The sequence below is a fragment of the Phaeobacter sp. 11ANDIMAR09 genome (genome assembly GCF_001294455.1).
GTDB lineage: Bacteria > Pseudomonadota > Alphaproteobacteria > Rhodobacterales > Rhodobacteraceae > Pseudophaeobacter.
Genome location: NZ_LIKT01000014.1, coordinates 56,983 through 113,462, shown reverse-complemented (window position 1 = coordinate 113,462; position 56,480 = coordinate 56,983). Strand labels below are relative to the sequence as shown.

The following is a 56,480-nucleotide window of genomic DNA, read 5'->3' as shown; positions in this document are numbered from 1 at the left end:
TACACTAACAATCAAACCGGACCACCCAATGGGGGCACGCCAGTTCAAATCATCAAATCTGTCCCACTGGTGCTGACGTCAGATACTTAGACGCACTGTATTCGCAATGCGAAGCAGGACAGCATGAGCGGCAAAACCGGAAGTAAAACACACTTGGGGAGACCTCATTAGGGCGTGGATATCCGATCCGCGTATCCTGGGACGCCTATAAGCGGGCACAAAGAAATCATACTCGCGAGACATGGACGAAATTCTAATAAAGAATGCAAACAAAGCTGTTCGAAACACTGGCAAACAAAATTCATGCGAAGATGGCAAGAAAGCCCCGAAAGGCTGACAAGCGGCTGCAAGTGATTAGCCATCTTTGGAATTACGCAAAGGACAAATTGGACTGGCCCATTGGTGACAATCCAACAAAAGGTATCGATCACTACGGAAAACAGCGAGAATTTGAGCCTTGTCCGGATTGGGTGATTTGCAAACTATCCGAGGCACCCGACACAGTTCGAACGGCTGCTGAGTTGATATTGGGCACAGGCCAACGCCCCAATGAAGCGATTTCCTTGGAGGATATACGCTTCTCCGGAGATTGGATGGAAGTATTGGACGAAAAAGGCGGAGAGTACTTTGAAACTTACTGCACCAAAGACCTTAGGGATTATCTGTCTAGTCGAGAGCTAAAAGGAAAGTATGTACTCGCAAAGAACCTAACGGAGCCACTTGGATACGATTCAGTAGAGAAAGCTTTTGGGCGCGGGCACAATAGCTTGGGAGAGTCCGCTAAACTACAGGCTGTGTATGGGCTGAGGAAATTGGCAATTATCCGGTTGGCCGAGGTAGGCTGTTCCGATGCAGAAATCCAAGCAGTGACAAACCAAAGTCCTGAGATGGTTTCCTACTACGGAAAGAAGAAAAATCGAAAAGCCCTATTAAAGCCGGCACAACATCGTAGCACATAAGCGACCAAAAAGAGAACATAAGGAGCGTGTGTAAGTGATCTTGAAAAGAAACAAGGCCCCGCATGAATTTATTCACGCAAGACCTTGATTTTAATGGTACCCAAGGCCGGACTCGAACCGGCACGCTGTCACCAGCGGGGGATTTTGAATCCCCTGCGTCTACCATTCCGCCACTTGGGCAACGTCCCGTTCCTACCCAAGCCTGAACCCCAGGTCCAGAGGAAAAAGTGAATTTGGATGTAGAAAAATGGCAAGATTCCACTGCAGTTATTCTGCGGATGTTGACCTTGCCCGCCCCCCATGCGAGGCCCCTTAGACAGGGAAAAGCAAAGGTATTTCAGATGCTGCGCAGGCTCTACGATCACACCATGTCCCTAGCGGACCACCGCCATGCCCTGTGGTGGCTTGCCGCGGTTTCCTTTGTGGAAAGCTCGGTTTTCCCCATCCCCCCGGATGTTTTGATGATTCCGATGATTCTGGCCCGCCCCTCGCGCGCATGGTTGATTGCATTGGTTGCACTTGTCTCCTCGGTTGCTGGTGGGCTGTTGGGCTATGCGATTGGCGCCATGTTCTATGAAAGTCTGGGCCAGCCGATACTGGAAGCCATGGGAAAAGGCGCGGCGATCGAGGAATTCAATCATAAATTCAACGACTTTGGCTTCTGGGCTGTGCTTGGAGCCGGGATCACCCCCTTTCCCTACAAGGTCATTACCATCATGTCCGGCTGGACCGGTATGCCCCTGATGACCTTCCTTGCCACCTCACTGCTCGCGCGCGCGCTGCGCTTCTTTGTGGTGGCCGGATTGCTGCGGGCCTTTGGTTCACCAATTCGTGACTTCATCGAACGGCGTTTAGGTCTTGTCTTTACAGCCTTTGTGGTGCTCCTGTTTGGCGGTTTTTTCGTGCTGAGGTATCTGTAATATGAAACGCATTCTGGTTCTGACTGCGACTTTAGGTTCAGCCGCCATGATGCTGGGAGCATTGGGGTTTCAATACATCGGGGAAATGCCACCCTGCAAAATGTGTTATTGGCAGCGCTATCCGCATCTTGCCGCTGTGGGCATTGGCGTCCTCGCCGTGCTCCTCCCTGTCGGCAGCCTCACAGTGCTGCTGTACCTTGGCGCTTTGGCCGCGCTGACCACAGCTGGAATTGGCCTTTATCACACCGGAGTTGAGCGCGGGTTCTGGGAGGGACCGACAACCTGCACATCCGGCCCGATTGACGGATTGACACCTGAACAGCTGATGCAACAGATCATGGGAGCCCCGCTGGTGCGCTGCGATGAGGTGCCATGGGAACTATTCTCACTCTCGATGGCCAGCTGGAACGCCATCCTGTCCATCGCGCTGGCCGCCGTATGGATTGCAGCAGCCCGCAGCAAATCCTAGTCTTTTAGACCTTTCCAAGGGCTATCGCGTCAGGATTCCTTTTTCGTCGCCAAAAGCAAATTTGTTTCACTGCTGACGACACCATCAAAGGTGCGGATCTTGGCCAGGGCAGCATCAAGTGTTTCCAGGGTTTCCGTGCCAAGTTCGACAATCAGATCCCAACGCCCGTTGGTGGTATGAATAGCCCGAACTTCAGGCAGCCCCTGGAGCTGGCGGGTGATGCGGCTGGCGCCGCGCCCTTCGATCCCGATCATCATCAAGCCACGCACCGGGTCGCGCAGAACATCCTCTTTCAGAACAACCGTAAAGCCAAGCACATCACCGCGTAGCTGCAACCGTTCGATCCGGGCGCGAACCGTTGTGCGGGACAAATCCAGCTGCAAAGCCAAATCCGATAGACTGGCGCGGGCATTGTGCCGCAACGCGGCAATCAAGCGTTCGTCCGTTTTATCCAATTCCGACCTCCATTTTGAAAGATATATGTCCATATCGGTGAAATTGATCGGTTTCAACCACCCCATTTCGGAGATTTCTACATCTTACTGGAATAAAAGTGGAGAGCTTAGCCGTGACGCAAAAGAGCTGTATTCTGATTGGTGCCCCTGTAGACAGTGGCAAACGCAGGTCCGGGTGCCTAATGGGGCCGGATGCCTTTCGCACGGCTGGGCTGACCGAAGCGCTCTCTGGTCTCGGGCATCGCGTAACCGATCTGGGCAATCTCTCCCCGGCGGCTCATCAGCCGGACCCAGAGGACAGCTCCATTTTTCAGCTTAACAAAACAATCGGTTGGACCAAGGCTTTGGCCGATGTGGCACAGAGTTCCATGGCCACAGGGTTGCCCATCTTCCTAGGGGGCGACCACGCCCTGTCGCTGGGGTCAGTCACGGGTGTTGCCAATTATGCGGCCGCGGTTGAGCGCCCTCTCTTTGTCTTGTGGCTCGATGCCCACACAGATTTCCACACCCCGAATAGCACCGATAGTGGTAACCTCCATGGCACCCCGGTTGGCTATTTCACTGGCCGCGAAGGGTTCAACGGCTTCCCCAGGGTCGCCAACCCGGTCCCTCAGGAAAACGTCTGTATGATCGGGCTGCGCTCGGTTGACGATCCAGAGCGCCTGGCGCTGGAAGGCAGCGGCATTCACCGGCACGATATGCGCGATATTGATGAGAACGGCATTGCCGGCCCGCTGGCGCGCTTTCTGGACCGGGTTGCTGCGGCCAATGGGCTGCTGCATGTCTCCTTGGACGTGGATTTCCTCGACCCCTCGGTTGCCCCGGCTGTTGGCACCACAGTGCCCGGCGGTGCTACCGTGCGTGAAGCCCATCTGGTCTGTGAAATGCTGCATGATTCCGGTCTGATGACCTCTCTGGATCTGGTAGAGCTCAACCCCTTTCTCGATGAACGTGGCCGCACCGCGCATCTGATGGTCGAGCTCTGCGCCTCTGCGCTCGGCCGCCGTGTCTTTGATCGCCCGACCCGGAGCTACAATTGAACACGCTACAAGCCCCTGCAGCGGTGGTGATGATCCGGCCCCACCATTTCCGCTCAAACCCCGACACCAAAGGGGACAACGCCTTTCAAACCATGGATGGCGACCCTGAAATCATGCGCCAGAATGCCCTGGAAGAGTTTGATACCGCAGTCGAAAAACTGCGCGCTGCCGGGGTGCACGTGCATGTCTTTGATGACACTGGCACCCAAACACCGGACAGTGTTTTCCCAAACAACTGGTTTTCCACCCATCCCGGCGGCCATATCGCGATCTATCCAATGTATGCCCCAAATCGCCGACTGGAACGGCGCTGGGATGTCATCGAGGAACTGAAGCGCTGCTACCGGGTGCAGGACGTTATCGATTTTTCAGGTCTGGAAGAGGACAATTTAGCCCTCGAAGGCACAGGTGCCATGGTGCTCGACCATGTGGGCCGCATTGCCTATACGGTGCAGTCCAATCGCGCCGATCCGGTGCTCCTGGAACGCTTCTGCACCCATTTCAACTATGAGCCCATGGCCTTTGACGCCCGCGATGCCGCAGGCTGTGAGGTCTATCACAGCAATGTCTTGATGGGGATCGGCACGGATTTTGCTCTGATCTGCCTCTCTATGATCAGTGACCCAAAACGGCGGGCCGAGATCGCCACGCGGCTGGAAGAAACCGGTCATGAGGTTATCGACCTTAGCGCCGAGCAAATTCAGAACTTTGCCGGCAATGTCTTTGCCCTGACTGGAAAAACCTCCCTATTGGCCCTGTCCTCGCGGGCCCTCAGCGTGCTGAAACCAGACCAAATTGCCACAATCGAGCGCAGCACCACCCTGCTGCCGCTTGCCATTCCTACGATTGAAACAGCCGGAGGTTCGGTGCGCTGCATGTTGGCAGGTATCCACCTTAGCCCCCGCGAAAGGACACCGTCATGACCGCCCCCTCGCATAAAGCTCTTGTTCCCTTTGTCAGCGTCGACAATATGATGCGCCTGGTGCATGGCATCGGTATCGAACACATGCTGCGTGATTTGGCAGACTATATTGAAGCGGATTTCAAACGATGGGAATTGTTCGACAAGACCCCGCGCGTTGCCAGCCATTCTGAAGTCGGCGTGATTGAATTGATGCCCACATCAGACGGTGAGGCCTATGGGTTCAAATACGTCAATGGACATCCCAAAAACACCAGCGAGGGCCTGCAGACGGTCACCGCCTTTGGTCTGTTAGCCGATGTCTACACGGGCTATCCGGTTCTTTTGACTGAGATGACAATGCTGACCGCGCTGCGCACAGCGGCGACCTCAGCAATGGTGGCTAAGCACCTGGCACCAAATGGTTCAGACACCATGGCAATGATCGGCAACGGCGCCCAGTCAGAGTTCCAGACCCTGGCAATGAAGGCAATCTGTGGCCTAAAATCCGTGCGTTTGTACGACAAGGACCCGGCCGCAACGGAAAAATGCGCTCGCAATCTCGCGGCAGCCGGTCTGGAGGTGGTGAAATGTGCCACCCCAGAGGAAGCCATTGAAGGCGCACAGATCCTGACCACCTGCACCGCCGACAAGCAAAACGCAAAGATCCTCACCGATAACATGGTTGGCCCAGGCGTTCACATCAACGCTATCGGCGGCGATTGCCCTGGCAAGACGGAACTGGCGGCAGGTATTCTGACCCGCTCGGATGTCTTTGTGGAGTTTCCGCCGCAAACCCGCGTTGAGGGCGAAATCCAGCAGATGCCAGAAGACTTTGCCGTCACCGAGCTTTGGGAAGTTGTTCTGGGACGCAAACCCGGACGGCGTGATGACAAACAGATCACCCTGTTTGATAGCGTCGGTTTTGCCATCGAAGACTTCAGCGCCCTGCGCTACATCCGGGACCGCATCAAAGACACTGATTTCTTTATTGATCTCGACATGTTGGCAGACCCAGATGATCCACGGGATCTGTTTGGCATGCTCCAGCGCGCCCAGGGCTGACTGGCCGGTTTGGAGGGGGAGGAGATCCCGTGACACGGATCTCCTGAGTAAACTTAGCGCTGTCAGGCGTCCAGTTCGGTATCCCAATACAGAAAATCCATCCAACTGTCGTGCAGATGGTTGGGTGGGAACTTTCGCCCGGTATTTCGCAACTCTTCCGCTCCCGGACGTTTGGGGGCTTTGCGCAGCGACATGCCCAACATATGCAGGGGTTTTGACCCCTTTTTCAAATTGCAGGGCGAACAGGCCGCTACAACATTTTCCCAACTGGTGATCCCGCCAGCCGCGCGCGGCACCACATGGTCAAAGGTCAGATCTCCGCGGGCCCCGCAGTACTGGCAACAGAATTCATCCCGCAAAAACAAATTAAAGCGCGTGAAAGCCACGCGCTTTTGAGGTTTGACATAGTCTTTGAGAACAACAACCGAAGGTATTCGGATCTGGGTGCTCGGACTGTGAACCACATCGTCATACTCTGCCAGAATATCGACCCGGTCCAGCCAGGCCGCCTTTACGGCCTCCTGCCAACTCCACAGCGACAGCGGATAATAAGACAGCGGCCGATAATCCGCATTGAGCACCAAAGCCGGGTGCCGCCGCAATGCGCCAGGTTCTCTTACAAAGTCGGTTCTGAAATCGCCATCCATAATGTTACGTCTTCCTCGCCCTGTCTGCCGGTTTTCGGCACCAGAGCGGGGAACCCGCCCCAGCATAGGTTAAACTATATATCGTGGTTTTGCGCTGACAAGCCCCTGCCAGCCACAAGATTTCGCAGGATCGCTACCAGCGGCCTATGACAAGGCTATGACAGACTGCGCACGCGCGCCTTAGATGGCTTGCCAGCCCCTCCCTGACTGCCTATGGATCACGCCCATGACCCGCCTTATTCGCTTTAACAAACCCTTTGATGTCCTGCCGCAATTCACCGATTCCGGCAGCGAGGCCAGTCCCCGCCAAACGCTGAGCACGTTTATTGACTGCCCCGGCGTCTACGCGGCTGGACGGTTGGATCGGGACAGCGAGGGGCTGATGCTGCTGACCGACAATGGCCGGTTGCAGGCCTGGATCAGCGATCCACAGCACAAGATGGCCAAAACCTACTGGGTTCAGGTCGAGGGCACCCCAGACGCCGCCGCGCTCAAAGCACTGGCCCAAGGCGTTGAGCTAAAGGATGGCAAGACTCGCCCAGCTCAGGCCCATCTTATGCGGGAGCCAGCGCAGCTTTGGGCGCGAAACCCGCCCATCCGGGAGCGCAAGTCCATTCCAACCAGCTGGATTTCCCTGACGCTAAAGGAAGGAAAAAACCGCCAGGTGCGCAGAATGACAGCTGCGGTAGGTTTCCCTACGCTGCGCCTTATCCGCTACAGCATCGGGGCATGGAGCCTCGATGGTCTGCCACAGGGGGGCTGGGAGGATCTGGAGGTGCCGGCCATTCCCGGACCGGCCAAACCGTCGCAACTGCCCAATCGGCGCGCGCAAAAACACAAAAATCCAAACGGAAAAGTACCCGGCAAAGGCAAACCAAGACATCGGGGCGCGCCAAGCAACCCGGACAAGCGGGACCGTTCCAGAAAGCCCTGACTGGACAAAATCCAGCGATGGACATCGAATGTAGGCGAAACCGCCTACATTCAGTTAATTCAACATGTTACAGCCCAAGCTTGTCGCGCATAAAGGCGAGGGAAACGCTCAATCCGTCCGGAGCGATGCCATGGCCGGTGCCCTTCATGATATGAGCAAATACGTCCTTGAACCCCGCCTGATCCAGCGCCTCGGCGGCCTCTGGCAGAGATTGTGGCGGCACCACGTCATCGGCATCCCCATGCACCAACAGCACCGGCATGCGGCTGACCACCTCGTCCTTGAGCGTATCCGGCGACAGCAAGCGGCCCGAAAAGGCAACGATGCCAGCCACGGCATCTTCGCGCCGCGGCGCCACATGCAGGCTCATCATGGTGCCCTGCGAGAAACCAAACAGCACCACCTGCTCTGGCAGCACGTCTTCATCCACCATCAGAGCATCGAGAAAGGCGTTCAAATCCTCGATCGATGCATTCCTGCCGCGCATGCTTTCCTCTTCAGAGGAACCATCAATCCAAGGGATTGGGAACCACTGATAACCCATTGGTGCACCAGTGCAATTCTCCGGGGCATCTGGCGCGACAAACAGCGTGTCGGGCAGGTGTTCGCCCAGCGGATCCGCCAAACCCAAAAGATCGGCGCCATTTGCACCATAGCCGTGCAAAAACACCACCACGGATCGGGTCACCCCGGAGAGCGGCTCTCTGCGCTCAGCTTTCAAAACACGAGTCATCGGATCCCTTCCCTGTCCTTTGCCACATGGTAATAGGCCCAGAGGATGCGAGCCGCAACCGACCGCCAGGGCGACCAAGCCATTGCAAGCGCACGCAGCTCCCGCTCGGTGGGGCGTTTGGGCAAATCGAACAGCACCTTGGCCGCCTCTTGCAACGCCAGATCACCAGGGGCAATGACATCGGCCCGCCCCAGGGAAAACATCGCGTAGATCTCGGCGGTCCAGACCCCAATCCCCGTGACCCGGGTCAGAGTCTTGATCACACCCTCTGTCTCCAGGTCGCGTAGCGCCACAAAATCAATATTTTCATCGGCTAAGGCTTTGGCGTACCTAATTTTCTGACGGCTCAACCCTGCCGCCCGCAGATCCTCTTCGGTTGCGGCCTGGACTTGGTTCTGGGTGGTAAGCTCGGCATCCCGCAGGCGCTGCCAAATTGCATTGGCCGAGGCCACGCTCACCTGTTGGCTGACAATCGCGCTGAGCAATTCGCCAAAGCCATCCGGCTTCCTCCGCAGGGGCAGCGGTCCGCAGTGCACCAGAGCGGCTGCAAACCGCGGGTCTGATGCAGCCAGCCAGGCCGCACCTTCGGCAACACAGTCCTCCGAATGGATAATCCGCCCAGCCGCCGGAGCTGCCGACCTTATGAATGACGTCACGTCAGAGCCTCCTTCACATCCACATTGGCCAGAAGATTGTACCAATTCAGCGCTTGCTGCTTGTTCCCTCAACCCATGATCGCTACGCATCCCATATGACAGTTCACATGACCACCCCAAGCGACAGCGTCGCCAAGAAAAACGTCGCCATCCTGGTATTGGCCCAGGCAATCCTCGGCTCGCAGATGCCGATGATCTTTATCATTGGCGGGCTGGCTGGCCAGTCCCTGGCATCTAACCCCTGCTTTGCCACTCTGCCGATCTCGCTGATCGTGGCCGGGTCGATGATTGCGGCAACGCCGATCTCATCGATCATGCAGAAATGGGGACGCCGCGCCGGGTTCTTTACCGGGGCAATCTTTGGCGCATTTGGTGGGCTGGTTGGGGCCTATGGGCTCTATCTCGGCTCCTTTCCGATCTTCCTGCTGGGCAGCCTGCTGACGGGGGTTTACATGAGCGCTCATGGGTTTTACCGCTTTGCCGCCGCAGATACCGCCTCTGACAGCTTTCGCCCCAAGGCGATTTCCTATGTGATGGCAGGTGGTCTGCTCTCGGCACTGCTGGGTCCACAACTGGTCAAGGCCACCAGCCAGGTCTTTGTCATTCCCTTCTTGGGCACCTATCTGACGGTGATTGCCATCAACGTTTTGGGCTCTGGATTGTTCTTCTTTTTGGACATCCCCAAACCCGCCCCCCCACGCGAAGACCTGCCCGCAGGTCGCAGCCGCATGGAACTGCTGAAAACCCCGGCGATTGCCGTGGCGGTAATCTGTTCCATGGTGTCTTACGCGTTGATGAACCTGGTGATGACCTCGACCCCATTGGCCGTCGTGGGCTGCGGCTTTACCGAAGGCAATGCCGCCGATGTGGTCTCGCTTCACGTTCTGGCGATGTATGTGCCCTCCTTCTTTACTGGTCATCTCATCGCGCGGTTTGGCGTGCAAAAGATCGTCGCAGCCGGGCTGATCATCCTGGCCGGGGCTGGTGCTGTTGCCCTTCAGGGGGTCGAGCTTGAAAACTTCTTTGTCGCACTGATCCTGCTAGGCGTCGGCTGGAACTTTGGCTTTATCGGCGCAACTTCGATGCTCACCGCTTCTCACACCACCGAGGAACGTGGCCGCATGCAGGGTCTGAACGATCTTCTGGTCTTTGGCGGCGTGACAATGGCCTCGCTTGCTTCTGGCGGTTTGATGAACTGTTCAGGCGGTGATCCGATTGAGGGCTGGAACGCCGTCAATATGGCCATGGCCCCCTTCCTTGTACTCGCCGGTGGCGCGTTGCTCTGGCTGGTAATGCGCCCCAAAGAGGCCTGAACCACCCACATTCCCAAGACAGAAAAAGGCGCCTGCATGCGGCGCCTTTTTCATTTCCCACCATAGCTTGAACCAGGAAGTTAGCTCACCATCTTCTGCAACCGGCGCGCCAAATTAAGCCGATGCGGCGACGAAATTCGCTTTGCCCCAGGCGACCCTCGGCGATCCGGTCAGGCTCTTGCAGGGCTTGCCTTAGGATTGCCTTGGCTTGCCAGCCAGAAAGCAGCGCCACACCGGCCTCTTTGGAGATTTCGGCGCGCCGTCTCTCCGCCTGCTGGATGCGGTCCAGGCCTCTACGCGCCAGCTGGCGCAGCCCCTCAGGTGTGCCATCCAACAAGGGGATGCGTTTGTGAGCAACCAGTTCCGGTATTGCCTTAAACCAATTGGCGACCCCTAACCCATAGGCAAAGTTACGAACCACAGCTTCATCGGCCTGGCCCAGAGAGGCCGCTGCCATCCACATCACCCCACCAGAGGTGGCATCAATGTAGCGATCAAAAGCTGCCTCATCTTCAAAGGGGTCGGTATAAATATCCCAGCGCCGCGCCTCTGCCATGGCGTCAATATGCCCGGCCAGTTCCGCAGGCAGCAAACGACCAAGAGGTGTCGCAACCGTGTGCCGCCGCACCGGGCCTCCCTGTGCGATCTCGGCGCCAATGTCGCGCCACCATTGCACCCGCATCTCGGCGATCATGCTTTCCTGGCTGGCCCAGGGGGCCCGCGCCAATTCTATGTTAAGAGCGTAAAGCGCAAACAGCAGCGGCCGGGCCTCGGTCGGAGCCGCCATCACCGCCATAAAACGATCTGGGTCCCCCTTTTGGACCAGCTCAGCACAGCTTGTGAGGTCATCATCAAACATCCGCCAGTGTCCCTTTGACCTGCCTATTGTACGCGGATAACCGCAACCAGATTAAGCGACCCCGCGTCTCCGCATGCGGGCACGACCCCTGAGAGTTCACTTGAGATCTCCGCAGTCCCGCATCAGTTTCCAGCGCATCGCATCCAACAAGGCCTCAAAGGAGGCGTCGATTATATTGGCGCTCACCCCGACTGTCGACCAGCGGCGGCCCTGACCGTCTTCGCTGTCGATAATAACCCGGGTAACCGCCTCGGTACCGCCCTGGGTGATACGGACCTTGAAATCAACCAGGCGCATATCGTTGATCACCGCAGAATAGCGCCCCAAATCCTTAGCCAATGCCTTGGCCAATGCGTTGACAGGTCCGCGGTCACTGCCAGTTTCATCCATCGACTCGCTGACAGACAGGCGCTTTTCGCCGTCGACCTTGACCACCACAACCGCCTCGGACAGGCTGATCATGCGGTTGTACTTATTTTTGCGGCGCTCAACTGTGACTTTGTAGCGTTTCACCTCAAAGAAATCTGTGCTCTGGCCCAGTTCCTCTCGCGCCAACAGCTCAAACGAGGCCTGCGCCGTATCATAGGAATAGCCCTCCGCCTCGCGCTCCTTGATCCGCTCGAGAATACGCGCCAGGGCGGGGTCGCCCTTGGCCACCTCCAGCCCGGCATCCATCAGACGTTTGCGCAGGTTGGACTGACCGGCCTGGTTCGACATCGGAATAATCCGCGAATTGCCCACCAGCTCGGGAACAATGTGCTCATAGGTGGTTGGATCCTTGAGGATCGCACTGGCATGCAGCCCGGCCTTATGGGCAAAAGCCGAAGCCCCCACATAGGGCGCCTGTTTGCTGGGCACCCGGTTGAGGATGTCATCCAGCATTCGGCTGAGCTTGGTCAGCCCCGCCAGGGCCTCTTGGCTGACGCCAATGTCAAACTGATCCGCATAGGGCTGTTTCAGCAGCAAGGTCGGGATCAGTGTGGTGAGGTTGGCATTGCCGCAGCGCTCCCCCAGCCCGTTCAGCGTGCCCTGCACCTGACGGGCGCCAGCTTCAATCGCGGCCAGCGAGCAAGCCACTGCATTCTCGGTGTCATTATGGGTGTGAATGCCCAGGTTTTCACCGGGTACTCCCGCCGCGATAACCTCAGCCACAATGGTCTTAACCTCGCTGGGCATGGCGCCACCATTGGTGTCACAGAGCACAACCCAGCGCGCCCCGGCCTCAAGTGCCGCCCGGCAGGCCGCCAAGGCATAGGCTGGATTGGCCTTATAGCCGTCAAAGAAATGTTCGGCATCATAGAGCGCCTCACGCCCCTGGCTCACCAGATGGGCGACTGAGGCGCGGATGTTGTCCAGGTTCTCTTCCAGCGTGATGCCAAGCGCCGCTGTCACGTGGTAGTCATGCGCCTTGCCGACCAGACAGACGGCTTGGGTCCCCGCATTCATCACCGCCGCCAGAACATCGTCATTCTCGGCCGAACGCCCTGCCCGTTTGGTCATACCAAAAGCAGTCATGGTGGCGCGTGTCTTGGGCGCCTCGTCAAAAAACGCGCTGTCGGTGGGGTTGGCCCCGGGCCAGCCACCTTCGATGTAGTCAATGCCTAGGTCATCCAGTGCCTGGGTAATCTGCTTTTTTTCCGCAGTTGAAAACTGCACCCCCTGGGTCTGCTGCCCATCCCGCAGGGTGGTGTCGTAGAGGTAAAGCCGTTCCTTGCTCATCCCAGCCCCTCCAGTTTTGCGGCATCAAACCCAGACCCTGGCACCAGCTCGACACCGGCCTTGCTCATCCGCACTTCCAGGCCCGCGTCAATAAAGGCCGCTTTCAATCGATCAACCTCTGCGAAATTCTTGGTTTCCATGGCGGCTTCACGCGCGCCCAGAAGTTGCGCCGCATAGCCCGATAGATCCAGGTCGGGCTGTTGTGCCCAATCGCCCATCTCGGGGGTCAAGAGCCCCATCAGCTGCGCCGAAGCCAGCAGACCAGCGGCATCTCCCGCAGCGGCCAGTTTGTGCATCTCTGCAATAGCTCCAGCAGTATTGAGATCATCTGCCAGTGCTTCAAGAACCGCGGCAGCAGCGGTGGCGGCGGGTTCGATGCCCGCTGTCAGCGCCCGCCACTTGCGCAGCGTCGCTTCGGCTTCTCCTGCTTTTTTCTCGGTCCAGTCCATCGGTTTGCGGTAGTGCGTTTGCAAGAACACAAAGCGGATCACCTCACCCGAGATCCCCTGATCCAGCAGGTCATGCACTGTAAAGAAATTGCCAAGGCTCTTGGACATCTTCTTACCCTCGACCTGCAGCATCTCGTTGTGCAGCCAGTATCGTGCAAAGCTATCAGGGCCATTTGCGCAGCAGCTTTGCGCGATTTCGTTCTCATGATGCGGAAACATCAGATCATTCCCGCCGGCGTGAATGTCAAAACTCGCCCCAAGCAGATCTTCAGACATGGCAGAGCATTCAATATGCCAGCCTGGACGGCCACGGCCCCAGGGGCTGTCCCAGCCCGGCAGGTCATCTGTCGAGGGCTTCCACAGTACAAAATCCATCGGATCGCGTTTGTTGTCCGCCACCTCAACCCGTGCTCCGGCGATCATGTCGTCAACCGAACGGCCAGAGAGCTGGCCATAATCATCATAGCTTTTAACCGAAAACAGCACATGGCCTGATCCATCGGCATAGGCATGACCCTTGGCGATCAGATCCTCGATCATCGTGACCATCTGGGTGATATACTGGGTCGCCCGAGGCATGTGATCGGGTTCGAGCGCGCCCAGCTTGCCCATATCACTCAGGTACCAGCCAATGGTTTCCTCGGTGCGCTCTGCCACCAATTCTTCCAACGTGCCCGCAGCGCCTGCTTCCTTGCGGGCCAGGGCCGTTGCATTGATCTTGTCATCGACATCGGTGAAATTGCGCACATAGGTGACATGATCGCGACCATAGACCACCTGCAACAGCCGGTAGAGCACGTCAAACACCACCACAGGCCGGGCATTGCCCAGATGCGCCCGGTCATAGACCGTCGGACCGCAGAGATACATCCGCACGTTCAGAGCATCAATCGGGGTGAATTCCGACTTTTTGCGGGTCTTGGTATTGTACAGTTTGATCACGGTGGTCGAGGTCATCAAGACAGCTCCTTGGACGGACACATATGTGCAGGCGCGCAGCGCGGGCTTAGCAACTTGTCAAGGAGAAGAAAACGACAGAAACCAGCCCGCTGAGAATTTCAGCAGGAAATGCAGCAAATAATGAGAGCGCAGGTTTTGGTCATTTGCATGACCTAGCATTTCTTTTTTGGTGCGCCAAGGGCCTTGTCTAGAAACGAAAGGCCGCGCCGATCGTCAAACGGCTGGCAGAGAGCCCCGTTGGCGCTTCGGCCGGTGTTCGGTGATGCAGATATTCACCAGTTAACTGCAGCGCCCGGTTTAGCGAAACGCGCATACCTATGCCCAGGACTTCGGACTCGTTTTCCACAAACTGGCCCCGGCTCTGCTGACGTCCAAGCGAAACATAGCCCAGACTGTTCCCAAAATCGTACCCCGCGCGCAGGCTGAACTGTTCCTCCCCCACGGTACGGCCAAGACCCGGGTATGCAGGTGCGTTGCCTCGGCTATAGCTCCCGCCCAAGACAAGCCGCCCGTAGTCCCGGTTGGCGGAAAAGGACAGTGTTCCCAGGGGATGCAAAGAAGAGGCACTCAAGCGGCTGGTCTCATCCTGGCGATCAGAGGAAAAATAGGTGGATTTCCAATCCCCCGACACCGCAGGCACAGCGGTCACCGTCACAGCAGCCATGGCGAGCCACAGGGCGAATGGTTTTCTCTTTAGCTGAACAGCTGGCATGATTTCTTGCCCATTTTGGCGCCCTTCAAGGCGCGGCTTTTCCTGAGCTCTCAGTGTCGCGGAAATACCTTAACGAGCGGTTCCAATTTCCGGTTTGAACCCGCACAAAAACGCAGAAAGCCATTCTTTCTTTTCCCCTCTTGAAGCTAGATTAAATTTTTCTGAAAGCCGGTACCAAAGCCGGTCGCAGCCGCCTCTTGGCAAGCTTCAAAGGTGTGAAAAAGAAGTCGCTTTTTTCACTTTGGTCGCAAACACGCTAGAATCGGTCGCCAAATCCGCCAAGGCTGAGGGCAGACGTAAAAGGATCCAATATGCTGGCGGAACGCTGTGTAGTTAATCTGGTTTGGCGCACCATTGGTGCCACCAGAGGTCGTGCCGCCCGCGGGCGACCAGGAAAGATGTTGTTCTTAACTCTTTGAAACAGCAGTAATTCCCCCGCATCTAGGATCAAAATCATGACCGATCAATCCGGCACTCCCAGCCGTGCATCCTCTCGTAGTGGCGGCCGCGCCGCGCGTCGCAGCGCCCGTGCCAGTGCCCTTCCGGACCATATGCGCCCCGTACGCCCCGGTATGGAGGGGGGGGGTCTTAGACCACTGACCCAAGAGGGCATGGAGCGCATCCATCGTGCAGCATTGGATGCGCTTGAAACCATTGGCCTGGCAGATGCGCCCCCCAGCGGTGTCGAATATCTGACCAATGCGGGCTGTATCCAGGGAGATGACGGGCGGATTCGCTTTCCCCGCGCCCTGGTCGAAGACATGCTGTCAAAGGCCAATCGGTCTGTGACGCTGTGCAGCCGCGATGGGCGCCACGATCTGGAGCTCTCTGGCAATCGGGTCCACTATGGCACCGCAGGCGCTGCGGTGCACATGGTGGATGTGGCTGGGCGCAACTACCGCGACTCCACAGTACAGGATCTTCATGACGCCGCGCGCATCTGTGACAAGCTGGACAATATTCATTTCTGCCAACGCCCTATGGTGTGCCGTGACATCCCTGACAACATGGAAATGGATCTGAACTCGATCTATGCCACCACCGCCGGCACGACAAAACATATCGGTGTCTCCTTCTCCGAGCCCGATTTTGTCGCCCCGGCTGTGGAGATGTTGCATATGATTGCAGGCGGCGAAGACAAATGGCGCGAGCGCCCTTTTGTCTCCAACTCCAATTGCTTTGTGGTGCCGCCGATGAAATTCGCCACCGAGAGCTGCGAAGTCATGGAGCGCTGTATCGAGGCAGGTATGCCAGTACTGCTCTTGTCTGCGGGCATGGCAGGAGCCACGGCGCCTTCGACCATTGCAGGCGCCATCACCCAGGCGGTGGCGGAATGTCTGGCCGGGCTGGTCTATGTAAACGCCGTGAAACCCGGCGCGCCTGCGATTATCGGCACCTGGCCCTTTGGTCTGGATCTGCGTACTGGTGCGATGACCATGGGCTCGGGCGAGCAGGCCCTGCTGACGGCAGGCTGCGCCCAGATGCATAAGTTCTATGGCATCCCCGGGGGAGCGGCTGCAGGGGCCAGCGATTCCAAAATGCCGGACATGCAGGCTGGCTGGGAGCAGATGTGCTCTAATGTCATGGCCGGCCTGTCCGGGCTCAATATGGTCTATGAATCTGCAGGCATGCATGCCTCGCTCTTGGGGTTCTGTCATGAATCCCTCATCTTGGGAGACGACATTATCGGCCAGGCGCTGCGCTGTGTGCGCGGGATCGAGGTGAATGACGAGACCCTGGCTCTGGATCAGATCGCCTCGGTCTGTATGGGTGGCCCCGGCCATTACCTGGGCACCAGTCAGACCCTGGATCGAATGCAGGTGGACTATGTCTACCCTTCGCTCGGGGATCGCACCTCGCCCAAAGAATGGGCAGAATTGGGCAAGCCTGACCTGTTGGAAAAAGCAACCGCGCGCAAGGAGCAGATCTTGTCAGAGCGCTCTGCCGCACGGTTTGACCCGGCCTTGGACGCGGAAATTCGTCGGCGCTTCAACATTCATCTCGACGCGTAACATACAGAAAGGGCGACGCAAAAGCGTCGCCCCTCTTTCTTTCACATCTCTCTTTTCGCCCTTGATTCAGGCAAAAAGCTCATGGGCCAGTTCAAGCGCGTCAATCAGTGTGTCGACCTCCGCCTTGGTATTATAGGCCCCAAATGACGCGCGACAGGTGGCCGAAACCCCCAGGTGATCCATCAAAGGCCCGGCGCAGTGATGACCCGCCCGCACCGCGACGCCCTTTTTGTCTAGGATCGTAGAGATATCATGGGCATGGGCCGCGCCTTCCATAGTAAAGCTGAAAATTGCGGCCTTCCCTGAAGCTTGCCCCTGAACATTGATCCAGTTCAACCCGGTCAGACGGGCCATGGCATAGTCGCGCAGCTCTGCTTCGTGGGCGGCAATGCTGTCCATGCCGAGCTCCATCATATACTCCAGCGCTACACCAAAGCCGATGGTTTGCACGATGCCCGGCGTGCCGGCCTCAAACATCATTGGCGGATCATTATAGATCACCGCCTCTTTGGAAACCTCGCGGATCATGTCACCCCCCCCCATGAAGGGGCGCATCTCTGCCATCCGGTCGGGGTGCACGTAGATCGCACCAGAACCCGAAGGCCCGTAGAGTTTATGCCCCGTGATGGCGAAGAAATCGCATCCCAGATCCTGAACATCCACCGGCATGTGAACCGCGCTTTGTGACCCATCGACCAGCACCGGCACACCCCGGGCATGGGCGCCTACGGTGATGGTTTTGATATCAACAACGGTGCCCAGGACATTGGAACAATGGGTCATGGCAATGAGCTTGGTCTTGGATGTGATGGCGTCCAGAACCGCCTGCGGATCGAGGCTTCCATCCGCCGCAGTGTCCACCCATTTAATCACCACACCCTGACGTTCCCGCAGAAAATGCCAGGGGACGATATTGGCGTGGTGTTCCATCACCGACAACAGGATCTCATCCCCGGCCTGAAGCCGTGGCATGGCCCAGCCATAGGCCACCATATTGATGCCCTCAGTGGTGCCGGAGTTCAGGATGATACTGTCTTCGTTCGCCGCGTTCAGGAACTTGGCAATAATGCCGCGCACGCCTTCGTATTTCTCGGTCGCCAGATTGGAAAGGTAGTGCAAGCCCCTGTGGACATTGGAATACTCCTGCGAGTACGCCTGATTGATCGCATCAATCACCACCTGTGGTTTCTGCGCCGAAGCCCCATTGTCCAGATAGGTCAGCGGCTTGCCATTGACCTGCCGGGACAAAATGGGGAAATCGCTGCGGATTTTTTCTACGTCATACATTTTACAGCAGTCCAAGGTTGGCAGGCCCAAGCAGCCTGACGATAAGGATCATGGCAAAGACCATCACGATCGAGGCCATTAGAACCACGGCAAAGGCACGCCAAAGTGAGGCAAACCCATGCGCTTCATTCACAAAGTTTAGCAGGACAAAGAGCAGCACAAGGCCGATCACCAGAAACACCATGCTGCCCAGCTGCGGCGAGATCAACAGAACCGCAATGCCGATGGACATACAGACCAGCTGCAGCAGCTGATCCCAAACCAAGAGCGACAGAATTGGCATGAATTGACCTGATCCCCCCAGCCAACGCCCTCCGAAGGTTAGCAAACCAGCAAAGAGCACGCTTCTAACCGCAGAGATCATCATCGACAGCCCCGGAGACTCCGAGGACATATCAAACATGGCCAGCTCACCAGAATCAGGAATGAACAATTCCAAAACCCCAAACAACAACGCGTTCAGGATGACGGCTAGGAACAGACCTGTCCAAATGGCTTCATTTGGAAACTGACGCAGCAAAATGCTGCGCGCTGCAACGCCGGGTTGGCGCAGTGTCAGAAGGACAAAGGACAGCAGCGCCTTCATGACTTCACCTGGGCCCCAGCCCAATACCCCTGATACATCCCCGAAATCCAAAACCACAAAAAGGCAGAAAACCACAGCCCGCCAATCAGGTTAAGCTCGGTTCCCGGACCAATCATACCCGCTACCAAGCCATTGAGCAGCATCAGTGGGCTGGCTGCCAAAAAGCTCCAGAACAGAGCCAGACGCGCCGCGTGGCTTTCACCAGTGCCGCGCAGGCCACGGGCAAGGAAATGTGCGATCAGTGCCAGGGTATAAAGCGCAAGTGGCGCTACAAAAATGATGCCAAACAATGCGTTACTAAGCAACATTGTCTGTTCCTGCCCGGTCAGATGAGCCTCGCGCGCCAGGCTTGGCATCCGAGAGACGAACATCAAAGCGCAGCCGGCCATGAGGATTGCCAACATCCGATCCTCGCGCGGGCCCATGCTCAGAAGCCGCGCAAACACCCTGCGCGGCCCCCGATATGTTGACAGGATATCTCCGGTAACTGCCATTTAGCGACGCCGCGCCAGCCAGCCTTCGAGCCGGGCCACAATTGCATCCGCAATCGACTGGTCTTCGACCTCTTCAACCGCTTCCGCCAGGAAGGCCAGTGTCAGCAGATCCGTCGCCTCATGCGCTGGAACCCCGCGTGAACGCAGGTAAAACAGCGCCTCTTCGTCGATGGCGCCAGTGGTAGAGCCATGCGAGCAGATCACGTCATCCGCGTAGATTTCCAACTCAGGTTTGGCCAAGAACTGGCTGTCGTCATCCAGAAGCAGCGACTGGCTGATCTGATAGCCATCGGTTTTCTGAGCGCCCTCTTTCACCAGGATCTTACCCTGAAACACGCCCGTAGCCCCGTTGCGCAGCACTTTTTTGAAAACCTGACGGCTTTCGCAATTCACGGCGTCATGGGTGATAAAGACTGTGTCGTCGTGGTGGAATTCGCCATCGCCAACGCAGGCACCAGCAATATGCGCAATGGCATCGCCGCCAAGGATCTCAACCACGGCCTCGTTGCGGGTCAAAATGCCATTCACGGTGAGAGTGAAGCTTTTGAACACAGACTCGCTGCCAAGGCGCGCAAACAAATGGGTTGCCGCACGACGTTCATGATCACGCCCCTGGGCGCGGACAAGATGCAGCTTGCCGGTGTCTGCAATGTCGATTTCCATACATTTGTTAAACCGCGAGGCCGCCGGGCCGTTCTCCAGAATGGTGGCCTCAGCGCCTGCTTCAACGCGGATCACGTGATGCAGGATAGCGTCTGAGGCTTCGTCGGAATGCACATAGACTAGGTTGATTGGCTTACTCGGTTTGCCCGTCACATGGATGGCAACACCATCCTGCGCAAAGGCAGTGTTCAACGCCGCCAAGGGTCGGGCAACCGGAGACTGACCGCGCGCCTCAAGCACGCCATAGAGATCTTTGGCCCAGTGAATATCCTGACAGCAGATGTCAGCGATCCGATCAATCTGCACCCCCTCCAGGCTCAGATCATCAGAGGCTTCGGCATTGTAGACCCCATCCACAAAAACGATCTTCAGGCGATCGAATTCGGAAAACATTGGCTCTTCGTCGCTGGCAAAAACTGCGGCCTTGCTCACCTCGGCGGAGGTCAGCTTATCTGGACGCGTGTATTTCCAATACTCATCCCGCCGTCCAGGCAGGCCCAGGGTCTGCACCCGCGACAGCGCCGCCTGACGCGCAGCGGCAAGGCAGCCCCCCTCAGGCAGGCTCATGGCTGCCAGCCGCGCCTCGGTGGCGCTTTGTTTTGCTTCCGCAAGAGCCATCTTAGGAGACCTCCGCCAAGATACCAGCATAGCCGTTGTTTTCAACTTCCAGCGCCAGCTCGGGGCCGCCGGTTTTGACGATCTTGCCACCGGCCAGAATATGCACGACATCGGGTTTGATATGGTCCAGCAAGCGCTGGTAGTGGGTGATCACCAGAAAACCACGGCCCTCGTCACGTAGCGCGTTGACGCCTTCGGCCACAAGTTTCATCGCGTCCACATCCAAGCCGGAATCGGTTTCATCCAGGATGCACATCTTGGGCTCCAACATCGCCATCTGCAGGATCTCGTTGCGCTTTTTCTCACCACCCGAAAAGCCAACATTCACCGGACGCTTCAGCATATCGGCGTCAATCTTCAGCTCTTTTGCCTTGGCGCGAATGGTTTTCAGGAAGTCCGCCGCCGACAGCTCTTCTTCGCCACGTGCTTTGCGCTGGGAATTCACGGCGGTACGCAGGAAAGTCATGTTGCCTACACCGGGGATTTCAACCGGGTATTGGAAGGCCAGGAAAACACCCAAGGCTGCGCGCTCTTCGGGCTCCAGCTCCAGCAGGTCTTCGCCTGCCAGCGTGGCGCTGCCATCGGTGACCTCATAGCCATCGCGACCAGAGAGCACATAGGACAGGGTCGACTTGCCCGAGCCATTGGGGCCCATGATGGCATGGACCTTGCCGGCCTCTACGGTCAGGTCCAGGCCTTTCAGGATCTGCTTGTCCTCGTCTTCAAGTTTGACGTGCAGGTTTTTGATTTCGAGCATTTTTTCCTCGTCTCTTTTCTTGTGGCCCACTCTTTAGGCGGCGCCTGTGTTCTGTTCTGCGCGCAGCTGCGCGGGAAAACTGTTGCGCAGATCGGCCCTGGCGCGCGCTATGCCCGCACCATAGTCCAGCTCTGCTGGTTGAGTGATGTGTCGCGCATGATCCGGGATCTGATCCCAGGCCAGTGGCGAGATAAGTGGCCGCCCAATTGAGGCGGCGTAATCGTAATACTTCAGATGCCCCTGATCGCCCGGCGAAACCCAGGTCGACGTAACCCCATAGGCATCGGCGGTCACCAGCCCATGCAGCGAGGCCGCATAGATGTGCCCGCAGGAACTGATCTGCCGACAGACCGTTTCCGGATCCTGGCGCGGGTCAATCAGCAGGATGTCGTCGCTGCTCTCCGCCAGGGTCTTGATCTCCACTTCCTCCATCTGGCTGTGATGGGGTACCAGACCAAAGCGATGCGTTTTTGACCCGGCGGCAGCAAAGACCTCTGCGGCCAAAAGACCGGGGTCACCAAAGCAATTCGTTTTGATTCCGAGCAAGCTCGCCGTAACAGGTCCACGCAACAAGGCAATGTTTACGTTAGATAAAAATCCAACTGATGAAACCGCGTGAAGCAGGCCCGCCCCCCAAATCACCGGCTTTTGCGCCCCGGGGTTTACCTCTGCATAGTTGCGCCGAACGATTTGCAGGATGGAGCCAATAGCAAAGAGCTCTGCCTTGGTCGGCCCTGCATGAACGACCTCACGACCACTCAGATAGCCAACCACAGAGGCAGAGAGCAGATCGCCAAAGTTTGGCACCGCCTTCCACCAAAACAGACGCAAGGGCCCGCTGTCAGCTGTCATATGAGAAGTCGCAACTGTCATCTTCAGCCGATCACCACCGCTGTGCCGCTGGCTGAAACCATCAGCATGGATTGACCAACAACCTCATAGTCGAGATCAACCCCGACCACGGCATTGGCGCCTTTTTCACGGGCGCGGTCTTCCAGCTCTGCCAGCGCGGTTTCCCGCGCGTCCTGCAGTTTGCTTTCATAGGCGCCGGAGCGTCCACCAACGATATCGGTGATCGAGGCAAAAACATCGCGCACCACATTGGCGCCCATGATGGCCTCACCCACGACGATGCCCTTGTATTCAGCGATCTGATAGCCCTCCACCGAGGGGGTCGTTGTGACGATCATTTTAGTTCTCCGCTCCTACCAGAGTTTCACCTTCTTCTTTGGCTTTCATTGCAGCACTCTTTTGGCGCCGCGCCTTATCAGCTTGGCGTTCCGACAGAGGCGGCGTGAACTTCGCCTGCAGGTTTTTCAACTGGTCTTTGTCAACGATCAGATGGTTCTTATTGCTCCGGTAACGCTGGTAAACATTCAACGAGGCATACCCCACCTCCTGAACCCAGTCCTGAAACGCCGCCTCGTTTTCGATGTCCACCTCGATCATGAGGATCGGACGACAACGCTCCAAGACACCAGAAAGACCGGAAATCACTTTGATTTCCATACCTTCCACATCAATCTTGATAAAGTCAGGTTCAACCTCGCTGAGCAGGTCATCCGCGCGATAGACGTCTAGATCTCCCTCTCCGGCGAGCATCTTGGCGCCGCCAAGGTTTCGGCGGCGCTTTTCCATGGCAAACCCACCGGATTGCTCATCCGAAAGCCCCACCCCAAGCTTTGACAAATCAACCCGGTCACGCAGCCCATTCACGAGCATATTGTTTACCAGAAGATCATAGGCCAAGCGGTTGGGTTCAAAGGGAATAACCCGACCCGCCTTTAGGAACAGCCCTGCAAAAAGGGAATGATTGCCAACATTGGCCCCAATATCGACAAAGGTGCCACCCTCAGGGAACAGAGGCATCAGCGCCTCCAGTTCGTTGAGCTCGTAAAAAGTCCCATTGCGATGACTGCGTTGGATCGGATCCTTTTCCTTGTTCACACAAAAGCTGACAGGTTGCCCCAGAACCTCGCAATGGATCAGCGACAGCGGGCCGCTTTCCAAAACGCGACCAAACGCCAGCTTTTTGCCGTGCCGGGTCAGATCTGGTTGTTTGTTGTCCATGTCAAATTGACCTTTGGAGTTTCAAGGAAAAGAACGATCCGGATCGTGGCGTTAGCCCACCGACCCTTCCAGCGAGATGGCAACCAGCTGCTGCGCTTCCATGGCGAATTCCATCGGCAGTGCTTGCAGCACGTCCTTACAGAAGCCGTTGACCACCAGGGCCACCGCGTCTTCTTCGCCAATGCCGCGCTGGCGGCAGTAGAACAGCTGGTCATCATCCACTTTGGATGTCGTCGCCTCGTGCTCAACCCGGGATGAGTTATTCTTCACCTCGATATAGGGCACCGTGTGGGCGCCACATTTGTCGCCGATCAACAGGCTGTCACATTGGGTGAAATTGCGGCTGTTCTTTGCCTTAGGATGCATCGAGACCAGACCACGGTAGGTGTTTTGCGCTTTACCTGCCGAGATGCCTTTGGAGACGATCCGGGATTTGGTGTCGCGCCCCAAATGCACCATTTTGGTGCCGGTGTCGGCCTGCTGCATGTTGTTAGCGATGGCGATCGAGTAGAACTCGCCCTGGCTCTCGGCCCCGCGCAGGATGCAGGAGGGGTATTTCCAGGTCACAGCCGACCCGGTTTCCACCTGGGTCCACATGATCTTGGCGCGATCGCCCCGGCAATCGGCGCGTTTGGTGACAAAGTTATAAATGCCGCCCTTTCCGTTTTCATCACCGGGATACCAGTTCTGAACGGTGGAGTATTTCACCTCGGCGTCTTCCTCAATGATGATCTCAACCACAGCCGCGTGTAGCTGGGCGATATCACGGGCCGGTGCGGTGCAGCCCTCAAGGTAGCTCACATAAGAGCCCTTGTCGGCAATAATCAGGGTACGCTCAAACTGGCCAGTGTTTTCCGCATTGATACGGAAATAGGTCGACAGCTCCATCGGGCAGCGCACACCGGGTGGGATGTAAACAAAGGAGCCATCCGAGAACACGGCCGAGTTCAGCGTCGCATAGAAGTTATCAGAGACCGGAACCACGGTGCCGAGGTATTTCTTCACCAGCTCCGGGTGGTCCTTGATTGCCTCCGAAATGGAGCAGAAGATCACACCGGCCTTTTTCAGCTCCGCCTGGAAGGTGGTGCCCACGGAAACCGAGTCAAACACCGCGTCGACAGCCACCTTGCGGCCCTCAGCAGGCATGTCCTCAGCGCCCTCGACCCCGGCAAGGATCATCTGTTCTTTCAACGGGATACCCAGCTTTTTGTAGGTTTCCAGCAGCTTGGGATCGACCTCATCCAGGGATTTTGGCTTCACGTCCATCGATTTCGGGCGGGCATAGTAATACTGGTCCTGGAAGTCGATTTCCGGGTAGTCCACCATGGCCCAGCTTGGCTCTTCCTTTTGCAGCCAGCGATCATAGGCCTCGAGGCGCCAGTTCAGCATCCACTCAGGCTCTTCGTTCTTTTCCGAGATCAGGCGAACGATATCAGTGGTCAGGCCCTTGGGGGCATATTCCATCTCGATATCGGTTTCCCAGCCGTATTTATATGTGCTGACCTCGGCCACCGCATCCACGGTTTCCTGGTCAACACCTTCCTTGACTTGGGTCTGGTCCAAAGCGGCCATGATATTCTCCTGCACTCACGCCACGCGGGCGCGATGTTTCTTGTGTTTCTGAAGCCATACCTCGGCAAAGCGCAGCACGTCTTCTTTTGTTGTTGTCGCCCCTAACGAGACGCGCACGGCGCCCTGGGCGGTATCTTCGTCAAATCCCATCGCGGTCAACACAGCGCTGGCGCGCACCTTGCCGCTGGAACATGCAGAGCCAGCGCTGATGGCAAAACCAGCCAGGTCCATCTGCATGACCTGTGTTTCGCCCTTCCAGCCTGGCACGGCAAAGCAGCTGGTATTGGGCAAACGGACAGCACCTTTGCCTGCACAGATAAGACCTGGAGCGCCAGCCACAAGGGCCTCTTCCATCAGATCGCGCAGTTGTTGCACCCTCTCCCAGGTGCCATCGGCCAATTGCGCAGCAGCGGCTTCGGCAGCGGCGCCAAAACCAGCGATACCAATCACATTTTCGGTGCCGGAGCGGCGGCCCATTTCCTGCCCCCCCCCCTTGATTTGCGCCGCAAGATCCGTACCCCGTGGCATTACCACGGCGCCAATACCCTTGGGCCCACCGAATTTGTGGGCCGAAATCAGCGCCATGCCGACGCCCAACCAATTAAAGGCGATGGGCAATTTGCCAAAACCCTGGGTCACATCGCTCACGGCCAGGCCCTGCGGCAGGCTTTGCACCACGCCGGTTTCGGAATTGGCCAGTTGCAGCGTTGTTTCTCCGGGGGTTTCAACCGCGACCACGCCATCGGAAGAAACCAAAAGATCCTCTTTGGTCCAAGCCCTTACGGCATCATGTTCAATTGCCGCCCCGTGCAGGTTCCTCCCTGCAAGTGCCAGGGAGGCTCCCTCGGTTGAGCCAGAGGTGAATACAATATCCGCACCATCGGCGCCAAAGGCCGCAGCCAACTGTGCGCGGGCACGTTCAACCACTGCCTTGGCTGCGCGCCCTTCGGCATGAACCGAGGAAGGGTTGCCGCAGTGATCCATGGCCGCAATCATCGCCGCACGGGCCGCAGGGGCCAGTGGTGTGGTCGCGTTGTGATCGAGATAAACCCGCTTCATGGAATCATCTTTTCTCGTTCAAGTGGGACGGAGCTGGCGCATTCACGCGTGGCATTGCCCGGATTATTCTGCGTCAACAACCGAAAACAGACCAGGAACGGCGGGACAGGGTGCCAGATCATTCTGAATAACGTCGGACAGTCGCGTCTGGTGCAGAAACACATAGACATGTGCGCTCAGACTCTCCCACAGGCGGTTTGTCAGCGATTGCGCCCGGCTGCCGCTCGTAGCACCAGAAGCCCCGGCCCCTTTGTGCATGGCATCAACGGTTTCATCAACGGCGCTCAGGATATCCACCACGCGAATTTCCGAAGGCGGGCGCGCCAAACGGTACCCACCGCCCGGGCCGCGAACCGAAGAAACCAGCTCCGCGCGGCGCAGTTTCACAAAAAGCTGCTCTAGATAGGGAAGCGAGATATTCTGCCGTTTGGAGATATCCCCGAGCACCACCAGCGCACCTTCTGACTGCAGTGCTATGTCAGCCAATGCGACCATCGCGTAGCGCCCTTTGGTAGAAAGCTTCATCTTTCCATATCTCCAAACATTCAGCCGACGCGCGAAAACATTGACCTCAACCGCGCGAATGCTTATCTCAGCGTGACGGTGCAATGCAATGGCCTGCGCCAGCAATTAGAATTGTTCTAAGATGGCTGATGGAATTCGTCAAGTATTCCCTCGGCAGCATCTGCAGAAATAAGAGTAGGATCCACTTACCCATGCCTGAGGTCATTTTTCCTGGACCCGAAGGCCGCCTGGAAGGCCGCTATCACCCACAAAAAGAAAAAGACGCGCCCATTGCCATCGTGCTGCACCCGCATCCGCAGTTTGGCGGCACTATGAATAACAAGGTCGTCTACAATCTGCACTATGCGTTCTACAACATGGGTTTTACCGTTTTGCGGTTCAATTTCCGTGGCGTGGGCCGGTCGCAGGGCGAATACGATCAGGGCATTGGCGAACTGTCTGATGCGGCGTCAGCACTGGACTATCTGCAGTCGATGAACAACAACTCCAAGCATTGCTGGGTTGCTGGTTTCTCTTTTGGCGCCTGGATTGGCATGCAGCTGCTGATGCGCCGTCCCGAAATCACCGGTTTCATCTCGGTAGCGCCGCCCGCCAATATGTATGATTTCTCTTTCTTGGCGCCCTGCCCGTCCTCCGGTTTGATCATCAATGGCACCTCCGACCGAGTGGCACCACCTGCGGATACCGTCAATCTGGTGAACAAATTGCACGAGCAAAAAGGCATCACAGTCACTCATACCGAAGTGGAAGGCGCTGATCACTTCTTCCAGGGGGATCACATGGACACATTGATGGGCCACACAACTGACTATGTGAAACGCCGCCTGACGGAGAACACCCGCTAATGGGAACCATCGAAAAGCTGGGTGAAAAGCTGGCTGTCGATACGCTCAAGGTCCAGGACGCCATTGGCGAGGATCGCTTTTACATGGAGGTTGCCCAGGTGCTCGGGGCAGCCTCACAATCCCTAGAAGAAGCCTTTTTGACCGAAATCCGTGTCCGGCTTGCCGAACGCAAAGCCCGTGAATTCATCGCAGACAAACTGGCCCAGGTGCAAAGCGAACTCGAAGAGAAAGCCAAGAGATGACCCAGCGTATCGAGGCGCAGTTTGCGTTCTTGCTGGAGGCAGACAGGCTGCGCGGAATTGAGCGGCAGAACCTGATCCTGGACTGTACGCGCCGGGAGAACTCTGCCGAACACAGCTGGCATCTGGCGCTCTATGCTCTGGTTCTGGCGCCCTTTGCTGAGCCAGATGTATCTATCAGCCGCGTCATTCAGATGCTGTTGTTGCATGATCTGGTGGAAATCGACGCCGGCGACCACCCAATTGACGAAGATTTTGACTGGGCTGCCGTCGCAGTGGCCGAGGCCGCCGCCGCCAAACGATTGTTTGGGCTTTTGCCCAGCGATCAAGGGGCGGCGCTGCATGATCTTTGGCATGAGTTTGAAAGTGCCGAATCGCCAGATGCACGCTTTGCCAAGCACCTGGACCACTGCCAGCCGATTTTCCAAACGCTGTATGGCAAAGACCCGCTGTCCGATCACATCGCTGTTGTGCGCGGCAATCTGTTTGGGGGCCGGGCTGCGGCGCTGCAGCAAAACCTCCCCGAGGCCTACCACCACGCCATGTCCCTCTTGGGCGAGCCCCGTGAAGGGGGGAGCAACGGCCTCAGCCAGCGGCTGCCCTTCCTCAATGAGGCCGATGGGCTCAAATCCGTTTTGCGTGCCACTCGGCTTGGCGATGGCTCGCGGGCCGAAAACTCGGCCGAGCACAGCTGGCACATCATGCTATACGGCTGGATCCTGGCGGAGCATGCCAGATCTGACATCGATATTTCCCGCGTCATCAACATGTTGCTTCTGCATGATATTGTCGAAATTGACGCCGGGGACACCCCCATTCACGGGGCGGTCTCCGCCGAGGCGCTCGCTGCGCAGGAGGTTCAGGAGCAACAGGCGGCTGATCGGCTTTTTGGCCTGCTACCAGAGGGACAGGGCACAGCCTTTCGCGCCCTCTGGGACGAGTTTGAGGCCGCGACCAGCAATGATGCGGTCTTTGCCAAGGCCATTGATCGGGTGCAGCCGGTATTGCTGAACCTTCTCAACGGCGGTGGCAGCTGGCTGGACTATGACGTCAGTCTTGCGCAGGTCGAGGCACGTGTAGGCGTCAAAGTCATACGTGGCGCGCCTGATGTCTGGGAATATGTCCGCGCCGAAATTACACCATGGTTTGAGGAAAACCAGCGATCATAACATCTTAATCCGGGCAATTCAGGTCGACTTCATGCCTGCCCGGATCAAAACTTTCGACTTTGGCGCCGCCACTGTCAGGGCGGGTCGACAGGGTCAGAAACCCGCCCGCAGGCAATTGCTGCCACCCGTCCTGTTCCTGCTCCAAAGGTTCAGACACAACGGCCCAGCCCTGGCGGGTCGCGCTCCAGCGATAATAGAGCGACGGCGCGATATGGTCAGAAGAATAGCGCGCCGCATAGAGCTTGTGCCCATCAGACAAAGCCACCGACAGCCGCATATGCGGGGTGCTACCGCGACTGCGTGACAGGCTTTCCAGTTTGGCAACGGCCCGTTCCAGGGCCGCCAGAGGATCTCTGTCCAACCCTTCCTTTAGGGTCAGTAGAAACAGGATTTCACTATCGGTAGCGCCTTTGCGGTGGGGATACAGATCATCCGGGACACACATGTCGGCGTAACGGCGGAATCCTTCGAACCCGCCGACCTGACCGTTGTGCATGAAAGACCAGCGCCCAACCGCAAAGGGGTGGCAATTGTTGCGACTGATGGCTGACCCGGTCGAGGCACGGACATGGGACAAGAACAAACCGGATTCGACCTGGTGCGACAGAGCCCGCAAATTTGGATCGGACCAGGCCGGATAGACATCCCGGTACAGACCCGGTTCTTCCCTGCTGCCGTACCAGGCAACCCCAAACCCATCGCCATTGGTGCTGGTTTTACACTCGGTGGCCTCTTGGCTCTGCGCCACCAACGAATGACCGGGGAGGGAAATGATGTCTTCAAGATAGATCGGAGATCCGAGATAGGCGGCCCAGCGGCACATTGGTTTGTCTTTCTTTTGGGTTCAGTGGAAGTCAATCACAGTGTTGTTACCCGGCTCTTGAGACAGCGTCGATCATCCCAACTGCACAGGTACCTGTTCAACGATGCAAATCCCGCCCCGCCATAGAGGAACAGGTGATGCGCCAGAAAAACCGCGCCCAGTGCCGTTTCCAGACTGTTCCCGATCATAACCTTCAGCTATGGCCAAAGGGTTACTCGCCGAGGACCTGAGCACAAAAGGATACGGACATGCCCGTTCACTATCTCTATCTTATCATCGCCGTGATCGCCGAAACTATCGGCACCACGGCGCTGCAGGCCAGCCAGCAGTTCTCGCGCCTAGGCCCATCGCTTCTGGTTTTTGTTGCCTATGGGTTTTCCTTCTTCATGATGGGGCAAACGCTCAAATATATGCCGGTGGGCCTGGTCTATGCGATCTGGGCAGGTCTTGGCATTGTGCTCATTGCCCTCATTGGGCTGGTATTATTTGGGCAGCGGTTGGACCTTCCGGCCATCCTTGGCATTGGGCTGATCATCTCTGGCGTGCTGGTCATTCATCTATTTTCGTCCTCTTCTGGCCACTAACCCGCGCCAGTTGCTAAGACGGGTCTAGGCCCTGCCATCCGCCGACAGGGCCCGGGTCACAGCGCCAGAATGGCAAAAGCCGAGATTTAATACGCAGTATTCCTGCAGCTTTTGCCTTCCGGGGTCGAAATGGCGTATTTCTTCTGGCCTTTGGCGTGGGATCGGGCTATGGGCGGCGCAACTTCCTTACAAAGGCTGACGACGTCATGGACATGCGCAACATTGCGATCATTGCTCACGTGGACCACGGGAAAACCACCCTGGTTGATGAGCTGCTGAAACAATCCGGCGCCTTCCGCGAAAACCAGGCTGTGGCAGAGCGTGCCATGGACAGCAACGACCTGGAACGCGAGCGGGGCATTACCATCTTTGCGAAACCCACTTCGGTGGAGTGGAACGGTACCCGTATCAATATCGTGGACACCCCAGGTCACGCCGACTTTGGCGGCGAGGTTGAGCGCATCCTGTCGATGGTTGATGGCGTTGTTCTGCTGGTGGATGCCGCAGAAGGCCCCATGCCTCAAACCAAGTTTGTGACCTCCAAAGCCCTGGCCCTGGGCCTGCGCCCCATCGTGGTGCTGAACAAGGTCGACAAGCCCGACGCCGAGCCTGATCGTGCGCTGGACGAATGCTTTGATCTCTTTGCATCATTGGACGCGACCGAAGATCAGCTGGATTTCCCGCATATGTATGCCTCGGGCCGGAATGGCTGGGCCGATGCCGAGCTGGACGGTCCCCGCAAGGATCTGCACGCGCTGTACAATCTGATCGTCAACCACGTGCCAGAGCCAAAGCAGATCAAACGTCAGGGCGAAGATTTCCGCATGCTGGCCACCACTCTGGGCTCTGACCCCTTTGTGGGCCGCCTGCTGACCGGTCGCGTTGAAAGCGGCACCCTGAAAGTAGGCGCCACCGTGCAGGCCCTGTCCCGCATTGGCCAAAAGATCGAACAGTTCCGCGTTACCAAAATTCAGGCCTTCCGCGGCCTGGCACAGCAGGACATCGACGAAGCCCAGGCGGGTGATATCGTCTCGCTGGCCGGCATGACCAAAGCTACCGTTGCCGACACCATCTGCGCGCTGGCCGTGGACGAAGCCCTGGATGCCCAGCCAATCGATCCGCCCACCATCACCGTGACCTTTGGCATCAACGACAGCCCGCTGGCCGGCCGTGACGGCAAAAAGGTTCAGTCGCGGGTGATCCGTGACCGCCTGATGAAAGAAGCCGAAGGCAACGTCGCGATCAAAATCACCGACACCCCCGGCGGCGACGCCTTTGAAGTTGCCGGCCGTGGCGAACTTCAGATGGGTGTTCTGATCGAGAACATGCGCCGCGAAGGCTTTGAACTGTCAATCTCGCGCCCGCAGGTTCTGATGAAAGAAGTCGATGGCGTTCGTATGGAGCCAATCGAGGAAGCCACCATCGACGTGGATGACGAATACTCCGGTGCGGTCATCGAAAAAATCACCGGCGCCCGGAAGGGTGAGCTGGTCGAGATGCGCCCTGCCGGTGCTGGCAAGACCCGCATTATTGCCCATGTCCCGTCCCGCGGCCTGATTGGCTATCATGGTGAATTCCTCACCGATACGCGCGGCACAGGCGTTTTGAACCGTGTTTTCCACGGCTGGGCGCCGCACAAAGGCTCTATTCCCGGCCGCCGCGCTGGCGTTTTGCTGTCGATGGAAAGCGGCCAGTCCGTGGCCTATGCGCTGTGGAACCTGGAAGATCGCGGCAAGATGTTCATTGGCTCGCAGGTGGATATCTATACAGGCATGATCATCGGTGAACACTCCCGCGAAAACGATCTGGAAGTGAACCCACTGAAAGGCAAAAAGCTGACCAACGTTCGGGCCTCTGGCACCGACGAAGCTGTCCGCCTGACCACACCGATCACCCTGTCGCTGGAAGAGGCCATCGCCTATATCAATGACGACGAACTGGTGGAAGTTACGCCAAACTCGATCCGTCTGCGTAAGCGTTATCTCGACCCGCATGAGCGCAAGCGGATGGCCCGTGAAAACGGCTAAGGCCTTTGTCGCTTATAATAAATTGAAAGGACGCCTCAGGGCGTCCTTTTCCTTTTCAGTACCAGGCCCTTGGTGTCAAAGCGCGGTATCACAATAGGAAAAGGGCTCCTGCAGGAGCCCTTTTCACTTTAGATCAATATGGGATTTGAGTTATTCGCTGGTCTCAACAACCATCAGTTCGCGCTCAGACGCGTTGCGCGCATGGCTCAGCGCTTCTTGATATTCGGGGCTGTTGTAACAGTCTACGGCGGCCTCAACGCTGGGGAATTTAGCAACCACATTGCGCGGGCGTTCCTTTCCTTCCAGCTGAACAAAGCGACCGCCACGGGCGATAAACTCGCCGCCAGCCTTGGCCACAGCCGGGCCGGCCAGCTTGGCATATTTGCCATAGGCCTCTTCGTCGGTGACGGTAACATGTGCAATCCAAAGTGCGGGCATCTGGGATCCTCCGGTAATCTGCCTGGGCTTTGGGCTCAGCATAGGCAATTGCACCCCAAGGTCGATCAGTTTTTTGACCAAATGGTCCAACAGACAAAACGCCCGCAAGTCAGATGACTGCGAGCGCTCTTTTCATGTGCATTTAGGCTCAGCGCCTCTGTGGATCTTTAACGCGCCAGAAAGGCTTCAGCCGCAGCGATTGCCTCTTCGGCGCCAGCAAAGTCCTTGCCGCCGCCCTGGGCCATATCGGGACGACCACCGCCACCCTTGCCACCGACAGCAGGCACCGCCGCGCGCAGCACCTCAACAGCAGAGACATCGCTGGTCAGATCATCTGTAACACCCGCAGCTACGGCAACTTTGCCACCATCCTCGGCAATCAACAGAATCACACCCGAGCCGATGCTCTGCTTATGAGCATCGATCAAGCCGCGAAGATCTTTGCCAGAGACCCCTTCCAGAGCCTTGGCCAGGAATTTCCTGCCAGCGATCTCTTTCGCTTCAGCGCCGCCACCGGCCCCACCGCCCATGGCAAGCTGTTGCTTCAGATTGGAGATCTCATTCTGCAGCGCCTTGCGCTCGTCCATCATGGATTTCAAACGATCCATCACCTCGCCGGGCTGCGCCTTGAGCGTTCCCGCGATCTCGGCCATTTGACCCGCAGTGCGCTCCAGATGATCAAAGGCAGCGGCACCGGTCAGAGCTTCGATCCGACGCACCCCGGCGGAGGAGGCACTATCTCCCAAGATGACAAAGGTGCCGATATCACCGGTCTGGCGCACATGCGTGCCGCCACAAAGCTCGATCGAATAGGTTTCCCCGTCGTTGCCCTTGCCCGTTTGGGCCCGGCCCATCGACACCACCCGAACTTCATCCCCGTATTTTTCGCCAAACAGCGCCTGCGCGCCCAGGGCACGGGCATCGTCTGGGGTCATGATGCGGGTTTCCACAGGGGTGTTCTGCCGGATGAAGGCATTCACATCCGCAGCGACCTTGCTCAGCTCAGCCTCGCTCAGGGCCTTGGTATGACTAAAATCAAACCGCAGGCGATCATCGGCATTCAACGAGCCCCGCTGGGCCACATGGTCCCCAAGCGCCTCGCGCAGGGCCTCGTGCAGCAGGTGGGTGGCGGAGTGGTTGGCGCGAATGGCAGAACGCCGTGCCGGATCAACAACCAGCTGCGCCGGGGCGCCCGCGGTGACCAGCCCCTCAACCACTTCCCCCATATGGATAAAGACACCGGCAGATTTTTTGGTGTCTGTGACACGGATAAGCCCGCCCTCAACGCGGATCTCGCCGCTGTCGCCAACCTGGCCACCGGATTCGGCGTAAAACGGCGTCTGGTTCAGAACCAGTTGCACCTTGTCACCCTGCCCCGCTTCGCTGACCTCTGCGCCGTCTTTAACCAGAGCAACAACCTGACCCTCGGCAACCTCGGTGTCATAGCCCAGGAAGTCAGTGTCACCGTGTTTATCCGCGATATCAAACCAGATTGTGCTGTCAGCACTGTCGCCGGAGCCGGACCAGGCAGCACGGGCCTTGGCTTTTTGCTCAGCCATGGCGCTGTCAAACCCGTCCGTGTCGACCTCACGCCCCTTTTCGCGCAGGGCGTCCTGGGTCAGATCAAGCGGGAAACCGTAGGTGTCATAGAGTTTGAAGGCCGTGGCACCGGGAAGTGCGGCCCCCTCATCCAGCGCGGAGACCTCATCATCCAGCAACTTCAGGCCCCGTTCCAGGGTCTGTTTGAAGCGGGTCTCTTCCTGCTGAAGGGTCTCTTCGATCATCGACTGGGCCTGGCCCAACTCGGGATAGGCGGCCCCCATCTGCTGCACCAAGGCGGGCACCAGACGGTGCATCACCGGATCCTTGGCCCCCAACAGATGCGCATGACGCATGGCGCGGCGCATGATGCGACGCAGCACAAAACCACGGCCCACATTCGACGGCATCACCCCGTCGGCCATCAGGAAAGAGGTCGAGCGCAGATGGTCCGCAATCACCCGGTGGTGCACGTTCTGATCGCCATAGGGGTCAGAACTCGTGACTTCCGCCGAGGCCTCGATCAGGGATTTGAACAGATCTGTGTCATAGTTGTCATGGCTGCCTTGCAACAGCGCGCCGATCCGCTCCAGCCCCATGCCTGTGTCGATCGACTGCATATCCAGCGGAGTCATCGAGCCGTCTTCGAACTTTTCGTTCTGCATAAAGACGACGTTCCAGATCTCGATGAAGCGGTCGCCCTCTTCCTCCGCGGAACCGGGAGGGCCACCCCAGATATGGTCGCCGTGATCGTAGAAGATCTCGGTGCAGGGACCACAGGGACCGGTGGGGCCCATCTGCCAGAAGTTATCCGCTGTATCGATGCGGATGATGCGATCCTCTGGCACGCCCAGTTTCTTCCAGATCGCAAAGGCCTCGTCATCGGTGTGATAGACCGTGGTTAGCAGGCGGTTTTTGTCGATGCCAAATTCTTTGGTGATCAGCTCCCAGGCAAAGGGGATCGCCTCTTCTTTGAAATAATCGCCAAAGGAGAAGTTCCCCAGCATTTCAAAGAAGGTATGATGGCGCGCTGTATAGCCGACATTGTCGAGATCATTGTGCTTACCACCGGCGCGCACACATTTCTGCGCCGTGGTGGCGCGTTGATAGTCGCGGGATTCAACCCCGGTAAACAGGTTCTTGAACTGCACCATGCCTGAGTTCACAAACATCAGGGTGGGATCATTGCGCGGCACCAGCGGGCTGGAGTCGACGATCTCATGCCCCTGTTTGGCAAAGTAGTTCAGAAAGGTGGAGCGGATATCGTTCAGCGTCGCCATGGAGAGGGTCCCTTTGCGGGCAATGTTCAAGGTTGGAGAGAGGTTTATCCGCCCAACCAGTCCCTGTCCACAGCCCGTACCCCGCCAATGAACGTAAAAAGGACGCAGCATTTGCTGCGCCCCCATGAAAGATCGTTTTGATCAAATTTTCCGAAGGTTTAGCCCTCGAGAATATCATCCTCATCGCCACCATCCGGACGATCAAACTCCAGCCCATGCGCTGCGCGGATCTTGTCCTCGATATCATAGGCAATAGATTGATGATCGCGTAGGAACTGTTTGGCGTTTTCACGCCCCTGCCCGATCCGCTCATCCCCATAGGAGAACCAAGAACCGGATTTGTTCACGACGCCAGCGGCAACGCCCAGATCCAACAACTCGCCCATCTTAGAGATGCCTTCGCCATACATGATGTCGAATTCAACCTGCTTGAAGGGCGGCGCAACTTTGTTTTTCACCACTTTCACACGGGTAGCATTGCCGACGATTTCATCGCGGTCCTTGACCGCACCGATGCGGCGAATGTCCAGACGAACCGAGGAGTAGAATTTCAATGCGTTCCCGCCAGTCGTGGTTTCAGGCGAGCCAAACATCACGCCAATCTTCATCCGGATCTGGTTGATAAAGATCACCATGCAGTTGGAACGGCTGATCGAGCCGGTGAGCTTACGCATCGCCTGGCTCATCAAACGGGCCTGAACGCCAACATTGCTATCGCCCATGTCCCCTTCGAGTTCGGATTTCGGCGTCAGCGCCGCCACCGAGTCGACGATAACCATATTGACCGCACCGGATCGCACCAGGGTATCAGTGATTTCCAACGCCTGTTCACCAGTGTCGGGCTGCGAAATCAGCAATTCGTCGAGGTCAACGCCCAGTTTGGCCGCATATTGCGGATCCAGCGCATGTTCCGCATCCACAAAGGCACAGACACCCCCCTTTTTCTGCTGTTCCGCTGCACAGTGCAGGGTCAACGTGGTCTTACCCGAGCTTTCCGGCCCGTAGATCTCAATGATCCGCCCCATGGGCAGGCCACCAATCCCCAAAGCAATATCCAGGCCAAGCGAGCCCGTTGAGCTGGCCTCGATCTCCTGAATGGCGCCGTCACCCAACTTCATGATGGAGCCTTTGCCGAATTGCCGTTCGATCTGGGCAAGTGCGCTATCGAGCGCCTTTTGCTTGTCACCGCTTACTTTGTTTTTCATGGTCAAAAGATCCGCCATAGTCCTCTGTCCCCTTCTATGTGTCATAGAGCTGCGCGAGCGGCAATCCCTGCCGTGTTCACCTCTTGTTCCTTATGAGGCCAAAAAGAGAACAAAGCAAACACAAACTTCGCCTATTCAGAACTGCAGCCAAATGATAAAGATAGGGAAACTGCTTGCAACTGCCATATTTCAAAGGGTTTAGAGCGATTAATGTTGGTATTTTACGAGGAGCGGCTGGTTCTTCTTTCGGTTCCAAAAACCGGAACATCAGCCTATCAGGAAGCTCTGCAAACCCGCGCGGATCAGGCCATCACCAACCCGCCTGAACTGAAACACGCGCCCTTGTACCGCTATAACCGATGGATTCGCCCAATGTATGAGCGCGTCTGCGGTGTCGAACTCGAGGTGGCAGCTGTCATGCGCGAACCGATAAGCTGGCTTGGCAGCTGGTATCGGTTCCGCCAGCGCCCCTTTATGGAGGGTAAGGCAAACGCCACCCATGGCATCAGTTTTGATCAATTCGTGCGAGACTACTGCAAAGGACAGCAGCCGGGTTATGCCAATGTCGGCAGCCAGGCCAAGTTTCTGGAAACTCAGAAAAACGGCTGTCATGTCACCCATTTGTTCCGTTATGAGGACCAAAAGACCCTTCAGGAGTTCCTGAAAAAGCGCCTAGATGTGACGCTCAGCTTGCAAAAACGCAATGTCAGCCCCGCGATGGAGCTGTCGTTGAGCCCTGAAGTTGAGGCTCTCTATCGGCGTAAAAAACCGGAAGAATTTGCACTCTACGACAGCATATCATAGCAGCTCTGGCCGAAAGACCCGCGCGCCCGGCCCCTGGCTCGGGCCAGACGCGCTAGTGCAGCTGCGCGTGCACTGTTTCAGTCAACTGGTTCAATGAGAAGGGTTTGGGCAGGAAGACCGAATTGGGCACATCCGGCTCGGACTCACCAAAGGCGCCTTCGGCATAGCCCGAGACAAAGACAACGCGCGTGTCTGGGCGGGTTTTCAAAGCCTCACGCACCCAAGTCGGCCCATCCATTCCCGGCATGATCACATCGGTAACAAAAACATCCACCGACAGGCCCGGATCCTCCAGCGTCCGCAGCGCGTCTTCGGCGGATTCTGCTTCCAGAACCGTATACCCCCGCATCCGCAGCGCCCGCGAGGCGAAGGCACGAACAGGCGCTTCATCCTCGACCAAAAGTACCACACCTTCGCCATGCTGAGGCGCAGGGGCCGCCTTGGGCGCTTCGGCTTCCGCGACCACGGACTGATCTTCATCCCCCTCCTGATAGACCGGGAAGAACAGGGTAAACTGCGTGCCCTTATCTGGCACCGAGTCAACAAAGATGAAACCGCCGGTTTGTTTCACAATCCCATAGGCTGTCGATAGGCCCAGACCTGTGCCCTCGCCGGTTCGTTTGGTTGTGTAAAAGGGCTCAAACACTTTTTGCAACTTGTCAGGCGAAATACCAACACCTACGTCGCTAACCTTAACAGTGATCCAATTGCCCTGGGGCACCACGGCCCGATCCCGTTTTAGCGGCTTGTCTAGCGTGATGGCCTCGGTGCGGACGCGGATCTCGCCTCCGTTGGCCATGGCGTCCCGCGCGTTCACCACCAGGTTCATCAACACCTGCTCCAGCTGGCGTTTGTCGGCCCGGATCGGACGCATCACCGGATCATGGCTGAGCGTCAGAGTAACTTTTTCACCCACCAGCCGGTTCAGAAGATGGGTTAGATCCGACAGGGTGTCGCGAACATCCAAGACCTCGGGCTGCAGCGTCTGCTTGCGAGAAAAGGCCAGGAGCTGGCTCACCAAGGAGGCCGCACGATTGGCGTTTTCATGGATCTGGATCAGATCCCCATAGTCCTGATCACCCTGATCATGGCGCAGCAGCAACAGGTCACAATGGCCTGAAATTGCCGTCAAAAGATTGTTGAAGTCATGGGCAACACCCCCGGCGAGCTGCCCAATCGCCTGCATTTTCTGGCTCTGCACGAATTGCGCTTCCAGGGTCTTGAGTTCGGTCGCATCATTCAGAACCGCAATCAGGATCGTTTTCCCCTCTTCCACGGCGCGGGTCAGCGTCACTTGAACAAAGACCTCTTTGTCAGGCCGCGACAGCCGCAGGAATTCGGATTTGTTCGAGGCCAGTCCATCGGCCGTATCGCGCAGCCAATCCGACATTGGCCGCCCCAGGCCTTCCATCAGTTGCGCCAATTTCAGGTTGTCGCGGCTCTCTACGCCCAGCATGCTCATCGCCATCTTGTTGAGCGACAGAACATCGCCCGAAGGCGCCAGTTTGATAAAGGGAACCGGCATATGTTCAAAACTGGTCTGTTGGCTTTGCAGCTCGGCGCCATTCACTTCCATCAGGTAGAGCTCACTGCGGCCCTGAGTGCGGTTCAGTTCCGTCACAAAGACATCAACCGGGCCATTTTTGGTGCTGATGGTGTTCACCTCGCCGCTGCCCACTGGCAGGGACATAAACAAACGATCCGTGGATTTGATGCGCTCACCAACCAGTTTACGTGCGGCCTCGTTCATGAAAAGGACCGCGCCGGTGCGCCCAACGGTAATCATTGGGATCGGCACCGATTCCGCCCCCCGCCCGGACTGGCGTTCGGCAATATCCTCGACCCGCCACAGAAAGCTGCCACCATGCATCTGGTGCACCGCAAGACGAACATGGCCGCGACGGGTCACAATATCCTCGCGGGCAGAGCCTTCAAACCTTGCGCGGCTTTGTAGCCGGAACAAAACCGCCGAAGGGTTGGCCAGCACCGATCGAAGGGTTCCGGCCAGGGTCTCCCGATTATTGTCCTGAAACCGGTTCTGCGCTGCCTGATTGCAGGCATGAATTGTTCCGTCATCATCGGTCACAAAGCTGGGGGTTGCATCTTTTTCGATGAACCCCGTGAGCAGCTCAACCGCCATGGCTCGAGCATTAAACCGCAATCGCGCCTGAAACAGCATCAACAAAGCCACCGCCAGCAGTGTCAGACCAACCGCAAGCAGTCCGCGCATAATCCAGTCCGGCAAGGCCAAAAAATTGGGCACCACCATCAACCCGACGGACAACAGCAAGGTTGCTCCCAGTCGAAGATGTTCTGGGTGATAGATCCGTAGCGCAGGCACGGCAGAATTTTGGCGACCGGACATTTCGGCTCCATCTTCAGGATTGGTAGCAGCCATAACGCGGTGAAAAGCTTAAGGCCACGTTAAGGAAAATGTAGATTTCCTGACGAATTACCTAACAACCCTAGCCGATATGCGTCAACACGGTGACAAAAAATCCATCGGTCCCATCCTGCACCTGCCAGGTGGCTTGGGTTTCCTGCTTCCACCCTGTATTCTGGCCAAGAAACTCTTGAATTTGAACGCTGTTCTCTTCGTCCAGCATCGAGCAGGTTGCATAGGCCAGATGGCCCCCCTGGCGCACCAATGTGGCGGCATCCACGAGGATTTGACGCTGTGACAGGCGGATTTCATCGAGCATTTCGCGGGTCAGGCGCCATTTACCCTCCGGCGCGCGGCGCCAGGAACCCGATCCGGAACAGGGCACGTCACAGAGCACCAGATCAAAAGCCGCCGCGCTCTCCAGCTCATCCTCTGACAGACAGGTGATGTCGGCCCCTGCCCGCTGCGCCCGCAGCGGCAGGTCGTTCATCCGGCTGGCATTGGCATCATGGGCAAAGAGATCAATTTTAGCCTGCGCCGCCATGGCGAGGCTTTTGCCGCCGCCACCAGCACAAAAATCCAGCACACGCATACCGTCTTGCAATGGCAGCTGGTCAACAACGGCCTGACTGGCAGCATCCTGCAATTCAACCAGCCCATCGGCAAAACAATCACTGTTTCGGATTTTGCGTCCGCCTTGGGTCACTTCCAGGGCGGTTTCACTGGCTGGATGTGGCTCACAGAGAATGCCTTCCTCCGCCAGCGCCTCGATTGCGTCAGCGCGATTGCTGCGCAGAAGATTCACCCGCAGGTGCACAGGCGCGCGGGACTGAAGGGCAACCCCTGCGGCTTCTGCTGCTTCGCCGAGGCTATCGTTGAACGAGGGCCAGACCCAATCAGGGATATCCAGACGCTCAGCATCCGAGGCAAAATCGGCCGGGGCAGCTCTTTCGGCCTCCGTCAAGGGGCTCGGGCCATAGCCCTGACCACTAAACACGGTCTCGGGATCACTTCCCGCGGCCCGCAACGCGCCCAGCACCAGGCCACGCCCGGTCTGCGCCCCGCCCAGCACCGCAAAGGAGCGGCGACAGCGCAGGGCGGTAAAGACATGATCGCGCACCGCAGCGCGATCTTTGGAGCCGGCATAGCGATTGCGCCGACCCCAAGAGGTCAACGCCTTTTCAGCCGCTTCCCCATCAAGGATAAGATCAAGGATTTCGATGGCCGCCTGCTGGCGGGCAGCCGGGGTCATGCCCGGGCTCCAAAGCTACAAAGGGTCATCGTCATCTTTCCAATCTAGTTAGCCGATACGGTAATTCGGGCTTTCACGGGTGATTTGCACGTCGTGCACATGGCTTTCTTTCAGGCCCGCGCCGGTGATGCGTACGAAAGAGCAGTCCTTGCGCATCGCCTCGACCGTAGCGCTGCCGGTATAGCCCATAGCCGCCCGCAAGCCGCCCACCAGCTGGTGGATCACTGCATTGGCGCTGCCTTTATAGGGCACCTGACCTTCGATGCCTTCGGGCACCAGTTTGTCGCTGGCGGCATCTTTCTGGAAGTAGCGATCGGCAGAGCCGCGCGCCATGGCACCAAGCGAGCCCATACCCCGGTAGGATTTAAACGAGCGGCCCTGATAAAGGATCACCTCGCCGGGGCTTTCGTCGGTGCCGGCGATCATCGAACCAACCATGGCGCAGGAGGCACCGGCGGCAATCGCCTTGGCAAAGTCGCCAGAGAATTTGATGCCACCATCGGCAATCACAGGCGTGTCGCCCGCAGCTGCGGCGCAATCCATGATCGCTGTCAGCTGGGGAACCCCCACGCCAGCGACCATTCGCGTGGTACAGATCGAACCTGGCCCAATGCCAACCTTGATGGCATCCGCACCCGCGTCGATCAGCGCCGATGTGGCAGCGCCTGTGGCCACATTGCCCGCGATGACCTGCACATTAGGGTATTGCGCCTTGATCCGTTTGACGGCCTCGAGCACGCCTGCGGAATGACCATGGGCAGTATCCACCACCACAATATCAACCCCGGCATCAATCAGCTGTTCGGAGCGGGCAAAACCGCTGTCGCCAACCGAGCTGGCAGCTGCAACCCGCAGGCGGCCCAGCTCATCCTTGCAGGCGGTCGGGTTCAAAACGGCCTGTTCGGTGTCTTTCAGGGTCAACAGTCCGGTCAGCTTGCCCGAGCCATCGGTGACCAGCAGCTTTTCAATTCGGCGGGCGCGCATCATGGATTTGGCTTCGTCCAGATCGGCGGGCTCTTGCAGCATCGCCAGATTATCGGAAGTCATCATGACTGATACAGGCGTGTCGTCATCATTGGCAAACCGCATATCGCGGTTGGTCACGATACCTACCACCCGACCGGCTTCGTCCACCACCGGAAAGCCGGTGACACGATAGCGCTCCTGCAGCGCCTTGGCATCTGCCAGGGTCTGGCTGGCCAACAGAGTGATCGGGTTGTAGACAATGCCGCTTTCAAAACGCTTGACCCGGCGCACCTGTTTGGCCTGTTCATCTGCGTCGAGGTTCTTGTGAATAACGCCCATACCGCCAGCCTGGGCCATGGCAATCGCCATCCGGGCCTCTGTCACCGTGTCCATGGCCGAGCTCATCAGCGGAATATTCAGATCAATATGCTGCGTGACACGCGTGCGCGTATCCGCTGTGCTGGGCAGGACGTCGGACGCGCCTGGAACCAGTAGAACATCATCAAAGGTGAGTGCCTCACGAATCTGCATTTGCTACCCCTATGCAAAACCCCGTTTGACGGTGACCCTATTGCACAGATGTCTGGGATAGAAAAGGGCGCAGGCCAAGAAATCCTGCGGCGCAGCATTTGCAACGGCTGTTTCCCCATCCTTCACTGCAGGCTGATCTACGTCAAAGTTGTTTCACAGAAAGTCGCTATGTCTGCGGCAGATGCGAACAGAACCACAGGAGCGCCCGATGTCAGCGCCAGATCTCCCCTCGTCGGCCCTACAGGGCAAAAGCACCACAGGGCCGCTTGCCGGGGTCACCATCATCGACCTGACCCATGTTCTGGCCGGGCCATATGCCTCGATGACCCTGGCGGATCTGGGCGCCCGCGTGATCAAGGTGGAGCGCCCCGGCAACGGCGATGACACCCGTTCCTTCCCACCGTTCAAAGGCAAGCACAGTGCCTATTTCGCCACCATCAACCACGGCAAGGAAAGCATCGCCCTGGACTTGAAGTCCACCGATGATAGTATTGTTTTTAATAGACTTCTCACTCAAGCAGATGTGGTTCTGGAAAATTACCGACCCGGCGTGATGGAACGCTTGGGCTTTGGCTGGGAAGATCTGCACGCGCGCTTCCCCAGGTTGATTTATGGAGCTGTCTCTGGGTTTGGCCACTCTGGCCCGGACTCGCAACGCCCGGCCTACGACATGGTGGTTCAGGCCCGCGGTGGCGTCATGTCGATCACCGGCGAGCGTGGCCGGGATCCAGTGCGTGTTGGTGCCTCGATCGGGGACATTGCGGCCGGCATGTTCCTGGCGCAGGGTGTGATTGCAGCGCTGCTCCAGGTGCAAAAGACCGGCATCGGGCAAAAGGTCGATATCGCCATGCTCGACAGTCAACTGGCGCTGCTGGAACATGCCATTGCCATCACCTCGATCACCGGCGAAGCCCCGCGTCCCTCTGGCGCCCGCCATCCGTCGATCACCCCGTTTGAGACCTTTCACGCCGAAGATGGCTTGTTTGTAATTGCCGCAGGCAATGACGCGCTCTTCGCCCGCCTTTGCGCCGCCTTGGAACTGCCCCTGGCCCAGGACAAACGCTTTGCCACCAATCCGGCCAGATGTGAAAATGCGCGCCTTTTGAAACGCTTGATCGAAGCCGTGACCATTGACCGGCCCAGTGCATTCTGGATTTCGCGCCTGACCGAGGCGGGCATTCCAACCGGTCCGATCCAGGATGTCGCCCAGGTGCTGAAGGATCCGCAAATTCTGGCGCGCAACATGGTGGTTGATGTTCTGGACGAAGATGGCACCCCCGCCTATGTGGCGGCGGGCAACCCCATCAAGCTGTCGGGTCTAAAGGATCCCAAAACTCGCGGCCCCGCGCCGCGCCTGGATGGCAACCGACAGGCTATTCTGGACTGGCTCGACAAAGTGTCCCCTGCGTAATCTCGCCTTTAGCTTTTTCGCCGATACTCGTCCTGGCCCCTGTTTGGTCCAGTCAACAGGGGCTAGGGCGAAAATGACGCCCGTGGAACAAAGAATGGCGCTCATTGACTTTTGTCTTGCCGGGCAAGGCCCTATGGTCTGGGCAGCCAAATATGAATCCAAAGGGTGCCTTAATGAGCAGCGATCCTCTCGTCATCTTTACGCCATCGGGTAAGCGCGGGAATTTTCCAGTCGGCACCCCGGTCCTGACCGCCGCACGCCAGTTGGGCGTTGATCTGGACTCAGTCTGCGGCGGTCGCGGCATTTGTTCGAAATGCCAGATCACCCCCTCTTATGGCGAGTTTTCCAAACACGGGGTGAATGTCTCCGACGATGCTCTCACTGAATGGAACAAGGTTGAGCAGCGCTACAAGGACAAGCGCGGGTTGATTGATGGCCGCCGCCTGGGCTGCCAGGCGCAGATCCAGGGGGATGTGGTGATTGACGTCCCGCCAGAAAGCCAGGTGCACCGCCAGGTGGTGCGCAAACGCGCCGAAGTCCGCGACATCACCATGAATCCTTCGACCCGCCTCTTCTATGTCGAGGTGGAAGAACCCGACATGCACAAACCATCAGGCGATATGGAACGCTTGATTGAGGCGCTGGACGACCAGTGGCAGCTCAAGGACGTCAAAACCGATCTGCACATTCTGCAATGCCTGCAGCCTGCCCTGCGCAAAGGCCAGTGGAAAGTTACCGTCGCGGTGCATCTGGGCGATGAAAGCCACCCGCCCAAGATCATGCATATCTGGCCCGGCTACTACGAGGGTACAGTTTACGGGCTGGCCGTTGATCTGGGCTCGACCACCATCGCGGCGCATCTGTGTGATCTACAAAGCGGCGAAGTCATCGCCTCCTCTGGGATTATGAACCCGCAGATCCGCTTTGGCGAAGATCTGATGAGCCGGGTCTCATATTCGATGATGAATGAGGGCGGCGATCAGGAGATGACCCGCGCGGTGCGTGAGGGGATGAATGCCCTATTCACCCAGATCGCGGCTGAGGCCGAAATCGACAAGGCCCTGATTGTAGACGCGGTATTTGTCTGCAACCCGGTGATGCACCACCTGTTCCTCGGGATCGACCCCTTTGAGCTGGGCCAGGCGCCCTTTGCGCTTGCCACCTCGGATTCACTGGCTTTGCGGGCAACGGAACTGGATCTCAATATCCACCCGGCCGCCCGCGTCTATCTGCTGCCCTGTATCGCGGGCCATGTCGGCGCTGACGCCGCAGCCGTTGCCCTGTCCGAGGCCCCGGATAAATCCGAAGATCTGGTCCTGGTTGTCGATGTGGGCACCAATGCCGAAATCCTGTTGGGCGACAAAAACAAGGTACTGGCCTGCTCCTCCCCCACCGGTCCCGCCTTTGAGGGCGCGCAGATCTCTAGTGGCCAACGGGCTGCCCCCGGCGCCATCGAGCGGCTGGAAATCAACCCAGAGACCAAGGAACCCCGGTTCCGAGTCATCGGTTCCGATATCTGGTCTGATGAAGAGGGCTTTGACACAGCCATTGCCACCACCGGCATCACCGGAATCTGTGGATCGGGCATTATCGAAGCCATCGCCGAAATGCGTATGGCCGGGGTTTTGGACGCCTCTGGTCTGATTGGCTCTGCCGAACAGACCGGAACCTCCCGCTGTATTCAGGACGGGCGCACCAATGCCTATCTGGTCTGGGATGGCTCTGCCGAGGGCGGCCCAAAGATCACCATCACCAACCCTGATATTCGCGCCATCCAAATGGCCAAGGCGGCGCTGTACTCCGGCGCGCGACTGCTGATGGACAAGTTCGGCGTCGACACCGTTGATCGTGTTGTGCTTGCCGGGGCCTTTGGCGCGCATATCTCGGCCAAACACGCCATGGTGCTGGGGATGATCCCCGATTGCCCCATCGACAAGGTGACAAGCGCGGGCAACGCCGCAGGCACCGGGGCGCGCATCGCCCTGCTCAACACCGAGGCCCGGAATGAGATCGAGGAGACCGTGCGCCGTATTGAGAAGATCGAAACAGCCGTGGAGCCCCGGTTTCAGGAACATTTTGTCAATGCCTCTGCGATCCCCAATTCCAGTGAGCCCTTCCCTATCCTGGCCTCTGTCCTGTCTCTGCCAGAGGTGAATTTCAATACAGGTGGCGGAGATTCCGCGACGGGCGGCCGCCGTCGGCGCCGCCGGGGCTAACCGTAAACAAGGCCTCCAAAGGGGCGGGATTGCCCGCTCCAAAACATCTCTTTGATCCTCATGTTTTTCAGGGAGAGATCCGCCCCCTCCCTTTGATCGAAAAACCCGGAAATCCAAGCAATCATTAGATTTTTCTGAGGGGCGGGCAACCTCTGTTTAACGAACGCATGGTAGCTAAAACCACCTTTCACTAGTAACACATATGAGGTGTATTTTGTCCGACGACGCGTTTCGCAATGAGATCAGCGAGGCCATCAAGGCCCATGGAGCGTGGAAACACCGCTTGCGGTCTGCCGCTACCAACAATGAAAAAAATCTGCCTGTCGATGACATTTGCCGCGATGACAAATGTCGGTTTGGTAAATGGCTGAACACGATTGAGCCAAATGAACGAAACCGCCAGCACCTCAGCAAAGTGAAGGCGCTTCATACGGATTTCCACAAACAGGCGGGGAAAATCGCGGAGCATATTTCCAAAGGCAATACCCCAATCGCCATGGCCGCGTTGGAAGGCACAGCCTACACCGCCAACAGCAAAGCGCTTGCCTCCGCGCTGATGGAATGGAAAATGCGCGGCTGAGGTCGCCTGACCGCCAGAAAAAACAGCCAGGCCGCACCTTGGCCTGACTGTTCGTTTTTTCCCAAAACCGACCCGCCGTCAATTGTCTGAAACGGACCTCTACAACAGGCCGAGAATTGAGCCTGTTTACATCTCACCTTCGATGACGGTGAGACCAAGGCCATGCCAGGCCTGCATCCCCCCGCGGTAGTAATAGATCTTCTCGGCCGGATAGCCTTCGCGCAGCATCGCCTTGATGGCCATCGGCGACTGACCACACCAGGGGCCATTGCAGAACAAGAGAACCTCCTGTGCGGCCGAGCAGTCCCAGTTGCCGTCGCCCTTGCTGCAGCCCAGCTCATCCAGGCGGCTGGCCATCTGGGTGTAGGGCATATTGATCGCGCTGGGGATGGTGCCGTTAAGATGCCACTCGACCGTTCTGCTGTCGACAAGCTTGCCCCCCTGATCAATGAACTTCAGCAGCTCGAGCTCAGCAACAGTGGTCACCCCCGGGGCGACCTGCATGGGCTGGACGCAAAACGGCGGACAGCTGCGCGAGGTTCTGGCATAGCTCGGATCTATGGTCGCCTCTGTATCCTGATTGCGCATGATTTCAACCGGGCCATCATAGGTTTCAACGGTGACACTTGCGATCTCCCCATTGATCCTGACTTTCAGCTCCTCTGCCAGAGCTTGTGACGAAAATAGACCGACAAGGGCCAATGCGAGCAAAGCGCGGGTTTTCATGGTACCTCCCAAAATATGCCTGAATTCTGTTCCACGAGTTCAATCACATATTTTGATGCATGCATATGAGGGAATTCGCCGCGTCCCTCTGGTTCCGCTGACCTGCAGGACAGAGCGGCATCTCCCCTCTGCCCCGCAATAGTGCAACAACCCTCTACTTCAAGAGAACTTAGGCGTGCGTTTTTGCATCATGGCTGAGACGACCTCAGTAAACTCCGGCGACTTCAATTGCCCGATGAACAATTCAGACTCCGCCTGCATCTGCGCGGCAACCTGATCACGCTGATGGCGGATCAACGATTTGGAGAACTTGATGGCCTCGGGCGCAGAGGCCGCCACATGGGCCGCGATTTCTGCCACCCCGCCCTGCAGATCCGCATCGGTAAAGACCCGCGAGATCAATCCATAGTCATGGGCCTCTCCCGCAGTAAGGGTACGCCCTGCCAGCAAGATGTCATTGGCCACGGCCATGCCAACTGAGGCCGAGAGCAACATCGACGAGGCCGCCTCTGGCACCAGCGCAAGTTTGACAAAAGGAGCAGTAAAGGTCGCGCTGTCTGCCGCATAAACCAGATCACAATGCAACAACATGGTCAGCCCAATGCCAATCGCCGGGCCGTTCACCGCCGCGATAACCGGTTTTGTGCAGGTTGAGATCGCCTCGAGGAAGCGCGCCACCGGCGGCAGATCAGCCCTGTGATCGGCCATGGAGAAATCCTGAAGATCATTGCCGGCGGTAAAGTAGTCCTCGGCCCCGGTGATAACAAAGGCGCGCTGCTCATCCGTAACCTCATAGGCCTTGAGCGCATCCGCCATAGCGCCATACATCTCCTGGGTGATGGCATTGCGCTTCTTCGGGCGATCAATGGTGAGGATGGTCACCTGGCCTTGGGTTTGAAGCGTGATTGAATCGCTCATAGTGGCAGTCCTTATATTGTAGTTATCAGCAACTTTTCAGCAAATCTAAACAGTTACCAGGTCTTGTGAAAGCCAGTCCCAGCACTCCGCCCAGAGCGCCTCGCGGCCAGGACGGAAGGCGCCTTCGTGCCCAATTCGACCCACTCCAAAATCGGCGGGGCTTCTGATCTGCAGCGAAGTTTCGGCATTGGGATAGCAATCCAGCAGATCCTGTGCCGCCCGATGCGTGGCGATTGGGTCATCCTTGAAAACCCAGGACCGGATCGGGGAGGTGACATCACCGTAGTGCTGCGGTTTCAACAGCCCGTCATAGTCCGAAGTAAAATAGCTGCGCCGTTTGCTCCACTTCCGCCAGGTTTTGAACACTCGGGGAGGCAATGCCTCGCCCTGCCAGCCACCGACCGGTTTGATATAGCCCCAGCGTAGCAAGGAATAGGTTCCAAGACCCCACCAAAAGTAGAGTTCCAGCGGCCAGTTTTTCAGATGGTGCCCGCCGAAATAGCCTGTCCCAACCGAGATAAAGGCATGACGGTCAATGGCTTGATGATTGGACATCACACCGAGAAAATGGCCGCCAACGCTATGGGCCAGATGGGTCACTGGCAGGCCCGGTGCGGCTTCGGCCAGGCGTTCAACCGCGGCAACCATATCGTAGCGTCCCCAGTCCGAATATTCGATTTCAGATCCTGCCAGATCCCCCTGACGCGACGCCGCAATACCGCGATAGTCATAGGTCAGCACAATCGCCCCGCGCTCGGCCAGGAAGTCGGCGACAGCGTGATAGAACTGACGGGGGAACCCGGTCCCCGAGGAGATCAGCACTGCCAGTTTAGGTGCGTCACAAGTGGTCAGGTCCCCCTGTAGCCTAACCCCATCACTGGTGACAAAACTCAGCGGCTCACGCCGTGTCGGATGTTTCATTGTACCCTCCGGTTTCAGCTGTGCTTGGATTGATGATCTCATCGGCGTGATCGACCAGATGGGTCAAAAAACGTTGAATAACCAATTGTTCCTGATCACTAAACGGCGCCAATAAGGCCGCATTGAAATGCTTGGTTTCCTGCTTGGCACGAGCCAAAATCTGCGCGCCGCTTTCCTCGAGATGGATATTGGTGACCCGGCCATCGCGGGGCGAAGCAATTCGGGCAACCAACCCACGCTCCACCATACGGTCAACCAATCCCGTCAGGCTGGATTTCCCCATGGCCAGACGCTTGGCGATTTCTGAAATCGGCTGGCCATCGGATTGCGACAACACAAAGAGCACTGCAAACTGGCTGGTTGTAAGTCCCACTGCCTGCCGAGTGCGCCGGTCAGCGGCGCGGAACAGGGCACTATGGGCAACTTGCAATTGATGAAAAACGCGCAGCCTGACGGACAAGAGGTGACTCCAAAACATGTGTTTAATTGGTTCGTATATGGACTAATTCCAGCAAGCAACGCCTAACCAAGGGTCATGACGCCAAGTCACTGACCTTAGACTTCAAGCAGATCGAGAGGAGTTCAATTGGGTTTGGGCAGCCAAAGTTCAAAAAAAGGAGAGAGCCCCAGAGGTGATTTTCCTGTTTATTTCAAAGGATTAAGGCGCCAATTTGAGACATGAAAAGGCGCCAAACCCATGGGATTTGGCGCCTCAAGACCTAAATTGGTAAAGGGATCAGGAACAGCCGGAGGTGGCCCCGCAGGTATTGCACTTCATACAGGTGCCGTTGCGCACCAAGGTGTAGTTCCCACATTCCCCACAGGCTTCCCCCTCATAGCCCTGCATCTTTGCCTTGGTCCGGGCATCCATCCCGGTGGCCGGGGCCACAGAGGTTTCTGGTACCAGGGATTGCAGGTCCGAAACCGGGTCAGCCACGGGTGCTCCACTATCCAACAGTCCGGTCTCACCGGTCTGCCCACCCTGCAGCACCACCAGATCCTGTGGCAGACGTTTGCGCAGATAGCCTGTCGAGGAAATCTGCTTGAGCACTTCGAGCGAGCGGGTCGCCGCGCTTTCGCTGATCTCAGAGAGGTTCGAGACCCCCTCCTCCTCGCCGCGGCCGATATCGTCAAAGGCCGGGCCTTCGGGCTTCACATGGGCCAGGTCGGTGCGGTCCAGATAGCTGACCGCCAACTCACGGAAGACATAATCCAGCACCGAAGTGGCATTCTTGATCGAGTCATTGCCTTGTACCATGCCGGCGGGCTCAAACTTGGTAAAGGTGAAGGCATCAACAAACTCTTCCAGCGGCACACCATATTGCAGACCAACCGACACGGCGATGGCAAAGTTGTTCATCATCGCCCGGAAACCCGCACCCTCTTTGTGCATGTCGATGAAGATCTCACCCAGGGTGCCGCTCTCATATTCGCCAGTACGCAGATAGACCTTGTGACCGCCCACAACCGCCTTCTGGGTATAGCCTTTGCGGCGATGAGGCATCTTGGTGCGGTGGGATTTCACCACTTCCTTAACGACGATCTTCTCAACAATTTTCTCTGCGAGAACAACGGCTTTCTCCTGGACGTTGCCAGTTTCCAGCACTTCGGCCGCCTCGTCGTCATCCTCAACCAATGCAGCGGCCAGAGGCTGGCTCAACTTGGAGCCATCGCGGTAGAGCGCGTTGGCCTTGACGCCCAAGGACCAGCTGAGCTCATAGGCTTTTTGGCACTCTTCAATGGCCGCATCATTGGGCATATTGATGGTCTTGGAGATCGCGCCTGAGATAAAGCTCTGCGCGGCAGCCATCATGCGGATATGGCTCTCGACGCCAAGGTAGCGTTTGCCTTTCTTGCCGCAGGGGTTGGCACAGTCAAAGATCTGATAGTGCTCTTCCTTCAGATGCGGCGCACCCTCCAGGGTCATAGTGCCGCAGACGTGGTCATTGGCCGCATCGATATCCGCTTTGCCAAAGCCCAGGTGGCGCAGCAGATCAAAGGTGGGATCGTTCAGCTTTTTCGCCGGGATGCCCAGGACGCCGGTGCAGAAATCCTCACCCAGGGTCCACTGGTTGAAGACAAAGCGAATATCAAAGGCTGATTCCAAAGCGTTGTCGATCTTGGAGAGCTCATTTGGTCCAAAGCCATGACCGGTCAGCGAGGTGTGGTTGATACCGGGCGCATTGCCAAGGCTTGCATGACCCACCGCATATGAGACGATCTCTTCGATCTGCGAGGAGCTGTAGCCCAAGCCTTCGAGTGCGGAAGGCACCGAACGGTTGATGATCTTGAAATACCCACCCCCGGCCAGTTTCTTGAACTTCACCAGAGCAAAGTCAGGCTCGATCCCGGTGGTATCGCAGTCCATCACCAGGCCAATGGTGCCGGTGGGCGCGATCACCGTGGTTTGTGCGTTGCGATAGCCGTGTTTTTCGCCCAACTCCAGTGCTTCGTCCCAGGCGCCCATTGCCAGATCGGCCAGCCGCGCATCCGGGCAGCCGGAAATGTCCAGAGGAACCGGAGGAACCGACAGGCCCTCATATCCGGTGGCCTTGCCCATGGCGGCATTGCGGTGGTTGCGAATGACCTTGAGCATGGCATCAGAGTTGCGCGCATAGCCGGCGAAAGCCCCCAGCTCCGAGGCCATCTCGGCCGAGGTGGCATAGGCAACGCCAGTCATCAGCGCAGTCAGCGACCCACAAAGCGCCCGTCCCTCGTCGCTGTCATAGCCATAACCCATATTCATCAGCAGGCCGCCGATATTGGCATAGCCCAGGCCCAGGGTGCGGAAGTCATAAGAGCGCTGCGCAATCTCTTTCGAGGGGAACTGCGCCATGGTGACCGAAATTTCGAGCGTCACAGTCCACAGACGGCAGGCATGCATGTAGTCTTCAGCCTGGAACTTGCCATCCTTATAAAAGGTCAGCAGATTCAGCGAGGCCAGGTTACAGGCGGTGTCATCCAGGAACATGTATTCAGAACAGGGGTTTGAGCCCCGGATCTCGCCATCATTCGGGCAGGTGTGCCATTCATTCACGGTGTCGTGAAACTGAATGCCGGGATCGGCACAGGCCCAGGCAGCATGGCCGACCTTTTCCCACAGATCCCGCGCCTTGACGGTTTTGGCAACCTTGCCATCGGTGCGGTTGATCAGCTGCCAGTCGGCATCCTTTTTCACCGCATGCAGGAAGGCATTGGTGACCCGGATCGAGTTGTTGGAGTTCTGACCCGAGACAGAGCTATAGGCCTCGGAATCCCAATCCGTGTCATAGGTCGGGAACTCAATGCTGTCATAGCCCTGTTTGGCATAGTCCAGCACCCGCTTGATATAGGTTTCGGGGATCGCGACCTTCTTGGCCTCGCGCACCGCCTTTTTCAGCGCCGGGTTGATACCAGGCTCATAGGCGTCCTCTGCGGCACCATCCCAGGAGCGGATCGCGGCAAAGATGCTGTTGAGCATCTTTTCGTGCATCTTGGAGCCCGCAACAATGGCGGCAACTTTCTGCTCTTCGATGACCTTCCATTGGATGAAGTCTTCGATATCAGGGTGATCCGCATCCACAATGACCATCTTGGCCGCGCGGCGGGTGGTGCCCCCGGATTTGATCGCGCCAGCCGCCCGGTCACCGATCTTGAGAAAACCCATCAGACCAGAGGATTTACCGCCGCCGGACAGGGCTTCGCCCTCACCGCGCAGATGGCTGAAATTGGTGCCCGTTCCAGACCCATATTTAAACAAGCGCGCCTCACGGACCCATAGGTCCATAATGCCGCCCTCATTCACCAGATCATCCGCAACGGACTGAATGAAACAGGCATGGGGCTGCGGGTGCTCGTAAGAGCTGGTGGATTTTGTCAGTTTACCGGTCTTGTAGTCGACATAGTGATGCCCCTGGGCTGGACCATCAATGCCATAGGCCCAATGCAGGCCAGTGTTGAACCACTGCGGGCTGTTGGGCGCTGCCCGCTGAGAGGCCAGCATATAGCGCATCTCGTCAAAGTAAGAGCGCGCATCTTCCTCGCATGTGAAATAGCCGCCCTTCCAGCCCCAATAGGTCCAGGCGCCGGCAAGACGATCAAACACCTGCTTAGAGGAGGTTTCGCCAGAGGTGGCGACATCCTTACCATCCGGTACCGAGCGCCAAAGGAATTCTGGAACGCCCTCTTCCTTCACCTTTTTCAAACGCTCGGGAACGCCAGCTTTTCGAAAATACTTCTGCGCAATGACATCGCTGGCCACCTGGCTCCAGCTGGAGGGCACTTCGATGTTTTCCAGACGGAAAACAATTGTGCCATCCGGGTTGCGAATTTCGGAGGTGGCCGAAATGAAATCCAGACTTCTATAGGCGTCCTGCCCTGCCTTGGTAAACTTGCGCTCGATCTTCATTCTCTGCCCCTTGAGATGTTGACTGTCTCGTTGCTTTGTTGCCGCCACAGCAGCTGTGGCCCTTCCAGAAGGAAAGCAAAATAGTACCGGCACGCCTGTATAAGGGCCTGCTCTCCAAGGCCTTCGCCGGCCATTTTTTCGGATTTATCTTGTGTTTCCCCCTCCTCATGTCGCCAAAAATCCAACTAGATCTAGTAGCACCATCAGGAGTGCCCACAATTTGACGTATATCGCCCAAGAGGGTCAACGGATATTTTACCATTTTTGAACCATCTTTGCTGTTGACCCTTTTCCCCAAAACGCGGGGTTTGCAGACTTGAGTGATTCACCCACAGGACTGCGCTTTTTCTCGCACCATAAGTGACAGAACTGTCGAGTACGAAAATCCCGGTAACAGCAATGACTTGCCTCTCGAAGTTCAAAGTCCCCCTGATCGGAACATTGAGATCGCCCGATAATCGAGCGCCGCTACAGCCTGGCAAGGTGACGTGACGCCCTACCAATCGCTGTGGCATCCTTGCATGGGTTCCGAGGCGACCTGCACAAAATTGAACCGCTAAAATTTAACGCTTTGGAAACCTATTGCCGCGCCTCGGCGTCAACCCCTTAAGGAATGGTTAATGTGCAATCTGCCGTCAGCCTCTGGCCCGGGCTAATCGACCTGTGATTCCACCCCGAGACCGGCGACCAAACCCGACATGTTGAACCAAGACACTGACCGAAGCGCTCCCGCGGCTGCGCCCGCACAATAGGGCATCCAAGCCACGTCCTTCGCGGTTCAATACGAGGATGTGAAAAAGAAAACGGGCAGTCACACCCAAGTGTGAACTGCCCGTTTTAGGTCAAACCCAAAGGGGTTTTCTCTTATGCTCACCACCGAAAAGCCTAATGCTTTCAGGTGATTGTGGTCGGGGCGGCGAGATTCGAACTCACGACCCCCTGTACCCAAAACAGGTGCGCTACCAGACTGCGCCACGCCCCGGACCGTGCGCTGTTCCTAACGCCAGTGGTTTGATTTGAAAACCCCTAACATGGCCAAATCGGAGATGTTTTTGAAAAAATTTTATGGCGCATCTCGGAACCAATCGAAATTCCATATCGCGCGGCCAGACCGCCATTGATTTCGAGCACGGCAAAAACATTATCCCCACCCGGAAGCGGTGTCAGATCCCCGGGAATCGCATTCGCCTGGATCTGGATGACGCGGCCGGTTTGGTCCAAAAAGATAATATCGAGTGGAATGAGGGTGTTCTTCATCCAAAAGGCCGCTGTCTGCGGTTCGGGATAGACAAAGAGCATGCCAGCGCCGCGCGCCAGACTTTCGCGGAACATCAAGCCCTGCGCCCGCTCCGCTTCATCATCTGCGATTTCAACAGAAAAAGAGGTCTGCCCCCAGTGGCCGCGCAAGTCGACCCGATCCGAGCGACAGTCAGCGGCGAGTGTTGGAGAGGAGAGGCCCAGGCCAAAAAGCAGGGCCAAGGCCGGAGCGACGAGAGAGGCTCTCAACCGCCGCATCCGATCAATTGTCCTGATCGCTATCAACCAGAGCGGCTTCCCAGGCTTGAACCTCGGCGGCCATCTGACCACGTTTGCCATCAATCACCCGCAGCGCCAGCGCCTCGCCGGGTTGCAGATCTGCCAGGCCGGATTGGCGCAGGACTTCAACATGCAGGAAAACATCTTCGCTGCGACCAAAGATATTGGCAAAGCCAAACCCCTTGCCCTTGTTGAACCATTTGACCCGCGCTGGCACCAGAGGTTTGGATTCCAGGTCGGACCGGTCAAAATCGGCAAAATCGCTCAGAACCGGAGTTTCCTCCCGCTCTGGCGGATGTATCGCCAAAACTTCGACCGCTTGCACACCTCGGTCAGTCCGATGAGTTACGATTTCGACACGGGTGCCGTCCGCAACCGAACTCTGTCCAAAGTTACGGAGTACATTCACGTGCAACAAAATGTCAGGGCCGCCCAAATCGGACACAACAAAACCAAATCCCTTGGAGGGATCAAACCACTTAACAAGGCCTTGGATTTGCTGCAGGCTGCTCAGATCTTCTGCCACTTATCTCATCCACTGCGTCTTTTTCATTTTCGTAATGACGTGATGCGCGATTTCACTGCCGGATTTCAAGCAAAAACCCTCCCATTTGTTAGGAAAGTGCTATTTTCCTCGCAAAGACCTTAAGGATTTAGGCGGAAAACCGACCATTTGTCCTGTTCGGAACCTCTTTTCCAAGTAAAACGGTCGTGTAAACGAAACGCCCCATCCGCCCAGAACTCAATTTCGACCGGTGTGATGCGGTAGCCACCCCAAAATGGTGGTCGGGGGGGATTCGGTCCCTTGGTGGCAGTGACCTTTGCTACCTCGGCCATCAGACTGGCCCGACTTTCAAGCGGGCGGGACTGCCGTGACGCCCAGGCCCCAAGGCGGCTTTTGAGCGAGCGCGAAGCATAATACTCGTCTGCCTTTGGTCCCTCTTCCCGAGTGATCGTGCCCCGCACCCGGATTTGCCGACGCAGAGATTTCCAATGAATGACAAAGGACCCCTTGCCCGCCTGATCCAATTCCTGCGCCTTGGCACTCTCGTAATTTGTGTAAAAAACAAAAGCCTCTGGTTCGACCTCTTTCAGAAGGACCATGCGCACGTTTGGCAGCCCATCTGCATCCACCGTCGCCAGCGCAATGGCGTTGGGATCATTGATCTCGGACTTTTCGGCCTCCGCCAGCCAGGTGCGGGCAATTTCAAAGGGGTCATCGCCGGCAAAGAGCCCTGAACGTTCACTCATAAGAGCCTCCTGTCT

The 56,480-nt window shown here is 57.3% G+C and carries 52 protein-coding genes and 2 tRNA genes; 18 read left to right on the top strand and 36 right to left on the bottom strand.

The genetic code is table 11. The features are described from left to right. Nucleotides 1-263 precede the first annotated feature (263 nt). On the top strand, nt 264-959 hold the full coding sequence (locus AN476_RS13365; protein WP_054462085.1) for a tyrosine-type recombinase/integrase: 696 nt from the start codon (nt 264-266) through the stop codon (nt 957-959). Nucleotides 960-1,053: 94 nt separating this feature from the next. Here AN476_RS13365 and AN476_RS13360 read toward each other — a convergent pair. Then, a tRNA-Leu gene (locus AN476_RS13360) sits at nt 1,054-1,139 on the bottom strand. A gap of 161 nt (nt 1,140-1,300) precedes the next feature. Here AN476_RS13360 and AN476_RS13355 point away from each other — a divergent pair. Together AN476_RS13355 and AN476_RS13350 are read left to right on the top strand one after the other, a co-directional pair. Further along, a complete protein-coding gene (locus tag AN476_RS13355; protein WP_054462084.1) occupies nt 1,301-1,879 on the top strand; it encodes a YqaA family protein in 579 nt (192 codons plus the stop codon). Nucleotide 1,880: 1 nt separating this feature from the next. Beyond that, a complete protein-coding gene (locus AN476_RS13350; protein ID WP_054462083.1) occupies nt 1,881-2,348 on the top strand; it encodes a disulfide bond formation protein B in 468 nt (155 codons plus the stop codon). A 29-nt stretch (nt 2,349-2,377) separates the two neighbouring features. On the opposite strand, the gene AN476_RS13345 is transcribed toward AN476_RS13350, so the two are convergent. Continuing rightward, nucleotides 2,378-2,803, bottom strand: a complete 426-nt coding sequence (locus AN476_RS13345; RefSeq protein WP_054462093.1) for an Lrp/AsnC family transcriptional regulator — start codon at nt 2,801-2,803, stop codon at nt 2,378-2,380. Between the two features lie 113 nt (nt 2,804-2,916). Here AN476_RS13345 and rocF point away from each other — a divergent pair, with 113 nt between their 5' ends. From rocF to AN476_RS13330, 3 genes are read left to right on the top strand one after another with little or no spacing between them, the layout of a single operon-like run. Further along, a complete protein-coding gene (gene rocF / locus AN476_RS13340) occupies nt 2,917-3,843 on the top strand; it encodes an arginase (protein ID WP_054462082.1) in 927 nt (308 codons plus the stop codon). Continuing rightward, nucleotides 3,840-4,766, top strand: coding sequence for a citrulline utilization hydrolase CtlX (gene ctlX, locus AN476_RS13335; protein ID WP_054462081.1), 927 nt, complete (start codon nt 3,840-3,842; stop codon nt 4,764-4,766). The genes rocF and ctlX overlap by 4 nt, the downstream gene beginning before the upstream one ends. Then, complete coding sequence (locus tag AN476_RS13330; protein ID WP_054462080.1) at nt 4,763-5,809, top strand: ornithine cyclodeaminase; 1,047 nt, start codon at nt 4,763-4,765, stop codon at nt 5,807-5,809. Before ctlX ends, AN476_RS13330 begins: the two co-directional genes overlap by 4 nt. 62 nt (nt 5,810-5,871) lie before the next feature. On the opposite strand, the gene AN476_RS13325 is transcribed toward AN476_RS13330, so the two are convergent. Beyond that, on the bottom strand, nt 5,872-6,456 hold the full coding sequence (locus AN476_RS13325) for an HNH endonuclease (RefSeq protein ID WP_054462079.1): 585 nt from the start codon (nt 6,454-6,456) through the stop codon (nt 5,872-5,874). Between the two features lie 226 nt (nt 6,457-6,682). Between AN476_RS13325 and AN476_RS13320 the strand changes: the two genes are divergently transcribed. Continuing rightward, on the top strand, nt 6,683-7,390 hold the full coding sequence (locus tag AN476_RS13320; protein WP_054462078.1) for an rRNA large subunit pseudouridine synthase E: 708 nt from the start codon (nt 6,683-6,685) through the stop codon (nt 7,388-7,390). A gap of 67 nt (nt 7,391-7,457) precedes the next feature. Here AN476_RS13320 and AN476_RS13315 read toward each other — a convergent pair whose 3' ends face one another. Together AN476_RS13315 and AN476_RS13310 are read right to left on the bottom strand one after the other, a co-directional pair. After that, entirely contained in the window at nt 7,458-8,123 is a 666-nt protein-coding gene (locus tag AN476_RS13315; RefSeq protein ID WP_054462077.1) for an alpha/beta hydrolase, read from the bottom strand. Next, nucleotides 8,120-8,779 (bottom strand): DNA-3-methyladenine glycosylase, encoded by a 660-nt coding sequence (locus AN476_RS13310; protein WP_253279898.1) that lies wholly within the window; start codon nt 8,777-8,779, stop codon nt 8,120-8,122. The genes AN476_RS13315 and AN476_RS13310 overlap by 4 nt, the downstream gene beginning before the upstream one ends. Before the next feature lie 95 nt (nt 8,780-8,874). Here AN476_RS13310 and AN476_RS13305 point away from each other — a divergent pair, with 95 nt between their 5' ends. After that, nucleotides 8,875-10,092 (top strand): MFS transporter, encoded by a 1,218-nt coding sequence (locus AN476_RS13305; protein WP_054462091.1) that lies wholly within the window; start codon nt 8,875-8,877, stop codon nt 10,090-10,092. Nucleotides 10,093-10,177: 85 nt separating this feature from the next. Here the strand turns inward: AN476_RS13305 and AN476_RS13300 are convergent, their stop codons facing one another. The 4 genes from AN476_RS13300 to AN476_RS13285 form a co-directional block, all read right to left on the bottom strand. After that, complete coding sequence (locus AN476_RS13300; protein WP_054462076.1) at nt 10,178-10,951, bottom strand: squalene/phytoene synthase family protein; 774 nt, start codon at nt 10,949-10,951, stop codon at nt 10,178-10,180. 96 nt (nt 10,952-11,047) lie between these two features. After that, nucleotides 11,048-12,670: a citramalate synthase gene (gene cimA, locus AN476_RS13295; RefSeq protein WP_054462075.1), complete on the bottom strand. Its 1,623-nt coding sequence runs from the start codon at nt 12,668-12,670 to the stop codon at nt 11,048-11,050. Beyond that, nucleotides 12,667-14,076: a cysteine--tRNA ligase gene (gene cysS, locus AN476_RS13290; protein ID WP_054462074.1), complete on the bottom strand. Its 1,410-nt coding sequence runs from the start codon at nt 14,074-14,076 to the stop codon at nt 12,667-12,669. The genes cimA and cysS overlap by 4 nt, the downstream gene beginning before the upstream one ends. Before the next feature lie 190 nt (nt 14,077-14,266). Then, nucleotides 14,267-14,791 carry a hypothetical protein gene (locus tag AN476_RS13285; RefSeq protein WP_157063754.1) on the bottom strand — a complete coding sequence of 175 codons (525 nt, stop codon included), beginning with the start codon at nt 14,789-14,791 and terminating at the stop codon, nt 14,267-14,269. Between the two features lie 455 nt (nt 14,792-15,246). Between AN476_RS13285 and AN476_RS13280 the strand changes: the two genes are divergently transcribed. Next, nucleotides 15,247-16,803: a trimethylamine methyltransferase family protein gene (locus AN476_RS13280; RefSeq protein ID WP_054462072.1), complete on the top strand. Its 1,557-nt coding sequence runs from the start codon at nt 15,247-15,249 to the stop codon at nt 16,801-16,803. A gap of 66 nt (nt 16,804-16,869) precedes the next feature. Here AN476_RS13280 and AN476_RS13275 read toward each other — a convergent pair whose 3' ends face one another. From AN476_RS13275 to AN476_RS13225, 11 genes are all read right to left on the bottom strand, one after another. Next, nucleotides 16,870-18,090, bottom strand: a complete 1,221-nt coding sequence (locus tag AN476_RS13275) for a cysteine desulfurase (protein ID WP_054462071.1) — start codon at nt 18,088-18,090, stop codon at nt 16,870-16,872. Between the two features lies 1 nt (nt 18,091). After that, a complete protein-coding gene (locus tag AN476_RS13270; protein ID WP_054462070.1) occupies nt 18,092-18,676 on the bottom strand; it encodes a YIP1 family protein in 585 nt (194 codons plus the stop codon). Next, the gene (locus AN476_RS13265) at nt 18,673-19,170 is read right to left on the bottom strand and encodes a hypothetical protein (RefSeq protein ID WP_054462069.1); all 498 of its coding nucleotides are present in this window, start codon (nt 19,168-19,170) and stop codon (nt 18,673-18,675) included. Before AN476_RS13265 ends, AN476_RS13270 begins: the two co-directional genes overlap by 4 nt. After that, the gene (locus tag AN476_RS13260; protein WP_054462068.1) at nt 19,171-20,451 is read right to left on the bottom strand and encodes a SufD family Fe-S cluster assembly protein; all 1,281 of its coding nucleotides are present in this window, start codon (nt 20,449-20,451) and stop codon (nt 19,171-19,173) included. 1 nt (nt 20,452) lies between these two features. Further along, the gene (gene sufC, locus AN476_RS13255; protein ID WP_054462067.1) at nt 20,453-21,208 is read right to left on the bottom strand and encodes a Fe-S cluster assembly ATPase SufC; all 756 of its coding nucleotides are present in this window, start codon (nt 21,206-21,208) and stop codon (nt 20,453-20,455) included. Nucleotides 21,209-21,241: 33 nt separating this feature from the next. Beyond that, nucleotides 21,242-22,081 carry a polysaccharide pyruvyl transferase family protein gene (locus tag AN476_RS13250; protein ID WP_054462066.1) on the bottom strand — a complete coding sequence of 280 codons (840 nt, stop codon included), beginning with the start codon at nt 22,079-22,081 and terminating at the stop codon, nt 21,242-21,244. Nucleotides 22,082-22,083: 2 nt separating this feature from the next. After that, nucleotides 22,084-22,398 carry a heavy metal-binding domain-containing protein gene (locus tag AN476_RS13245; protein ID WP_054462065.1) on the bottom strand — a complete coding sequence of 105 codons (315 nt, stop codon included), beginning with the start codon at nt 22,396-22,398 and terminating at the stop codon, nt 22,084-22,086. A 1-nt stretch (nt 22,399) separates the two neighbouring features. Then, entirely contained in the window at nt 22,400-23,278 is an 879-nt protein-coding gene (locus AN476_RS13240; protein ID WP_083464334.1) for an FkbM family methyltransferase, read from the bottom strand. 51 nt (nt 23,279-23,329) lie between these two features. Further along, complete coding sequence (gene sufB, locus AN476_RS13235) at nt 23,330-24,850, bottom strand: Fe-S cluster assembly protein SufB (RefSeq protein WP_054462064.1); 1,521 nt, start codon at nt 24,848-24,850, stop codon at nt 23,330-23,332. A 15-nt stretch (nt 24,851-24,865) separates the two neighbouring features. Continuing rightward, complete coding sequence (locus AN476_RS13230; protein ID WP_054462063.1) at nt 24,866-25,909, bottom strand: cysteine desulfurase family protein; 1,044 nt, start codon at nt 25,907-25,909, stop codon at nt 24,866-24,868. Between the two features lie 63 nt (nt 25,910-25,972). After that, on the bottom strand, nt 25,973-26,434 hold the full coding sequence (locus tag AN476_RS13225) for an Rrf2 family transcriptional regulator (protein ID WP_054462062.1): 462 nt from the start codon (nt 26,432-26,434) through the stop codon (nt 25,973-25,975). Between the two features lie 191 nt (nt 26,435-26,625). On the opposite strand from AN476_RS13225, the gene AN476_RS13220 reads away from it, so the two are divergent. Genes AN476_RS13220 through AN476_RS13210 form a run of 3 tightly spaced genes read left to right on the top strand, consistent with a single transcriptional unit; the run spans nt 26,626 to nt 28,687 of the window. After that, complete coding sequence (locus tag AN476_RS13220; RefSeq protein WP_009808392.1) at nt 26,626-27,279, top strand: alpha/beta hydrolase; 654 nt, start codon at nt 26,626-26,628, stop codon at nt 27,277-27,279. Next, nucleotides 27,279-27,521: a hypothetical protein gene (locus AN476_RS13215; RefSeq protein ID WP_054462061.1), complete on the top strand. Its 243-nt coding sequence runs from the start codon at nt 27,279-27,281 to the stop codon at nt 27,519-27,521. Before AN476_RS13220 ends, AN476_RS13215 begins: the two co-directional genes overlap by 1 nt. Continuing rightward, complete coding sequence (locus AN476_RS13210; protein ID WP_054462060.1) at nt 27,518-28,687, top strand: HD domain-containing protein; 1,170 nt, start codon at nt 27,518-27,520, stop codon at nt 28,685-28,687. Before AN476_RS13215 ends, AN476_RS13210 begins: the two co-directional genes overlap by 4 nt. Before the next feature lie 4 nt (nt 28,688-28,691). Here AN476_RS13210 and AN476_RS13205 read toward each other — a convergent pair whose 3' ends face one another. Next, nucleotides 28,692-29,510: a class II glutamine amidotransferase gene (locus AN476_RS13205; RefSeq protein ID WP_054462059.1), complete on the bottom strand. Its 819-nt coding sequence runs from the start codon at nt 29,508-29,510 to the stop codon at nt 28,692-28,694. Between the two features lie 248 nt (nt 29,511-29,758). On the opposite strand from AN476_RS13205, the gene AN476_RS13200 reads away from it, so the two are divergent. Then, the gene (locus tag AN476_RS13200; protein WP_054462058.1) at nt 29,759-30,094 is read left to right on the top strand and encodes a multidrug efflux SMR transporter; all 336 of its coding nucleotides are present in this window, start codon (nt 29,759-29,761) and stop codon (nt 30,092-30,094) included. Nucleotides 30,095-30,300: 206 nt separating this feature from the next. Continuing rightward, on the top strand, nt 30,301-32,121 hold the full coding sequence (typA, locus tag AN476_RS13195) for a translational GTPase TypA (protein ID WP_054462057.1): 1,821 nt from the start codon (nt 30,301-30,303) through the stop codon (nt 32,119-32,121). A 150-nt stretch (nt 32,122-32,271) separates the two neighbouring features. Here the strand turns inward: typA and AN476_RS13190 are convergent, their stop codons facing one another. The 3 genes from AN476_RS13190 to recA form a co-directional block, all read right to left on the bottom strand. Continuing rightward, nucleotides 32,272-32,559 carry a DUF1330 domain-containing protein gene (locus AN476_RS13190; RefSeq protein WP_054462090.1) on the bottom strand — a complete coding sequence of 96 codons (288 nt, stop codon included), beginning with the start codon at nt 32,557-32,559 and terminating at the stop codon, nt 32,272-32,274. 167 nt (nt 32,560-32,726) lie between these two features. Next, nucleotides 32,727-35,378, bottom strand: coding sequence for an alanine--tRNA ligase (alaS, locus tag AN476_RS13185; protein WP_054462089.1), 2,652 nt, complete (start codon nt 35,376-35,378; stop codon nt 32,727-32,729). A 158-nt stretch (nt 35,379-35,536) separates the two neighbouring features. Beyond that, nucleotides 35,537-36,601: a recombinase RecA gene (gene recA / locus AN476_RS13180; protein ID WP_054462056.1), complete on the bottom strand. Its 1,065-nt coding sequence runs from the start codon at nt 36,599-36,601 to the stop codon at nt 35,537-35,539. 192 nt (nt 36,602-36,793) lie between these two features. On the opposite strand from recA, the gene AN476_RS13175 reads away from it, so the two are divergent. Further along, nucleotides 36,794-37,387, top strand: a complete 594-nt coding sequence (locus AN476_RS13175) for a hypothetical protein (RefSeq protein ID WP_054462055.1) — start codon at nt 36,794-36,796, stop codon at nt 37,385-37,387. Between the two features lie 52 nt (nt 37,388-37,439). On the opposite strand, the gene AN476_RS13170 is transcribed toward AN476_RS13175, so the two are convergent. The 3 genes from AN476_RS13170 to guaB form a co-directional block, all read right to left on the bottom strand. Continuing rightward, complete coding sequence (locus tag AN476_RS13170) at nt 37,440-39,752, bottom strand: PAS domain-containing hybrid sensor histidine kinase/response regulator (protein ID WP_054462054.1); 2,313 nt, start codon at nt 39,750-39,752, stop codon at nt 37,440-37,442. A 100-nt stretch (nt 39,753-39,852) separates the two neighbouring features. Further along, nucleotides 39,853-41,022, bottom strand: coding sequence for an RsmB/NOP family class I SAM-dependent RNA methyltransferase (locus AN476_RS13165; protein ID WP_054462053.1), 1,170 nt, complete (start codon nt 41,020-41,022; stop codon nt 39,853-39,855). Nucleotides 41,023-41,070: 48 nt separating this feature from the next. Next, on the bottom strand, nt 41,071-42,519 hold the full coding sequence (gene guaB / locus AN476_RS13160; protein WP_054462052.1) for an IMP dehydrogenase: 1,449 nt from the start codon (nt 42,517-42,519) through the stop codon (nt 41,071-41,073). A 208-nt stretch (nt 42,520-42,727) separates the two neighbouring features. Here guaB and AN476_RS13155 point away from each other — a divergent pair, with 208 nt between their 5' ends. From AN476_RS13155 to AN476_RS13145, 3 genes are all read left to right on the top strand, one after another. Next, on the top strand, nt 42,728-43,930 hold the full coding sequence (locus tag AN476_RS13155; RefSeq protein ID WP_054462051.1) for a CaiB/BaiF CoA-transferase family protein: 1,203 nt from the start codon (nt 42,728-42,730) through the stop codon (nt 43,928-43,930). Between the two features lie 173 nt (nt 43,931-44,103). After that, nucleotides 44,104-46,146: an ASKHA domain-containing protein gene (locus AN476_RS13150; RefSeq protein ID WP_054462050.1), complete on the top strand. Its 2,043-nt coding sequence runs from the start codon at nt 44,104-44,106 to the stop codon at nt 46,144-46,146. A 214-nt stretch (nt 46,147-46,360) separates the two neighbouring features. Next, on the top strand, nt 46,361-46,726 hold the full coding sequence (locus tag AN476_RS13145; RefSeq protein WP_054462049.1) for a CZB domain-containing protein: 366 nt from the start codon (nt 46,361-46,363) through the stop codon (nt 46,724-46,726). A gap of 126 nt (nt 46,727-46,852) precedes the next feature. On the opposite strand, the gene AN476_RS13140 is transcribed toward AN476_RS13145, so the two are convergent. The 9 genes from AN476_RS13140 to pdxH form a co-directional block, all read right to left on the bottom strand. After that, nucleotides 46,853-47,452, bottom strand: coding sequence for a rhodanese-like domain-containing protein (locus AN476_RS13140; RefSeq protein WP_054462048.1), 600 nt, complete (start codon nt 47,450-47,452; stop codon nt 46,853-46,855). 159 nt (nt 47,453-47,611) lie between these two features. Continuing rightward, nucleotides 47,612-48,370 carry an enoyl-CoA hydratase-related protein gene (locus tag AN476_RS13135; protein ID WP_054462047.1) on the bottom strand — a complete coding sequence of 253 codons (759 nt, stop codon included), beginning with the start codon at nt 48,368-48,370 and terminating at the stop codon, nt 47,612-47,614. A gap of 45 nt (nt 48,371-48,415) precedes the next feature. Beyond that, complete coding sequence (locus AN476_RS13130) at nt 48,416-49,291, bottom strand: serine aminopeptidase domain-containing protein (protein ID WP_054462046.1); 876 nt, start codon at nt 49,289-49,291, stop codon at nt 48,416-48,418. After that, complete coding sequence (locus tag AN476_RS13125) at nt 49,269-49,751, bottom strand: MarR family winged helix-turn-helix transcriptional regulator (RefSeq protein ID WP_054462045.1); 483 nt, start codon at nt 49,749-49,751, stop codon at nt 49,269-49,271. Before AN476_RS13125 ends, AN476_RS13130 begins: the two co-directional genes overlap by 23 nt. Nucleotides 49,752-50,027: 276 nt before the next feature. Further along, nucleotides 50,028-53,678 (bottom strand): vitamin B12-dependent ribonucleotide reductase, encoded by a 3,651-nt coding sequence (locus tag AN476_RS13120; RefSeq protein WP_054462044.1) that lies wholly within the window; start codon nt 53,676-53,678, stop codon nt 50,028-50,030. Nucleotides 53,679-54,583: 905 nt separating this feature from the next. Beyond that, nucleotides 54,584-54,660: transfer RNA gene (locus AN476_RS13115), tRNA-Pro, on the bottom strand. Between the two features lie 44 nt (nt 54,661-54,704). Next, complete coding sequence (locus AN476_RS13110; protein ID WP_054462043.1) at nt 54,705-55,193, bottom strand: DUF192 domain-containing protein; 489 nt, start codon at nt 55,191-55,193, stop codon at nt 54,705-54,707. 4 nt (nt 55,194-55,197) lie between these two features. After that, nucleotides 55,198-55,740, bottom strand: a complete 543-nt coding sequence (locus tag AN476_RS13105) for a cold-shock protein (RefSeq protein WP_054462042.1) — start codon at nt 55,738-55,740, stop codon at nt 55,198-55,200. 119 nt (nt 55,741-55,859) lie between these two features. After that, entirely contained in the window at nt 55,860-56,465 is a 606-nt protein-coding gene (gene pdxH, locus AN476_RS13100; protein ID WP_054462041.1) for a pyridoxamine 5'-phosphate oxidase, read from the bottom strand. Nucleotides 56,466-56,480: the final 15 nt, after the last annotated feature.

Coding starts and splice junctions, on each gene's coding strand:
- AN476_RS13280 (WP_054462072.1), top strand. CDS start 15,247: ATGACCGATCAATCCGGCACTCCCAGCCGTGCATCCTCTCGTAGTGGC.
- AN476_RS13200 (WP_054462058.1), top strand. CDS start 29,759: ATGCCCGTTCACTATCTCTATCTTATCATCGCCGTGATCGCCGAAACT.
- guaB (WP_054462052.1), bottom strand. CDS start 42,519: ATGCAGATTCGTGAGGCACTCACCTTTGATGATGTTCTACTGGTTCCA.
- sufB (WP_054462064.1), bottom strand. CDS start 24,850: ATGGCCGCTTTGGACCAGACCCAAGTCAAGGAAGGTGTTGACCAGGAA.
- AN476_RS13140 (WP_054462048.1), bottom strand. CDS start 47,452: ATGAAAACCCGCGCTTTGCTCGCATTGGCCCTTGTCGGTCTATTTTCG.
- AN476_RS13350 (WP_054462083.1), top strand. CDS start 1,881: ATGAAACGCATTCTGGTTCTGACTGCGACTTTAGGTTCAGCCGCCATG.
- AN476_RS13135 (WP_054462047.1), bottom strand. CDS start 48,370: ATGAGCGATTCAATCACGCTTCAAACCCAAGGCCAGGTGACCATCCTC.
- AN476_RS13365 (WP_054462085.1), top strand. CDS start 264: ATGCAAACAAAGCTGTTCGAAACACTGGCAAACAAAATTCATGCGAAG.
- AN476_RS13250 (WP_054462066.1), bottom strand. CDS start 22,081: ATGACAGTTGCGACTTCTCATATGACAGCTGACAGCGGGCCCTTGCGT.
- AN476_RS13175 (WP_054462055.1), top strand. CDS start 36,794: ATGTTGGTATTTTACGAGGAGCGGCTGGTTCTTCTTTCGGTTCCAAAA.
- AN476_RS13225 (WP_054462062.1), bottom strand. CDS start 26,434: ATGAAGCTTTCTACCAAAGGGCGCTACGCGATGGTCGCATTGGCTGAC.
- AN476_RS13355 (WP_054462084.1), top strand. CDS start 1,301: ATGCTGCGCAGGCTCTACGATCACACCATGTCCCTAGCGGACCACCGC.
- AN476_RS13305 (WP_054462091.1), top strand. CDS start 8,875: ATGACAGTTCACATGACCACCCCAAGCGACAGCGTCGCCAAGAAAAAC.
- AN476_RS13320 (WP_054462078.1), top strand. CDS start 6,683: ATGACCCGCCTTATTCGCTTTAACAAACCCTTTGATGTCCTGCCGCAA.
- AN476_RS13245 (WP_054462065.1), bottom strand. CDS start 22,398: ATGATCGTCACAACGACCCCCTCGGTGGAGGGCTATCAGATCGCTGAA.
- AN476_RS13190 (WP_054462090.1), bottom strand. CDS start 32,559: ATGCCCGCACTTTGGATTGCACATGTTACCGTCACCGACGAAGAGGCC.
- AN476_RS13170 (WP_054462054.1), bottom strand. CDS start 39,752: ATGTCCGGTCGCCAAAATTCTGCCGTGCCTGCGCTACGGATCTATCAC.
- AN476_RS13150 (WP_054462050.1), top strand. CDS start 44,104: ATGAGCAGCGATCCTCTCGTCATCTTTACGCCATCGGGTAAGCGCGGG.
- AN476_RS13275 (WP_054462071.1), bottom strand. CDS start 18,090: ATGTATGACGTAGAAAAAATCCGCAGCGATTTCCCCATTTTGTCCCGG.
- AN476_RS13265 (WP_054462069.1), bottom strand. CDS start 19,170: ATGGCAGTTACCGGAGATATCCTGTCAACATATCGGGGGCCGCGCAGG.
- AN476_RS13210 (WP_054462060.1), top strand. CDS start 27,518: ATGACCCAGCGTATCGAGGCGCAGTTTGCGTTCTTGCTGGAGGCAGAC.
- pdxH (WP_054462041.1), bottom strand. CDS start 56,465: ATGAGTGAACGTTCAGGGCTCTTTGCCGGCGATGACCCCTTTGAAATT.
- AN476_RS13260 (WP_054462068.1), bottom strand. CDS start 20,451: ATGGCTCTTGCGGAAGCAAAACAAAGCGCCACCGAGGCGCGGCTGGCA.
- AN476_RS13325 (WP_054462079.1), bottom strand. CDS start 6,456: ATGGATGGCGATTTCAGAACCGACTTTGTAAGAGAACCTGGCGCATTG.
- cysS (WP_054462074.1), bottom strand. CDS start 14,076: ATGACCTCGACCACCGTGATCAAACTGTACAATACCAAGACCCGCAAA.
- AN476_RS13240 (WP_083464334.1), bottom strand. CDS start 23,278: ATGGACAACAAACAACCAGATCTGACCCGGCACGGCAAAAAGCTGGCG.
- typA (WP_054462057.1), top strand. CDS start 30,301: ATGGACATGCGCAACATTGCGATCATTGCTCACGTGGACCACGGGAAA.
- AN476_RS13285 (WP_157063754.1), bottom strand. CDS start 14,791: ATGCCAGCTGTTCAGCTAAAGAGAAAACCATTCGCCCTGTGGCTCGCC.
- alaS (WP_054462089.1), bottom strand. CDS start 35,378: ATGGCGACGCTGAACGATATCCGCTCCACCTTTCTGAACTACTTTGCC.
- AN476_RS13205 (WP_054462059.1), bottom strand. CDS start 29,510: ATGTGCCGCTGGGCCGCCTATCTCGGATCTCCGATCTATCTTGAAGAC.
- AN476_RS13330 (WP_054462080.1), top strand. CDS start 4,763: ATGACCGCCCCCTCGCATAAAGCTCTTGTTCCCTTTGTCAGCGTCGAC.
- AN476_RS13270 (WP_054462070.1), bottom strand. CDS start 18,676: ATGAAGGCGCTGCTGTCCTTTGTCCTTCTGACACTGCGCCAACCCGGC.
- sufC (WP_054462067.1), bottom strand. CDS start 21,208: ATGCTCGAAATCAAAAACCTGCACGTCAAACTTGAAGACGAGGACAAG.
- AN476_RS13220 (WP_009808392.1), top strand. CDS start 26,626: ATGCCTGAGGTCATTTTTCCTGGACCCGAAGGCCGCCTGGAAGGCCGC.
- AN476_RS13120 (WP_054462044.1), bottom strand. CDS start 53,678: ATGAAGATCGAGCGCAAGTTTACCAAGGCAGGGCAGGACGCCTATAGA.
- cimA (WP_054462075.1), bottom strand. CDS start 12,670: ATGAGCAAGGAACGGCTTTACCTCTACGACACCACCCTGCGGGATGGG.
- AN476_RS13155 (WP_054462051.1), top strand. CDS start 42,728: ATGTCAGCGCCAGATCTCCCCTCGTCGGCCCTACAGGGCAAAAGCACC.
- AN476_RS13130 (WP_054462046.1), bottom strand. CDS start 49,291: ATGAAACATCCGACACGGCGTGAGCCGCTGAGTTTTGTCACCAGTGAT.
- AN476_RS13215 (WP_054462061.1), top strand. CDS start 27,279: ATGGGAACCATCGAAAAGCTGGGTGAAAAGCTGGCTGTCGATACGCTC.
- AN476_RS13165 (WP_054462053.1), bottom strand. CDS start 41,022: ATGACCCCGGCTGCCCGCCAGCAGGCGGCCATCGAAATCCTTGATCTT.
- AN476_RS13110 (WP_054462043.1), bottom strand. CDS start 55,193: ATGCGGCGGTTGAGAGCCTCTCTCGTCGCTCCGGCCTTGGCCCTGCTT.
- recA (WP_054462056.1), bottom strand. CDS start 36,601: ATGGCGGATCTTTTGACCATGAAAAACAAAGTAAGCGGTGACAAGCAA.
- AN476_RS13300 (WP_054462076.1), bottom strand. CDS start 10,951: ATGTTTGATGATGACCTCACAAGCTGTGCTGAGCTGGTCCAAAAGGGG.
- AN476_RS13230 (WP_054462063.1), bottom strand. CDS start 25,909: ATGAAGCGGGTTTATCTCGATCACAACGCGACCACACCACTGGCCCCT.
- AN476_RS13315 (WP_054462077.1), bottom strand. CDS start 8,123: ATGACTCGTGTTTTGAAAGCTGAGCGCAGAGAGCCGCTCTCCGGGGTG.